Source organism: Streptomyces sp. ISL-100 (assembly GCF_018614615.1).
In the GTDB taxonomy this organism is placed as follows: domain Bacteria; phylum Actinomycetota; class Actinomycetes; order Streptomycetales; family Streptomycetaceae; genus Streptomyces.
Map to the genome: position 1 here is coordinate 1 of NZ_JAGGOK010000020.1, position 57,163 is coordinate 57,163.

At 68.9% G+C, this 57,163-nt stretch carries 49 protein-coding genes and 1 pseudogene; 22 read left to right on the forward strand and 28 right to left on the reverse strand.

What is annotated here, in order from left to right:
* Positions 1–376: 376 nt before the first annotated feature.
* Positions 377–781: pseudogene (locus J7E89_RS40695) on the forward strand (exonuclease domain-containing protein); the annotation flags it as partial.
* A gap of 181 nt (positions 782–962) precedes the next feature.
* On the opposite strand, the gene J7E89_RS40700 reads toward J7E89_RS40695, so the two are convergent.
* From J7E89_RS40700 to J7E89_RS09735, 19 genes are all read right to left on the reverse strand, one after another.
* On the reverse strand, positions 963–1,208 hold the full coding sequence (locus tag J7E89_RS40700) for a hypothetical protein (protein ID WP_251060345.1): 246 nt from the start codon (positions 1,206–1,208) through the stop codon (positions 963–965).
* An 11-nt stretch (positions 1,209–1,219) separates the two neighbouring features.
* Complete coding sequence (locus J7E89_RS09650) at positions 1,220–17,584, reverse strand: hypothetical protein (RefSeq protein WP_214971160.1); 16,365 nt, start codon at positions 17,582–17,584, stop codon at positions 1,220–1,222.
* Between the two features lie 510 nt (positions 17,585–18,094).
* Positions 18,095–18,307 (reverse strand): hypothetical protein, encoded by a 213-nt coding sequence (locus J7E89_RS09655; RefSeq protein WP_214971162.1) that lies wholly within the window; start codon positions 18,305–18,307, stop codon positions 18,095–18,097.
* Complete coding sequence (locus J7E89_RS09660; RefSeq protein WP_214971165.1) at positions 18,307–20,715, reverse strand: phage portal protein; 2,409 nt, start codon at positions 20,713–20,715, stop codon at positions 18,307–18,309. Before J7E89_RS09660 ends, J7E89_RS09655 begins: the two co-directional genes overlap by 1 nt.
* Positions 20,715–21,053 carry a hypothetical protein gene (locus tag J7E89_RS09665; RefSeq protein ID WP_214971174.1) on the reverse strand — a complete coding sequence of 113 codons (339 nt, stop codon included), beginning with the start codon at positions 21,051–21,053 and terminating at the stop codon, positions 20,715–20,717. Before J7E89_RS09665 ends, J7E89_RS09660 begins: the two co-directional genes overlap by 1 nt.
* A 55-nt stretch (positions 21,054–21,108) precedes the next feature.
* The gene (locus tag J7E89_RS09670; RefSeq protein WP_214971176.1) at positions 21,109–21,261 is read right to left on the reverse strand and encodes a hypothetical protein; all 153 of its coding nucleotides are present in this window, start codon (positions 21,259–21,261) and stop codon (positions 21,109–21,111) included.
* Between the two features lie 451 nt (positions 21,262–21,712).
* Positions 21,713–22,267: a DUF5753 domain-containing protein gene (locus tag J7E89_RS09675; protein ID WP_214971177.1), complete on the reverse strand. Its 555-nt coding sequence runs from the start codon at positions 22,265–22,267 to the stop codon at positions 21,713–21,715.
* A gap of 99 nt (positions 22,268–22,366) precedes the next feature.
* A complete protein-coding gene (locus J7E89_RS09680; RefSeq protein ID WP_214971181.1) occupies positions 22,367–22,732 on the reverse strand; it encodes a MazG-like family protein in 366 nt (121 codons plus the stop codon).
* Positions 22,733–22,767: 35 nt separating this feature from the next.
* Complete coding sequence (locus tag J7E89_RS09685) at positions 22,768–24,639, reverse strand: ABC transporter ATP-binding protein (RefSeq protein ID WP_214971411.1); 1,872 nt, start codon at positions 24,637–24,639, stop codon at positions 22,768–22,770.
* Between the two features lie 354 nt (positions 24,640–24,993).
* Positions 24,994–26,115: a hypothetical protein gene (locus J7E89_RS09690; RefSeq protein WP_214971186.1), complete on the reverse strand. Its 1,122-nt coding sequence runs from the start codon at positions 26,113–26,115 to the stop codon at positions 24,994–24,996.
* A complete protein-coding gene (locus J7E89_RS09695) occupies positions 26,099–26,929 on the reverse strand; it encodes a thiopeptide-type bacteriocin biosynthesis protein (RefSeq protein WP_214971189.1) in 831 nt (276 codons plus the stop codon). Before J7E89_RS09695 ends, J7E89_RS09690 begins: the two co-directional genes overlap by 17 nt.
* 19 nt (positions 26,930–26,948) lie before the next feature.
* Positions 26,949–28,193 (reverse strand): lanthionine synthetase C family protein, encoded by a 1,245-nt coding sequence (locus tag J7E89_RS09700; RefSeq protein WP_214971192.1) that lies wholly within the window; start codon positions 28,191–28,193, stop codon positions 26,949–26,951.
* Positions 28,190–31,090 carry a lantibiotic dehydratase gene (locus J7E89_RS09705; RefSeq protein ID WP_214971195.1) on the reverse strand — a complete coding sequence of 967 codons (2,901 nt, stop codon included), beginning with the start codon at positions 31,088–31,090 and terminating at the stop codon, positions 28,190–28,192. Before J7E89_RS09705 ends, J7E89_RS09700 begins: the two co-directional genes overlap by 4 nt.
* A gap of 79 nt (positions 31,091–31,169) precedes the next feature.
* Positions 31,170–31,361 carry an FxLD family lanthipeptide gene (locus J7E89_RS09710; RefSeq protein ID WP_214971197.1) on the reverse strand — a complete coding sequence of 64 codons (192 nt, stop codon included), beginning with the start codon at positions 31,359–31,361 and terminating at the stop codon, positions 31,170–31,172.
* A gap of 63 nt (positions 31,362–31,424) precedes the next feature.
* Positions 31,425–32,630 carry a methyltransferase, FxLD system gene (gene fxlM, locus J7E89_RS09715; protein ID WP_214971212.1) on the reverse strand — a complete coding sequence of 402 codons (1,206 nt, stop codon included), beginning with the start codon at positions 32,628–32,630 and terminating at the stop codon, positions 31,425–31,427.
* Positions 32,631–33,077: 447 nt separating this feature from the next.
* On the reverse strand, positions 33,078–33,482 hold the full coding sequence (locus J7E89_RS09720) for a DUF6415 family natural product biosynthesis protein (RefSeq protein WP_214971217.1): 405 nt from the start codon (positions 33,480–33,482) through the stop codon (positions 33,078–33,080).
* 74 nt (positions 33,483–33,556) lie between these two features.
* On the reverse strand, positions 33,557–34,021 hold the full coding sequence (locus J7E89_RS09725; protein WP_214971219.1) for a hypothetical protein: 465 nt from the start codon (positions 34,019–34,021) through the stop codon (positions 33,557–33,559).
* 292 nt (positions 34,022–34,313) lie between these two features.
* The gene (locus J7E89_RS09730) at positions 34,314–34,733 is read right to left on the reverse strand and encodes a hypothetical protein (RefSeq protein ID WP_214971222.1); all 420 of its coding nucleotides are present in this window, start codon (positions 34,731–34,733) and stop codon (positions 34,314–34,316) included.
* Complete coding sequence (locus J7E89_RS09735; RefSeq protein WP_251060336.1) at positions 34,733–35,170, reverse strand: ATP-binding protein; 438 nt, start codon at positions 35,168–35,170, stop codon at positions 34,733–34,735. Before J7E89_RS09735 ends, J7E89_RS09730 begins: the two co-directional genes overlap by 1 nt.
* A gap of 218 nt (positions 35,171–35,388) precedes the next feature.
* Here J7E89_RS09735 and J7E89_RS09740 point away from each other — a divergent pair, with 218 nt between their 5' ends.
* Together J7E89_RS09740 and J7E89_RS09745 are read left to right on the forward strand one after the other, a co-directional pair.
* Complete coding sequence (locus J7E89_RS09740) at positions 35,389–36,171, forward strand: aminotransferase class IV family protein (protein WP_214971225.1); 783 nt, start codon at positions 35,389–35,391, stop codon at positions 36,169–36,171.
* A 9-nt stretch (positions 36,172–36,180) separates the two neighbouring features.
* Entirely contained in the window at positions 36,181–37,101 is a 921-nt protein-coding gene (locus J7E89_RS09745; RefSeq protein WP_214971244.1) for an SUMF1/EgtB/PvdO family nonheme iron enzyme, read from the forward strand.
* Between the two features lie 38 nt (positions 37,102–37,139).
* On the opposite strand, the gene J7E89_RS09750 is transcribed toward J7E89_RS09745, so the two are convergent.
* Entirely contained in the window at positions 37,140–37,613 is a 474-nt protein-coding gene (locus tag J7E89_RS09750; protein ID WP_251060337.1) for a hypothetical protein, read from the reverse strand.
* Between the two features lie 315 nt (positions 37,614–37,928).
* Between J7E89_RS09750 and J7E89_RS09755 the strand changes: the two genes are divergently transcribed.
* Together J7E89_RS09755 and J7E89_RS09760 are read left to right on the forward strand one after the other, a co-directional pair.
* Entirely contained in the window at positions 37,929–38,774 is an 846-nt protein-coding gene (locus J7E89_RS09755) for a helix-turn-helix transcriptional regulator (RefSeq protein WP_214971250.1), read from the forward strand.
* Positions 38,771–39,013 (forward strand): DUF397 domain-containing protein, encoded by a 243-nt coding sequence (locus J7E89_RS09760; protein ID WP_308315412.1) that lies wholly within the window; start codon positions 38,771–38,773, stop codon positions 39,011–39,013. Before J7E89_RS09755 ends, J7E89_RS09760 begins: the two co-directional genes overlap by 4 nt.
* Positions 39,014–39,160: 147 nt before the next feature.
* On the opposite strand, the gene J7E89_RS09765 is transcribed toward J7E89_RS09760, so the two are convergent.
* The gene (locus J7E89_RS09765) at positions 39,161–40,342 is read right to left on the reverse strand and encodes a tyrosine-type recombinase/integrase (protein WP_214971254.1); all 1,182 of its coding nucleotides are present in this window, start codon (positions 40,340–40,342) and stop codon (positions 39,161–39,163) included.
* Between the two features lie 228 nt (positions 40,343–40,570).
* Between J7E89_RS09765 and J7E89_RS09770 the strand changes: the two genes are divergently transcribed.
* The 14 genes from J7E89_RS09770 (at position 40,571) to J7E89_RS09835 (ending at position 50,544) form a co-directional block, all read left to right on the forward strand.
* Entirely contained in the window at positions 40,571–40,741 is a 171-nt protein-coding gene (locus J7E89_RS09770) for a hypothetical protein (protein WP_214971262.1), read from the forward strand.
* A 73-nt stretch (positions 40,742–40,814) separates the two neighbouring features.
* Entirely contained in the window at positions 40,815–42,038 is a 1,224-nt protein-coding gene (locus J7E89_RS09775; protein ID WP_214971265.1) for a cupin domain-containing protein, read from the forward strand.
* Positions 42,039–42,107: 69 nt separating this feature from the next.
* A complete protein-coding gene (locus J7E89_RS09780; RefSeq protein WP_214971268.1) occupies positions 42,108–42,881 on the forward strand; it encodes an aldo/keto reductase in 774 nt (257 codons plus the stop codon).
* A complete protein-coding gene (locus tag J7E89_RS09785) occupies positions 42,862–43,695 on the forward strand; it encodes an aminoglycoside phosphotransferase (protein WP_214971271.1) in 834 nt (277 codons plus the stop codon). Before J7E89_RS09780 ends, J7E89_RS09785 begins: the two co-directional genes overlap by 20 nt.
* A 197-nt stretch (positions 43,696–43,892) precedes the next feature.
* Positions 43,893–44,522 (forward strand): hypothetical protein, encoded by a 630-nt coding sequence (locus J7E89_RS09790; protein WP_214971274.1) that lies wholly within the window; start codon positions 43,893–43,895, stop codon positions 44,520–44,522.
* The gene (locus tag J7E89_RS09795) at positions 44,522–44,863 is read left to right on the forward strand and encodes a hypothetical protein (RefSeq protein ID WP_214971277.1); all 342 of its coding nucleotides are present in this window, start codon (positions 44,522–44,524) and stop codon (positions 44,861–44,863) included. Before J7E89_RS09790 ends, J7E89_RS09795 begins: the two co-directional genes overlap by 1 nt.
* Positions 44,860–45,537, forward strand: coding sequence for a hypothetical protein (locus tag J7E89_RS09800; protein ID WP_214971280.1), 678 nt, complete (start codon positions 44,860–44,862; stop codon positions 45,535–45,537). Before J7E89_RS09795 ends, J7E89_RS09800 begins: the two co-directional genes overlap by 4 nt.
* The gene (locus J7E89_RS09805) at positions 45,534–45,788 is read left to right on the forward strand and encodes a hypothetical protein (protein WP_214971283.1); all 255 of its coding nucleotides are present in this window, start codon (positions 45,534–45,536) and stop codon (positions 45,786–45,788) included. The genes J7E89_RS09800 and J7E89_RS09805 overlap by 4 nt, the downstream gene beginning before the upstream one ends.
* Positions 45,776–46,186 (forward strand): hypothetical protein, encoded by a 411-nt coding sequence (locus tag J7E89_RS09810; protein WP_214971285.1) that lies wholly within the window; start codon positions 45,776–45,778, stop codon positions 46,184–46,186. Before J7E89_RS09805 ends, J7E89_RS09810 begins: the two co-directional genes overlap by 13 nt.
* A 76-nt stretch (positions 46,187–46,262) precedes the next feature.
* On the forward strand, positions 46,263–46,793 hold the full coding sequence (locus J7E89_RS09815; RefSeq protein WP_214971288.1) for an HNH endonuclease: 531 nt from the start codon (positions 46,263–46,265) through the stop codon (positions 46,791–46,793).
* 237 nt (positions 46,794–47,030) lie between these two features.
* The gene (locus J7E89_RS09820) at positions 47,031–48,992 is read left to right on the forward strand and encodes an FtsK/SpoIIIE domain-containing protein (protein WP_214971291.1); all 1,962 of its coding nucleotides are present in this window, start codon (positions 47,031–47,033) and stop codon (positions 48,990–48,992) included.
* Positions 48,982–49,305, forward strand: a complete 324-nt coding sequence (locus J7E89_RS09825) for a hypothetical protein (protein ID WP_214971294.1) — start codon at positions 48,982–48,984, stop codon at positions 49,303–49,305. Before J7E89_RS09820 ends, J7E89_RS09825 begins: the two co-directional genes overlap by 11 nt.
* Before the next feature lie 134 nt (positions 49,306–49,439).
* Positions 49,440–49,874 carry a hypothetical protein gene (locus tag J7E89_RS09830; protein WP_214971297.1) on the forward strand — a complete coding sequence of 145 codons (435 nt, stop codon included), beginning with the start codon at positions 49,440–49,442 and terminating at the stop codon, positions 49,872–49,874.
* 124 nt (positions 49,875–49,998) lie between these two features.
* Positions 49,999–50,544, forward strand: a complete 546-nt coding sequence (locus J7E89_RS09835; protein WP_214971300.1) for an AAA family ATPase — start codon at positions 49,999–50,001, stop codon at positions 50,542–50,544.
* Positions 50,545–50,565: 21 nt separating this feature from the next.
* Here J7E89_RS09835 and J7E89_RS42340 read toward each other — a convergent pair whose 3' ends face one another.
* Together J7E89_RS42340 and J7E89_RS09845 are read right to left on the reverse strand one after the other, a co-directional pair.
* Positions 50,566–50,796, reverse strand: a complete 231-nt coding sequence (locus tag J7E89_RS42340) for a helix-turn-helix domain-containing protein (RefSeq protein ID WP_214971302.1) — start codon at positions 50,794–50,796, stop codon at positions 50,566–50,568.
* Complete coding sequence (locus tag J7E89_RS09845; protein ID WP_214971305.1) at positions 50,793–51,026, reverse strand: hypothetical protein; 234 nt, start codon at positions 51,024–51,026, stop codon at positions 50,793–50,795. The genes J7E89_RS42340 and J7E89_RS09845 overlap by 4 nt, the downstream gene beginning before the upstream one ends.
* A 154-nt stretch (positions 51,027–51,180) precedes the next feature.
* Here J7E89_RS09845 and J7E89_RS09850 point away from each other — a divergent pair, with 154 nt between their 5' ends.
* The 3 genes from J7E89_RS09850 to J7E89_RS09855 all read left to right on the forward strand — a co-directional run bounded on the left by J7E89_RS09850 (position 51,181) and on the right by J7E89_RS09855 (position 53,048).
* The gene (locus tag J7E89_RS09850) at positions 51,181–51,594 is read left to right on the forward strand and encodes a hypothetical protein (protein WP_214971308.1); all 414 of its coding nucleotides are present in this window, start codon (positions 51,181–51,183) and stop codon (positions 51,592–51,594) included.
* A 399-nt stretch (positions 51,595–51,993) separates the two neighbouring features.
* Positions 51,994–52,125, forward strand: a complete 132-nt coding sequence (locus J7E89_RS41780) for a hypothetical protein (protein WP_285439222.1) — start codon at positions 51,994–51,996, stop codon at positions 52,123–52,125.
* Positions 52,126–52,376: 251 nt separating this feature from the next.
* Positions 52,377–53,048 (forward strand): M15 family metallopeptidase, encoded by a 672-nt coding sequence (locus J7E89_RS09855; protein WP_214971312.1) that lies wholly within the window; start codon positions 52,377–52,379, stop codon positions 53,046–53,048.
* Here the strand turns inward: J7E89_RS09855 and J7E89_RS09860 are convergent.
* The 5 genes from J7E89_RS09860 to J7E89_RS09880 all read right to left on the reverse strand — a co-directional run bounded on the left by J7E89_RS09860 (position 53,045) and on the right by J7E89_RS09880 (position 57,109).
* Positions 53,045–54,838 carry a hypothetical protein gene (locus J7E89_RS09860; RefSeq protein WP_214971315.1) on the reverse strand — a complete coding sequence of 598 codons (1,794 nt, stop codon included), beginning with the start codon at positions 54,836–54,838 and terminating at the stop codon, positions 53,045–53,047. The genes J7E89_RS09855 and J7E89_RS09860 overlap by 4 nt on opposite strands.
* Positions 54,839–55,078: 240 nt before the next feature.
* On the reverse strand, positions 55,079–55,240 hold the full coding sequence (locus J7E89_RS09865; protein ID WP_214971318.1) for a hypothetical protein: 162 nt from the start codon (positions 55,238–55,240) through the stop codon (positions 55,079–55,081).
* Complete coding sequence (locus J7E89_RS09870) at positions 55,240–55,491, reverse strand: hypothetical protein (protein ID WP_214971321.1); 252 nt, start codon at positions 55,489–55,491, stop codon at positions 55,240–55,242. The genes J7E89_RS09865 and J7E89_RS09870 overlap by 1 nt, the downstream gene beginning before the upstream one ends.
* 58 nt (positions 55,492–55,549) lie before the next feature.
* Positions 55,550–56,233 (reverse strand): hypothetical protein, encoded by a 684-nt coding sequence (locus tag J7E89_RS09875; RefSeq protein ID WP_214971325.1) that lies wholly within the window; start codon positions 56,231–56,233, stop codon positions 55,550–55,552.
* 270 nt (positions 56,234–56,503) lie between these two features.
* Positions 56,504–57,109 (reverse strand): hypothetical protein, encoded by a 606-nt coding sequence (locus J7E89_RS09880; protein WP_214971328.1) that lies wholly within the window; start codon positions 57,107–57,109, stop codon positions 56,504–56,506.
* Positions 57,110–57,163 lie beyond the last annotated feature (54 nt).

The window sequence follows — 57,163 nt, forward strand, 5'->3', positions numbered from 1 at the left end:
TTTCCGCGAAGACGCCTCAAAGATCCGCACCGGACACAGCCCGGAGAACATGGCCACTCTGCGCAGCTTCGCCATCAACCGACTCCGCACCGCCGGCCACACCAACATCGCCGCAGGACTCCGCACCACCGCCCTCCGCCCCTACGAACGCCCCCTGACCATCCTCGGACTCAACTGACCTGCAACGATCCGAGATCACGCGACTTTGCAATCGCCCTGGAGGCCATGCCCCGAACGGCTACCCCCCCCCCCCCGCACTGGCCACTGGGAACCGGCACCGCTCGTTCACGCTCATTCATGCCAGCTCGGCCCCGGGGTGTCAGTGGGAGCTGCTGCCACTTTCCCTGTGGACTTCACCTCCTGGCCTGCCCTGCTCGTGGTCGACACGGAAGGCAACGGAACCAGCCTGCCTGATCTAGTCGAACTCGCAGCCTTGCCTGTCTGCGGCGGTGCGGCCGACAAGACCATTGCGGGAGCGTGGCTCGTGCGGCCAGAGCGCCCCGTCACGCCGCGCGCTACTAGCGTGCACGGCCTGACGAATGCCGTGTTGGCCAGCGCACCATTCTGGGCGGACATCGCCAGCGAGGTACACGCCTTCCTCGGCTCGTCCTGGATCTGTGCACACAACGCCCATACCGATTACCGAGTCATGAAGGCACACCTGCCCGCGTGGGAGCCGTCCGGAGTCCTGGACACCTTGAGATTGTCCAGGGCCACGTTCCCCGACCTGCCGGGCTACAGCTTGGATCACCTCATCGAGCATCTGAAGCCCGACCTGAGTGAGGCGCCCGCCCAACGGCACAGGGCGACGTTCGACGCCTTCGCAACGGCGCAGCTCCTCGTCATCATGGCGGACCGCTACGAGACTTGGGACCAAGTCGTATCCGCAGCGGTACCGCCCACCCTGCCGGGCGCCCCCCCAGCCGGAACCAGACCTCACTCTGTGGTGAAACCTCCCGGGGTTAGGGCGCGCCACGGCTCTCGAGAACGTCGGTGTACCGGCGAAGGACGGCGAGAACGGCCCCCGTGTCGTCTCCGGCCATCATGCGCAGAGGGCCCGTGGGCGTCAGCAGAACTGACTCACCCGCGTGCAGCTCGACGAGAGCCGCTACGCGGGCGGAGCCGATCACCGGCCGGTCCGCCTCACCGGTGATCACCACCTTGTACGCGGAACCATCGTCGAATCGGCCAGTGACGGTGTGCGGCATCGTCGTCTCCTTCATCGGGTGGCCAGCAGGCCGAGGAGGAACGCGCGGAGATCGTCATCCTCATACCAGTCGCCGGTGAACATGGCCTGCAGGGACCGGGCGAGACTGTCACCCGTATCCGGCTGCGTCGGTTGCTGCGCCAGGAGCCTTTCCAAGGCCGTGCGGTCGAGTGTGCGGGCGCCGGGGCGGCCGGTGTGTGTCCGCGTGAACCAGAACGCACGCTGAGCGGCATCCAGGTCCGGGAGGTGCCCGGCGAAGTGCTGTGCCAAGACGTGCGCTGCCGTGCCGACTCCTGCATCACCGAGGTCCGCGACGGTGGCACGGCGCGCGTCAGGCTCGTAGCGGCCGGCGTCGCCGTTGACGGCAGTAAGGCGGCGACTGTCCGCGGCGGTGAGCCAGTCCCGGGGGATGAGGCGCTGCACGTCGCGCACGGCACGCTCGGCGTCCGGGGAGCTGTCCGGACCGAACACGATCCCGGCATTGCCCCGCGGGCCAATTTCGCGGACATCGGCCAGGGCCGCCGCCACGGCGTCGGGCACCACTACGGCGTACCGGCGGCGCAGGTCCTCCCACTCGCGCCGAGCGGCAGCAGCCTCCATGCGCGCGGCTGCGATCTCCACGTCAACGTCCGGGTCTTGGAGAGTGCTGCTGCTTCGCGCCGCCTGGAGGTTGAGCAAACGCCGCTCCGTGGACGCTACATAGTCGTCCGCGTGCTGGAGGGTGCCGTTCGGGTCGCCGCCGAAGTCGTCGCCCAGCGTCTCGGTAAGCCGGCGGGTGACGTCCTGGTCGATGTCGCTGCCCGCTGCTCGAAGGGCGGCCATGTGCCGCAGCGCAGTGAGCCCTGGCCCACCGTCGGAGGCGCGGTCCGGCACCCACCGAGTGTCAGTGGAGCGGTCGGGCAGCCTCCCCGCAGCGAGCTGCGTCCACGTCGTCGGCATCCACCACGAGATCCGGCGGGACGCCTGACCGAAATGACCGCGCTCGGGCATCAGGCCCGCCCACTGGGACACCCGCGCTGCCAGCGACTCGCCCTCGACGTCTGGGAGATCGATGGCGGCGTGCAGTTGAGCCAGGCGACGGGACTCCGGCCAGTCGCGAACTCGGCGCACCAGGCGCCGCAGGAACGACCGCAGCCGGGAGAGCCGGTCGCGACTGCTCCGCCACAGCTCAGCGATCTTCCGTGCGGCGGCCTTCACCAGCTCGATCAAGCGGCGACCCATCCGGGCCAGCAGGGCGATCACGCGGGCGAGGAGCCCCGGCTGCTGCCCGCCGTCCGGGGTGGAGCGGCGGACGATGCGCTGGGCGGTGGCCTGGCGGGTGCCGTCGAGCTGCCTCGTCAGGAGCTGGGTGATGGCGTCGATGTCCGCCGGGTCGGCCCCGGACTCTTCGAGCTGTCGCAGAAGCGCGGTCAGCGTGTCGTCGACGTGCCCGGTGGCGTCGGCAGACGCGTCGACATCGGGAGTACGGCGGCTGCGCTGTGCGGACGGGGTACCGGGACGCCGTGCGGAGGTCGGGGCGGCGATGTGGTCGGGAACCAGCCGCAGGAGTCCGGCCGCACGCTGAGCCAGATCCTCGTGGGGCTCGCCAGGGAGAGGTTCGAGGTCGTTGATGGTGCGCAGTGCGGCGCGGACGGTCCGCTCGTGGGCCTTTTCACGGGCCCGCCGCAGGGCCTGCTGGATGGCGGCACGGTCGCGGCCTGTGACGCCCGCGGCGTCCAGGGCGGCGTTCGCGTCCTGGCGGGCGGCATTGCGAGCGCCTTGCAGGGCTTGAGGGGTGAGGCGTTGGGCGATCTGCTCGCGCAGAGCGTGGATGTCACCAGGCGGCTCGGTCCCGGCAACAGCCTCGTCGATGATGCGCATGGCCACCATGCGGTTGTGGTCGGCGATGATCTGGCGTCGCACCGAGGCCAGCGGCGGATTCGGAGTGCGCAGGGCGGGCGCGGAGTCAGAAGTGGTGTCGGTGTCCGAGGCGGGCTCAGGGAGCAGCCACACCGGCATGGCGGCGTGGACGAGGCGGCGCTTCCACTGTCGGTTCTCGTCCTCCAAGAGGAGGTTGCGCACCCCGCCGGGCCCTTCCTCCACGTCGATGACGCGGTAGACATGGATCTCATCGCCGCGGCGTTCGTCGGGCATGGCGATGATGTCGCCTTCGCTGATCTGTGCGGCGTTGGACGGGCGGGGCCGGTCGAGCCCTTCCGGTGCGGGGCGGCCGGCCGCGCGGTCGAGGTGGTCGGCGGCTCGGAGTGCCGCCCGTCCTTCGGTGGTGGAAAGGTCGGCGTTCGCCCGGAGCTGCGCTGCGAGCGCGGCGGCCTGGCCCGGGGTGACCGGCAGGTCGGCGCCGAGCCGGGCGGCGCCCTGCTGGGCGTCGGGGTCGTCCTCGGGGCTGCTGCCGTTGTCGGCGATGGTGTCGCGGTCGGCTGGGGTGAGGTCCGGGTCGACGGTGGGGCCGTTGACCGGGTCGAGGGCGGGCAGCGGCTCGTGCACCGTCAGGTCGTCGGCGGTCGGAGCGTCGTCCGGGCCGAGGGCCGGGGCTGTGCCGTCCGGGCCCTCAGCCTTGTGGACGACGGCGGTGGCGTCCATGTCGATGCCGCCCAGCTCGCCCGTGGTGGTGTCGACGTATTCGAGGGTGACGCGGCCGCCGTCGCGGCTGGTGTCCAGGATCTCCACGGCGGTTGGGGTGCCGTCCAGGTCGAGGACGACGATGTCGCCCTTGTTGATCTCGTCGGCGATGGTCGTGCTGATGCCGGTGATGGGGGCGGTCTCAGGGGTGTCGTCTCGGACTTCGCCGACGACACGGAGACCCGCGGCGTCGCGAGTGAGGGTGCCTTCGGAAGTGGTGATCGTGATGCGGTCGCCGTCGGTCTCGTCGACCGGGCCCAGGAGCGCGCCGCTCTCGTCGGAGACGACGTGGCCGGGCCGGAGCCGCTGGCCGGTGGAGGTCCAGCCCGCGGGGCGGCGATCCTGGCTGTCGTTCACCGTGAGGGAGCTGGGGGCGACTGCGTTGTCGGTGTCGCCGTCAGCCCACCGTACGGAGACGGTCGTGTCGGTGACGCCAGTGACCGTGCCATCGCGGTCGCCGCTGCCGGTGACGTGGCTGCCGGGGAACAGGCCGGCGCCGCGGGTGTCGGTGGCGATGATGTCGGGCAGGTCGCCGCTGATGACGTCGCCCTGGGCGCCGCTCGCCGGGGCTCCGGGTGCTGCGACCTCGGGGGGCTCGGCGCGGGCGGCGCTGGCGTTGAGCGGGGTGTAGACGGTGCCACGGCTGCCGGTGCGGCCGTCGGGGGCCTCGCCGAGCGTGGTGCGCCGCATGTCCTCGGTGCGGCCCTTGCGGGTCACAGTGACGCGTTCCGGAGTGTCGAGGACGTATCCGGCGCGGGTCACAGCACGGCCCCGGCGGGTTGTTCCGTCGATGCGCGCCATGTCGCCGGGCTGGAGCTGGTCCACGCTCGCCCAGTGGGCAGGCTGGCCGCCGATGGGCTCGGGCTCCGGGCGGGGCTCAGGCTCGGCCACGGGCTCGTCAGTGCTCTCGGGTGTCGGCGTCGGCTCGGGCACCGGACGGGGCTCGGGGGCCGCGCCTGAATCCGGGCCGGGGGCGTCGTTGCCGCTGGTTCGTGCGGCCTCCGAGTCATCGAGGCTCGGCTCGGGGGCCGGGCCGGCGCCCGGGGCGTTGCTGAGGCGGTCGCCCGCAGACTCCTGGGTGTCGTCGGCCGGGGGCGGCTGGTCTCCGGCCGTCGCACGCGGCTCTGGGGCATTCGCACGGGCGGCCGGCGCCGTGTCGGCGGCGGACGGTTCCCGAACGGCGCCAGAGATCGCATCCAGCACAGCCGGGGCCGCACCATCCGGCTCGTCACCAGGCGTCTCCGGGGCCCGGCGCTCGTCGTCTTGACCGAATCCGGCGCGCAGCCGCTCCGCCCAGAAGGACCGCCAATACAGGTTCCTCAGTATCTCGCGGTCCTGCCGCTTGCCCTGGGCCGCAGAGAGGGCGCCGCGCAGCCACTGGAACTCGTTGCGGGCGTGCGCGAGGTCCTGGGCCAGATTCCCGCTCGGCGAGTGCTGCGCCCGGATCGACTCGACAAGGCCAACGAGCCGGTCGTAGCGCTCCTTGACTGCCGGGTCGCTGCTGAGGCTGTCGGGGAGTTCCGGCAGCTCCGGGTTCCGTCCAGCGAGGTGCACCTTGACCGCGTCCCAGGCGTCCTCGTTGGGGTTCGTGGCGTCGGCGGGGCTGCGCTCCGCTCGCACAACCAGGTTGGCGACGGCCAAGACCCGGCTGGCTGAACGGCTGTTGTGGTCGTGGTTGATCGTAAGTAGGGGCGTCGCGTCCCACATCGGGACGCCGTCGTCCGCGTTGCGGTTCACGTTCCGAACGGTGCCGATGCGGCGGCCGTCCATCCACACATCGAACGTTCCGTCATCTGCGGCCGGACGGAGGTCGGCGCGCTTGGCGAGAACGCGCACCTGGTCGACTCCGCCGAAGCGCCGGTTGGCGTCCTCCTCGGGTTCCGGGGCCAGAGTGAACGAGGGAAGCTCGATGTCGTCGATGGCGAGCGCCGAGGTGCTGGTGTCAGCGTCGGGAAGGGCAGGGACAGCAGTCGCGGCGTGCCGCTCCTCCTCCTCGTAGTTCTGGCGATCCACGCGGTCCTGGGTACGGCGCTGCTCCTTGAACGCGTTGTACGTAATGCGGCCTCCGTTGAGGTCGTACCACTCCAGCAGTTCCTCGCTGGCGTACTGGCGCCACCTGCCGAAGCGAGACAGGGAGCCGCCGGAGAACAGCTCACGCTCGCCGACGGGTGGAAGGCGTCTGCTTGCACGGCTGAAGAAGTAGCCGTTGGTGGCGTCGATGGCAGCGGAGTATCGAGCCTCGTCGAGGTCGTTGAACTCCTGCTGCAACCGCTCCTCGCGGGTCTGCGGGCGCCGGGTGACGTCGGCGGTACCGAAGCCGAGGGCGGTGTCCATCGCCTCACCACGGCGCCGGACTTCGTCGGCATCGGCGGCAGGCGTGGCCGGGATGGCGTCCCGTACGCGCTGGTCGGCGTTGTCGCGGAGATCCATCTCCTGGGCAACCCGGAGCTGGTCTGCCTCGGACAGCCCACGCCCCCACGCCGCAGCGAGGTCATCGTCGCTCAGGTCGGTCAGGTCCTCCGGGAGTCCGGCGGCCGGCTTGGGCTGCGGTATGTCGCTGTTGTGCTCGTCGCCGTCCTGGAACAGGTCGCGCAGCGCACGCAGAGCCTCGGGCAAGGTGCGGCCCTGGCGGTCGCGCCACTGGGCGAGGACGTCCGGGGTGAGCGGCTGATGCCAGTCAATCGCCTGGCCGCCCGCGTCGGTAGTGATCTCGAACAGGTCGGCGAGGTCTCGGGCGTCGTCTGTCGTGCCCGCGGTGAGCGTGATCTTTCCGAAGCGACCGCCGTTGCGAGCCTGCGCGAACTGCCAGCGCCGCATCCCGTCCGAAGCGGTGTCGTCGGTCCAGGTCACCAGACTTCCGCCGGAGGACAGAGTGAGGGTCGGGTTGGCGGCGAGCTGCGCAAGGAACGCGCGTCGTTCCGGGGTGTCTTCTTCCGCGGTCAACCGGTCGCCGCGGCCCCACGCGTCACGCAGGTCGGCCACGGTGCTCGGCAGCGTACGGCCGCTCTCGGGCGCCCCACCGTTCCTGCCCGCGCTGTCGCCGCCCGTGCCGCCCCCGTCGGCCGCCGGAGCCTGTGGAAGATGGGGCAGGTTGAGCCGGGGAAGGCCGGGGCCCCCCGGTCCGCCGGGGCCGCCCGCGCCGTTGTCGCCACGGTCACCGCGGCGACGGCGACGCTCACGGTCGTCTTCGTCGTCCTGGGCGCCTGCCTCATCGTCCGCGTCGTTGTCGTCTTGGTCCCGGTTGCCGCCCGGGGCCTGGGGACCGCCACCACCGCCCTCGGGAGCTTCGTCGGGAGCCGCACCGTTCGAGTCCGGCCCGCGGCGGCGGCGCTGCTCGTCGTCGCGCTGTTCGTCGTTCTCGTCCTGCGTCTCCTCGTCGGCCTGGTCCGGCTCCGGGGCTGTACCGGCGTCATCGGGCCCCGGCGTGGCTGTGCGATTGTCGGCCGTCGACTCGCTGTCGCCGAGGTCGGAGGCTCCCTGCTCGTCGCGGTCGTCGATCTCCTCGTCCGGGTACCGCAGACGGAGTTGGGCGTCGCGGTTGTAGAAACGCTCCTCGCCGTCGTCGGTGACGATTCTGATCCGGCCCCGGCCGGTGCGCTGCGGCGGTTCGGCCACCGTGTGCGTGCGGCCGTCTCCGTCGGTGTAGCGGTCGCCCTGCGTCAGGCCCTCGGGGCTGCGCATCTGGACGGGGCGCAGGTCGCTGGTGTCGCGACCCTCGTGGTCGGCGAACATGTCCGGCGTGCCGAAGGCGTCATCGGGCTGGTCGAGCGGGTTGTCCGGGTCAGCGACGGCGCGGGCTTGCGACTCCGGCTCGTCGATGTCGAACAGACCGCCCTCCGGCTCGGGCGCGGGCTTCTTGGGCTCCGACTTGGGCGTGCGGCCGGCGCGCCTGTCCTTCTCCGTCTCCAGGACGGCCATGCGAGTACGGTCGGCGCCGGTCAGTTCGCCGTCGGCCATCTCCCGCTCCATCAGAGCCACGAACTCGTCGGCGATCTCCTGGTCGCTCATGGCGGACGGCGCCTTGGCGCCCGCCGGGCGGATGGCATCGAGCTGCTGGGCGACCTCATCGCGGTCGAGGATGATCGTGCTGTCGGCGGTGTCCGTCGTCTCCCCGTCGCTGCTCGCAGGTTCCTCGCGGTTGTCCGCCTCACCGCTCGAGGCGTCGGGCTGCGGAGCCGTGCCCGTGTGCTCGGGCGTCGGCTGGTCGGACTCGTCGTCCTGCGAGGCGTCGTCGCCGGGCGTGCTGGAAGCAGTCGGAAGGTCGCGACCGCCGTCGTCACCGTCACCCGTGTTCGCGGTGTCCGGCTCGTCAGCGGTCTCCTCCGTGGCGGCCGCATCGTCATTGCTGGGGCGGATCTGCCCAAGAGCTTGGGAGACCTCCTCGGCGGACAGGCGGACCCCGTCCTGATCCGGCGGGCTCGGTTCCTGCGGCTTCTCGGCGCGCTCCGGCTCGGGGAACTTCTCGTCGAAGTTCGCCAGGGTCAGGACGGAGTCGCCGACTGCGGCCTGGAGCGGGATGCGGGCCTGGTGCCGCTCCTCGACGAGCTTGCGTCGCACAGGCTTGGGGAGGTTCTTGTCGAGGTCGTTCTCGTCGATCTCGGGCAGCTTGTCGAGGTCAGCGATCCGGCCGACGATGTCGTCCAGAAGGTTCGCGCGCGCCCGCGCGTGCTCGATCTGCGGGGTCAGGTCGGCAGCGGCCTGGGCGGACTGCAGAAGGGCTATCTGCTCGTCGAGTTCAGGCATCCGTGCCCGGTCGGCCTGATGGAGGGCAGGCGCCTTCTCCAGGGCGTTCGTAAGCCGGGTGACCATGCCCGCCCCGGCGCCCTTCTTCTTCAGGTCTTCCGGTCCGCGCTCGAAGTCGGAGCGCGCCAGGTCGGGGAAACCGACGTGCGCGACGAGTTTGCCGTCCGCGCGCCGCTCGGTGCGCACGGCAACGTCAAGGCCGCCGAACTGCCCCAGCGTCTTCCAGGGGCCCATGCCGTCACGGTCATGTTCAAGGAGCTGGGTGGTGACCTGCCGGTGCAGGGCAGCCGCGGCGTCCGTGCGCTCTGTGTACGACAGACCGCCGAGGTTCATGGCGAAGGTGTCGCGGACGTCGCGGATGCGGGGCAGAGCCTCCTCGCGGCGGGTGATGCCGTCGCGCGTGTCGGCGAGTTCCTGCGTGAGGTCGGCCAGCGCCTCCTGGCGGCGGACGCGCTCGGCGGCCTCGTTGTGCTGATCGATCTCCAGATCACGCAGCGCACGGCGGGCCTTCATGAGCTGGCTCATGTAGGGGTTGCCGCCGATCTCGGCTTCCATCGTCTCGTAGTCGGGGTAGTCGACATCCAGCTCGGTGACGGTGTCGCGGGTGTCGCTGTCTGCCATCTCGGGGCGCTGGATGTCGATCAGGCCCTCTGCCTTGGAGGCGACGAACCCGGCCTTCCAGCCGTCGAGGCTGCCCCTGGTCGCGAAGACGTCGATCTCGACTTCGCCGTTCTGGTTGCCGTAGCGCAGGATGCGGCCATTGCGCTGTTCCATCTGCGCGGCGCCCCAGTCGAGGTTGACGTGCGTCAGGCTGACCATGCGGTTCTGGGCGTTCATACCGGTGCCGGCGACGCTGCTGGAACCGATGAGGACGGCTATCTCGCCGTCACGGGAGCGGCGGAACAGCTCGGCCAGTTCTTCGGGCTTGCCCGTCTTCTTGTGGTCCTGGACGAACGCGATCTTCTCTTCAGGGACGCCGCCCGCGACCATGAGCCTCTTGAGTTCGGCGTATGCGTCGAAGCTGCCGCGGTTGTTGCCGCCCGGCACACCCTCGTTTAGGAAATACATCTGGAGGGCGCCGGGGGTGGGGTGGTCCTCGGTGCTGCCGTAGTACGTCTTGTAGACGCGGTCCTTGTGCTGGTGGTACCGCTCGATTGCCTTGGCCGCGACGGCGGCGAGCTTGTTGCCCGCCGGGGCCTTGGCGTCGACCAGGCGGGGGTCCAGCGCGACGGACGTGCCCTCGTTGGAGACGGCGAGCATGTTGTCCTGCGACCGGTCGACGTCGCCGTTGTGGATCGCGCGGCCGCGGGCTACGAGCTGCTTCAGCCGGGCGGTCTGGTCCTTGGTCGGGTCGACCATGACCAGGTTGGGGCCGCCGTTCGCGACCTTCGGGCGGGGTATGCCAACGTCGTCGCCGCGCTTCGTGTCGGCGACGAGGCCCCACATGGTCTTCATGGCGCGGCGGTTGTGGAATTCGGCGAACCGCTCGACGATCCGCAGGCCACTGCCGTCGGGGGCGTTCTCGACGCGGAGGGTCTTGCGGCCGAAGGTCGCGGCCCACAGGTCCGGTGCGCCGGCCTTGTAGGAGTCCAGGACCCACGGGGCGGCCAGGGCGAGCATTGTGAACTGCTCGGTGATGCTGTTCGACAGGGGGGTGCCGGTGGCCAGGGTGACCGTGGCGCGGCCGTCGCGGCGGCTGTGCAGGTCGGTGAGCTTCTGGTGGAGGTCGATGCCGCGGATGGAGGCGGGGTCGCCGCCGCCCTCGCGGGAGCGGAAGCCCACGCCCTTGTACCGGTGGGCCTCATCGATGACGGCGTAGTCGAACCCGAGGTCGTCCCAGTACGTCCGGCCGGGCGTCCGCATCGGCGCCGCGTTCTTGCTGATCTTGTTCTGGACCGTCGCGATGCGCTGTTCGATCTTGGCGACGATGAACGGGTGATCCGGGTTGTCCGCGTCCTCGTACTGCCGGTCGAGCTGTTCGCGCAGGGCTTCCAGCTCGCGGAACTCGTAGTCCTCCTGAGCCTCGGGGCTCATCTTGATCGAGCCGAACGCGGGCTCGGTGAAGATGACGAGGTCTGGCTTGTTGGCGCGCAGCCACTCCAGCGTGCTGTCGCGCCGACCGTCAGCGAGGTCCCCGCTGGTGATCAGGTGGACCTCAGCGTTGGGGTACAGGAACCGGGCCTCGTCGTACCACTGCTGTGCGAGGTGGTCGGGGACGACGGCGTACGGCTTCTCGATCTGGCCGGACGACTTGAGCGCCTGGGTTCCCATGACGAGCGTCGAGGTCTTGCCCAGCCCGACTTCGTGGGCGAGGATCACCGACCGCTCGAACTGCATCCGGGCGGCGCCGCTCAACTGCCAGGCGTGCGGCGTGCGGTCGGGGGTGAATCCGTCCAGGGACGGGCTCATGCCGTCGTACGAACGGACGACGTGCCCGTTCATGATCTTGTTGTAGGAGTCGGTCAGCCGCGTGAGTCGGTCGGCGTTGGCCGTCGCGTACTTCGCGAACTCCGACCGCATCTGGTCGGCCTTCTGCCGCACCAGGCGGGACGTTTCTTCGTCGACGTTCCGGCGCTTGTCGTCGTGGTAGATCGTGAGCGAGCCGTGGCCGAGGATGGAGCGGGCGATCTCGACCGCGTTCTTGCCCTTGGTGCCCTTCGCCTCGTCGGCCGCGACACCGTGCAGGACGTTGTTGGCCTTGGGGACCTGGCCGGTGTAGAGCATCCAGCCGTAGCGGTCGTCGTGCGCGACGCGCAGCGTCTTGTCGCCCAGGTAGTCGCGCAGGAACCCTTGCAGCAGCTCGGGCGGCGTCCAGTGCGCGCCCATCTCCGGGGTGAACTCGCCAATGGTGCGGTCCTTCGGCTGGACCGCTTCGAGCGCGGAGACGTTGACGGCGAACGCCGGGTCCTTCTCGGCGGCGCGACGGGCGGCGGCGAGCTTGTCGCGGACGGGACCGGACAGGTAGGCGCCGGCCAGATCCAGGCGGCCGGTGCGCGGGTCGGTGAAGACCTCGCTGCCCAGCGCCCGGATGGCATCCGCTGGCGTCATGTCCAGCAGACGGGCGACCTCGCCGAGGTCCACTTGCCCGGTCGCCGCGACGACTGCGGACAGGGCCGTCTTCGGGTCGTCGGTCCGGTCGAGCGGCTGCCGTCGCGCGGCCGCGCGCTCTTCGAAGACGCGGCTCAGGATGGGTTCCTGCTTGTCTGCGTCCCACCGCTCCAGGGCGAGGACCGCACCGGCGTCCGGGTCGGAGCGGAAGTAGCCCCACGCCGTAGGCGTGCGCTCCTCCGTCCCGTCATCACGGGTGCCGGTCTTCATGCTGCGGAACTGGCCGGGCTTGGACAGAGGCCCGTACTGCTCGACGTAGGCGGTGTGCAGGTCGCGGAGCTGGGCGCGCAGCTTCTCGGCGCGCTCGTCCTCCGCGTTCTTGCGGTCCAGCGCGCGCAGTTCGGCGGCGACGTCCCGGAGCTGCATGAGGGCACGGAGCTGGTCGCCGCGGCCGTCGGACGGTTCGACCGTGACGGGGTTGCCGCCGTTGACGTGCTGGTAGAGCTTGCCGTCGTCGCCCTCGTAGAGGCGGCCGGTCCAGTCGTTGGCGTGCTTGTCCCGCGCGGTCTGCAGGAACACGGGCGGCCGGTTGTCGCCGTCGGGGTGCGGCTCGTAGCCACGGCCGTCGGCCTTCGCCTTGGTGGCGATGCCCTTCAGCGCGTCACGGAGCTGATCGGCGGCTTTCGCCGGGTTGCCCTTGACGGTCACGCGCGGCCCGTATGGGGACGACTCGGTCGTCAGCTCGCCGAGGACGTGCTCCGGGTGCTGAGTGAAGTACGCGTTGACGTGTTCGTGAGTGCCCCCGACCTTCCGCTCGGGAGCGTTGAGCCACGAGGTGTCGCCCGGCTCGTCGCCGTCAGCGCGGCGCCACAGCACCAGGACGTCGGTGACGACACTCGTGCCGGCGTCGTTGAAGACACCGGACGGCAGGCGGACGGCGCCGATCAGATCGCCGTACTTGGCGATCTGCTTGCGGGCCTTGTCGCCCTTGGAGTCGAGGGTGTGCCGGGAGGTGATGAGCAGGGTGACGCCGCCCGGCCGGGTCAGCGCAAGATCCTTGGTGATGAATCCGTTGTGCAGCGACTCCGCCGGGTAGCGCTTGTCGCCGAACGGGACGCTGGCGAAGGGGACGTTCCCGACCGCAGCATCGAACGTGCCAGGCTCGGCATCGGTCTCGGCGAAGTTCTCGTTGAGGACATTGGCGTCCGGGTAGATCGCCTTCGCGATCCGCGCCGTGGTCGGGTCCAGCTCGATGCCCGTGAGGCGGGCACCCTCCGGAGAAACCCCGAAGAACGTGCCGCTGCCGGACCCAGCCTCGAGTACGTCACCACGCTCGAAGCCGAACGCCTTCAGGCCGTCCCACATCGCCTCGGCGATGGGCTGTGGGGTGTAGTGCATCGACAGCGTGCCGCGGCGGGCCTGCTGCCACTCCAGCGGTGACAGCTCGTCGGACAGCATCCGACGCAGGTCGGTGTACTCCGCCCAACGGGCGTGGTCCTGTGCGAACTTGCCGTACCGGGCGCCACCCTGCTGGTAGCGCGATTCTTTCTCGTTCGGCTCCGACGCGAACATGATCGGAACCGAGCCCCACCCGGTCCAGCGGGCGAGGGTGACCTTCTCCTTCTCGGTGGCCGGGCGCTTTTCGCGCTCCAGCCGCTTCATGACGCGGATCGCCTCGACGTTCGCCGCGGCCCGCTGGATGGGGCCCTTGGTGGCGGCGTCGGCCGGGTTCGGGCGGAAGCGCGGTGCTACATGTCGTACACCGCGTCCCTCAGCGCCTGAAGATCCCGCATCTCGGGGCTGAGCGTCTGCGGCTGCTCCGTCTGCGGCTCCGGCTCCGGCAGCAGGTCCCGCAGAACCATCGCGGTCGCGTCCGCCCTGATCTGCTTGATCTGACCCGCCCGAGCCTCGTACTCCGTCGCGGCCGGCACGGTCTCCTCCAGCGCTTCCTCGGCCACCAGAATCGCCGTCTCGATCTCCCTGCCCTTGTTCAGGAAGAACGTCTCCGCGTCGTCCATCGCTGCCAGCTCCCGCGGACGGTACTTCGTCCAGTGGTCCCTGGCTGTCTGGCTGTAGATGCTCACCATCAGCCCCTTCGTCCGTTCCGAGAGCCGCGCGCAGGGCTGCCTGCTGCGCCTCGATCTCCTCGCGGGAGATGACCTTGCGGTCCTCGTCCCCGCCATCCTTGCGTACTGCATTGCGCTGCGCGTCGATCCCGTGCAGCGCAGCGTTGATAGAGGCCAGCCGGGTGCGGGCCTTCGACCGGTCCGACGAGTCCAGTTCCCGGTCGGTGGACCGCAACATCATCTCGCGAGACAGATCCTCGGTAACGCGGTGGAACTCTGCGAGCAGCCCCTCGGGCACGTCGATGTTCGCGCCCTTGCCGATCTTCCCGGTGATCGGGTTGGAGCCGTCGGACCACCCGTATCCGTGGCCCTTGAACAAGCCGTAGAGGGTCTGGCGTTCCTTGTTCGCCGACGGAAAGGAGTCGGCCCGGCGGGAGGACTGGTACAGCTCGAAGAACATCTTCGGCACCCACACGCGGCGCACGGAGCCGTACAAGCGCACCGGCTCGGTCGCGGGGTCGCTGTCGTAGCTGTCGACGATTGCGGCCAGGGCCTCGGTCATGCTCGGGAAGGCGCCCAGGATGCCGCCGTGGCTCTGGCGCTGTGCGTTCCAACCGGCCTTGTGGCCGCCCGCATACGGCGAGTCGTGCTCGTGGTAGCTGAGCTTGCCGTAGTCGTTGCCATCGACCCTGATCGAGGTGCCGTACGAGCTGGACAGCGGGTTCTCGCGGGTGTCCGCCCGGTTGACCTTCTGCTCGCTGCCCTCAGCACCGCGGCGGTTCTGCTCGTCGAAGAGAGCCTTCAGGCGCTCCTCCAGGGCTTCCCGCTCCCGTCCGCTGGTCAGGTTCCGCTGCTTGTGGAGATCCTTGAACGCCTTGTTCAGGTCTTCGTCGGCGAGCCCGGCCGGGTCGGGGCCGTTGCGGTAGGCAGCGGCCTTGCGGTTCTGCCGCTCCTCGTACACGGCGTTCCGGCGGGCGGACAGGATCTCGTTCTGCTCCGGGCTCAGACGCCGAAGACGGACGGGGAGGCCCAGGGACTCCTTCTCCAGCTCGCCATCGTCGAGGTCCTGGACCGGCGGGCGCTGCTCGATGTCGCGGAGCTTGCGGGTCTGCTGCTCGGTCTCGGCGTCTGCGAGCCGACCGGTCAGGTCGTTCCACAGGTCGCGCTCCGGCGCGAGATCGTCCTCCCCGTGAATCGACCCGTTCAGCTTGTGCGTGCGCTCCCGCGCCTCCAGGCCCTTGATGTGCGCGGCGAGTTCTTCATCACCCAGGTCCTGCGGGCTGTCGGCCTGGGACACCTGCTCACTGGTCCGTCGGCGGCGGTCGGCGTACAGCGCACGCTCGTCGTCGGTGAGCCGGTCACCGCGCCGGGAGCCGTACGTGCCCCGGTCGCGCTCGGAGCGGCTGATGGCCTCGGCGAGATCGGCATCACTCATCGCTGCCGAGCGGTCCTGTGCGCTCGGCAGCGCCTCGGGCTCGTCCCGGTTGTTGTCGTTGTCCTGGGCGATGCGACGCCGATCGAGCTCGGCCTCGACCTTCTGCAGGGCGACGCGCGCTCGCTGCTTGCGGGCCGGAGTCGTGGCGACCTGGGCGTGAATCTTGAGGTTGTCGCGGTGCTGGCGCAGGTCTGCCTCGGGCATCGCGCGGAGCTTCTTGGTGTCCTCGTCGAGCTGCTGCGGCTCAGGGGCGTCGCTGGTGTTGTTGCGGTCCTCGTCGGTGACGCGGACGTTGCGGCCCTGCCGGATGAACGCGGCGAGGATGTCGGCGGCCTTGCGGTCGCGGGTCTCCGGCTTCCACTGGGTACCGGTGATTCGCGCCTTCTGGACCGGGGACCAGGCGAGCTTCCCGGCGGCGCCGACGGCCCGGTCGTCGCGCGCATCGTTCTTGATGGTGCCGCGCACGGCCAGGACCCGCTTGCCCTTGTGCGTGGTCCACGCCAGGTGCACATGGTCGGCCTGGTCCGGGTTGGTGGTGGCCAGGTGGTGGCGGGCAATGATCTGGTCGGCGATGTTCGCGTTGCTGCCGATGGGGACGTGGACGCCGTCGACCGTGGCGTGCCGGTCGCTGTAGCCGCCGACGACGGAAGCGATGCGGGCGCCGTCCGGGCCGTACACGGTGATCGGTCCGGGGTTCCACGTGGTCGCCCAATATCCGGGCACGCCGTCGACGGGCTCGGCGTCCGCCGGTATGCCTGTCGGCCGTCCGTCGGTCTCGCCCGCCGGCGCCTTCTCCGGCTCCGGTCCCGGGGCTGGAGCGGGCTCGGGGGACGGTTCCGGCTCCTCGTCCGGAGTGCTCTGCTCCTGCTCGCCCGCCCGCCCATCGTCCGGAACGTCAGGCTCGTTGGCGGCCTCGGGCCCGGGGGGAAGCAGCGCAGGCGTCTCCGCCTTCGGGGCCGGGGTCTCGTCGTCACCGAAGGGGCGGCGGCGCAGCGTCTCGGCGAGGCGGGCTGTGGCGATGCTGTGCTCGGGCGGGTGCTCCTGGTCCCACAGGGCGCGAGCGGCGGTCCACTCCTGCTCGTAGTCGCGTCCCTCGGCGGAGCGCCACTTCACGCGGTAGTTGGCGAACGCGGGGTCGGAGAAGTCGAGGGCGTTGCCGTCGTTGTCTTTGAGCTTGCCGACGATGTGCTCGGCGAAGCCCTTGGCATCGGCCTGCCGGTCGAACCACCACGACATCATCTGGCCGGTGCCGGTTGCGTACAGGTACCAGTCGCCCTCGACGCGGCGCGCGACGAACTGGCCGTCGCCGACGAGCTTGAGGCGCTGCTCCTTAACGAGGCTGTCGAGGTTGCGGGCGGAGCGCTGGTCCTGCACGCTCCCCGAGGCACGCAGAGTTTCGGCCCGCCGGGTCCAGTTGTCACGGACCTGCTGGAGCGTGGTGAACCGTCCGCTGGCCTGCGGACGCTGCTGCTTCGGTGCCGGGGCCTCCTGCTGAGCGTTGTCTTCTGCGCGGGTGGCGTGGAAGTCCCGCATCGCGCGGCGGATGGCCTGCTCGGCGTCCTCACCCTTAGTCGAGCGCCACGTCAGGAACCCATCGGCGATCTTGGGGTCGGAGAAGTCGATCGGCTCGTTGAACTCGCCCGGCATGATGTGCCCGTTGCGGACGTGCTTGTCGATGTATTCGGCCGCGGCCTCGGCTTCCGGGCGGGTGGTGAAGTCGCCAACGTCGAGGTAACCGCCGGTCCCGGTCGAGGTCAGGTACCAGCGGCCGTTGGCGTCGTCGCGGGTGGTGACCAGGCCGCCGGAGGGCGTGACCTGAAGATCCTCGTCACCGGCCAGACGCCGCAGCGCCGGGGCGTTGGCGCCGGGCTGCTGGGCCAGGTCGAGGAAGTGCCGGCGAACCGCGGCGGTGTCCTCGAACCGGGCTCCAGGGCGGGCCCCACGGTTCGGTAGAACCTCGGTGTCGACGTCGTGGTGCCCGGCCTCCGGCTCGTCCTGATCGTCGCCCTCGGGGCCGTCGCCGTCATCGTCGCCGATGGCGTTGCCCTCGTCGTCGGCGTCGTGCGGATCGTCGGGGGTGTCCGGGTCACCGTTGTCGTCGCGGGACAGGCCCAGCCCGCGCCGGTCGTCCTGATCGCGGCGGGCGTCCTCAGCCTCGACCTTCTTCTGGTTCGAGGTGGGGGCAGTGCCGTCGGGGCGCGCCACCATCGTGATCCAGCGGGCGCTGGTGCTGTGCCGCCGCCCCGTGAACGTGCCGTCCGCAGTGCGGTCCTGGACGAGGACGCGGTCACGCGGAAGGGCCCGTACGACGCGGGCCAGCTTTCCCGACCACAGGCGGGCAATTCCGCCGGTCTCGATGAACCTGCCCTTGGAGTCCCTGGGGTGCAGGGCAGAGTTCCACGGCCGTCGTACGGACTTGGCCTCAAGGGTGCGACTCAGGTCGGCCGGGGAGGTGCGCTTCAGCATGGAGCGGACCATGCACAGCGCGACTGGTTAGCGTCCTGCGCTGAATTTGCGCCTATGCGGGCCCCGAAGGGGTACGGTCCGGTCACAACCGCGTCGGGAGGGGGCTCTCGTGGCTATTCGAGCGTTCGGCGAGAAGAAGGCACCGTCGGAGTGGGCGGCCGACGAGAGATGTGTCGTGTCGAGCGGCGTTTTGAGGCGCCGCATCGGGGCGGGTTGGGACCCAGAGGAAGCGATCACGACACCCTTCATCGGTGCGGCGTGGCAGTCAGACAAGCAAGCAACGCTGGAGGAGGACCGCGCGAAGCCCGCCCAACGGATCTACGTCCCTCCACCGCAAGAGAAACCGAAACGGAAGCGCTCGGCTTCGCGCGGCCAGATCAAACCCGTGCCGACGCCGACCGAAGGGTGGGAGGACAGCGCGCCTTCCACACGGCCCCAATCGACGCAGCGCAGTACAAGCGTCCGTACGGTACGTGGCGGCCTGCCCTCTCTGGGGAGACGCCGCTGACGTCACATGCTTTCGGTGAGTATGTGAATGGCGAACCAGGCGGAGAACCCGCACCACCCCACGGCGAACACCGCGCGCCCGGCCTTGGAAGTGCGGGTCTGGAACAGGCGCCGGAAGTTCTCGCTCAGGGTGTCGCCCTCCTGTCTGTTGACGAGGGCGGTCGTTTCGAACACGGCGAACAGGCAGGTCCAGGCGAACCAGATAGCGGGCCACATCAGGGGGACTCCTCGGTGGTGGGGCCGGTGCGGTAGCGCAGGCGGCAGCGGCAGTTGATGGTGAGGTCGGTGGGCGCGAACGGGTCTCCGGGGTACCGCAGGGCGGAGCCGTCGACCGTGTAGGGGACGCCGGCGGGCAGCGTGGTGCCGCTCAGCGCCTGGTGGGCGGGCCGTACGCGGGTGTCGCCGCGGGTGACCCACGTCCGCAGGACGGTTGGGCCTGCGGTCTCGGCGGCTGCGTCCGCCGCGCCATTGACGGTTGCGACGGCGCAGGACTCAGCGAGCGCGGTGGTGAACTTCGTGGCGCGGGCCCGGAAGAACGCGGCTACGACGTCCGCGAGATCGTCGAGGGTGGCATCTTCTGCTTGGGCGGTGTCCAGGGCGGCGGCGAGGTCAGCGAGGAGAGCGGCGACGGCGCCTCCGGCCATGGTGGTCGCGGCGAACGCCGCTGTGGCCGCGCCTGGGGGCACGGTCGCCGTTCCGGTCACGGTCGTGCTGAGTGCCGCCGCAGTAGACGTTGCGGCCGGTTGGAGAATCGGGGCCAGGGTGCTGGTGGTCTCTTCCCCCCAGCGTCCGGCGCCCACGACGCGCGCCCCGATGATCGGGGCGCTGCCGCTACGGAGGTCGGTGTCGCCGTCCGGCTGCCAGTACCGGGTGTGCTTGCGGGTTTTGGGCGCGTGCAGGCGTGCGGTGATGACGCCTTCTTGCCGGGCGAGGAGTGCGGTGAGCGCGGCTGTCACGGCAGCGGAGAGGGTGTCGAAGTCGCTGTCGGTGACCTCGAACCCGTCATCGTGCGGCAGCTCCTTGCGCTCGATGTGGGAGCGCGCGGCAGTGACGTCGTCGGCGGCGTCGCCGGGCAAGGTAAGGGGCATATTGTCGCGGGCCTGGTCGACGGCTGCTGCGGCAGAGTCCCCGACCGTGGACGTCCCTGATGTTTCGCGGGCCGCTGCAACGTCGGCGGTCGCGCGTGCCTGCGAGTCCGGGGCGCGGGCCTCAGCGACCGCGTCAGCCGCGGAGGCGTTGCTGGCCGGCCCAGAGGGCGCGATGGCGGGCGGCGGTCCGCCATCGCCGGGTAGGCCAGGGACTCCTGTGGCCATGGGGTCCTGAGCGACGCCGAGTGCTGCCGCGTCCACCTCGTTGGCCGGGACGGGAGCCTTCTGCGGGCTGATCCACAGGGCCCTGGTGCGGGGCACGTTGAAGGGGCGACGTCCGGCGATCTCTCGGTACTCGTCGACTGTGATCAGCCCTGCGTTCCACTCCTGCCGTGCCTCCTCGCGGCGCAGGCGGCGGGGGAACTCGAGCGCTTCGACCGTGGACGTGTTGAAGCGCAGGGACCAGCCGTCGTCCAAGTCGAGGTCGAACGCGGAGGCGATCAGCGACAGGTGCGGGAGTTCAGTGTGCTGCCAGAAGTTCCACTCTTCGCGGTCGGCGTTGGCGTACGTACGCTCGCTCGCGTTGCCGACGATGGATTCGGGGACGCCGAACGCGCTCAGGATCTCGTCCTTCGCGGTCTTGGACAGCGTCTCGTAGTTCATGTCGCGTGGTCGCGTGCTCGTGTCGACATAGTTGAGGCCACCAGGCCCGCTGCCGACGACGACGGTCTCACCGGCGTTCTGCGCGCCAGGGGCGAGGCGCTGCTGAATCCGGTCGATCTCACGCTGGTCCAGGCCGTCGACGTCAATGCCGACAATCCCCGAAGGCCGTGCGTCGTTGTCGATGAAGGCGATGTTGTACGTGCGGGCCTTGACGTCCAGGTCGACGGAGAGCCCCGCAGCCTCCAGCGGGGTGACGCCGCAGAAGGGATCGGTGGGGTGTGGGTCGCGCAACCAGATGACGCGGCTGGGGTCCAGCTCCCGAAGACGGCCGTCGTACGTCGTGAACTCGAAGTGCGAGACGTAATCGCCGTGGGGGTCGGGTATCGGCTCGACTCGGTTCGCGGGCAGCAGGTCGAGGCGAGTGATCGTGCCGCCGCGACTGCGCGTGATCTCGACGAAGGCGCCCTTCTTACTCAGAAGGAGCTGCGCGGAAAGCCGCTTCTTGAAGACCGTGGCGCGTTCAAGCGGGTTGGCCTGGACGTTGAGAACGTGCAGGAGGGGGTGGTCATCGAGGGTTTCCGCGAACTGCCGTTCGTCGCCGCCGCGACCGATTTCGACGGTGAGAGCACTGGGGTGCTTGGAGATCGCCTCGACGGACTTGAACGTCCAGATGCTGCGTTCGTAACCCTCCTGGATCACGCGGTCGAGATCCCAACCGGCCGCGCGGTTCTCCGTGCCCCACACGGTGGTGGTGCCCGCGTAGGTCATGGAGACATAGGAATTGCCGATGGGCCCGGAGGACTTCTCTTCGACGAGTGTGGCCGTCGGGGGGGCGAGGAGCCGGCGGAGGCCGGGGAGAAACTGGCGCGGCATCAGGTCCCCTCACTGGCCAGCCACGTCCCCGTGGCGCTGAGGGCTGCGCCGACTTCGACCCAGCCCAGGAGCGGAAAGTAGGCGAAGGTGCAGCCGACGGCCGCCGCGGCTGCGATGACGCTGGTGGAAATGGCGACGGCTCGGGCAGTCTTCGTCTTGGGCGACGCCATGAATCGGAAGGCTGCGAAGGTCCCCGTCGCCGCTGCGGTGGTGCTCAGCACTGGGTGTATGGCGCCGAGCGTGACGAGCACGACGAGAACGCCGACGGCGACGAGGAGGAGTCCGGCGGCTTCGCGGGCGAGGATTCGCGGCGACGGTGTCTCAGGCGGTGTACTCACGCTGCGCACGATGCGGACGCCGGATGCTTAGTGTCGCGTGCTCGCCTGGTCGGCGTCAGCGGGGGCGGCTGACCCCGGCCATGTAGGCGCTGATCCCGCGGCGCTGAACCTTCTCACCTGGGGTGATCTGGGCGCCCCTGGGGACCGGCAAGCTCTTGCGCTTCTTCCTCGTCGACTGGTCGCCGCCGATCAGGTGGCGGTTGTCCACCTTTTCCGCACAGTCCGAGCCTTTCACTTCGTCGTACGGACGCCGGCACCCCTTGCAGTACACCTCCAGGGCGTCCACCCGCTGGCCGGCATCGGTCTTGAATGAGCCGCGGAAGTCAGCGATAGACGCGATTCGCGGCTCTACCTGAATCTCGGCGGCGACGACCCAGGTGTGGGAGAAGTTCTGGCGGGGCGCTGGGGAGTCCTTCGTAGAGTTGGGAGGGCCTGCTTTCGCTTCCGCCTTCTCCGCCGTGCGTTGTGGCGCTAGGCCGGGCCTTGACGGGAACAGAGGTTCCTGCCAGAAGGCCCGGCCCGCTGCCGGTGAGAGGGGAGCGGTAGCAGCAGTCACCATTCCTCCGCCGTGTCGCTGGTGGGGTTGACACAAGCGCCAACCCCCTTTTCACAGCGCGGAACGCCAACAAGCCGAGTTCTGTTACACCCGCTGCTACGCCTTACAGAGCACGCAGTTCGCTTTGGACCATGGCGCTGGCCTCTCCTCCGTACACCGCGCCACGCGCCAAGAGCTCGAAAGCCCTGCCGTAGGTGGCCACCTGCTCAGGGTCGGTGGAGGTTGGGGAGTCGGCGAAGTTCTCGATTTCGACGCGTGTGCCGTCGAAGATCCCGAAGCTGTTCCCTGGATAAATGTCGAGTTGAGCGCGGTCGGGGATCACGCCCAGCTTCAGCCCGGGGAGGTCGAACGCTTCGAGCAGTCGATTGAGTTGCCCACGCATGACGGTGACTCCGCCGATGTTGCGCCGGAGAGCCGATTCACCCAGGAGCACGTGATACGTGCGACCGCCCGTTCCGATGAGCGCGGCTCGGGCTGTGCGGGCGGTCACACCGTCTTCGATGTCGTCGGGAAAGCTATGGAAGTCGACGACCAGGCGCAGGACGGCCCGGACGTACTCCGGAGTCTGGAGGTTGCCCCAGATGATGTACTGGCAGTACTGCTTGGTGTCCTTGGTCTGGCGGACCAGTTCGAGGAAGGCTTCCTGCGTGGGCCCCATACCTTCCTGATGCCATTCGGCCCATGGTTTCGAGGGGTCGCTTGAAGTCGTCACTTTTCGGTTCTTCGACGAGCGTCGGTCTGTTGGGACTCTGCTACTTCAAGATGACTCCGTGGATTGAGCGAGTGCGGTCCGTTCTGCAGGAAGGAACTTTGCGGCCTTGGTCACGAGTTGCTGATGGAGATAATCAGCAGCGTCGTCGGGCCGCATCCGGGACAGGGCGACCATGCCGGTGATCACTAGGTCCGCGGCTTCGGCCTGGGCGTCCTGCCACGTGTGGCTGTTGCCCTTACGCGGGTTGGTTCCGCGGGCGCCAACGACGGCCTGGGCTGCTTCACCGGTCTCCTCTGCAATCTTCAGTACCTGGAGCGTCCACTGCTCCTCCAGTGGCAGATCGCGTTCTGTGTCGTGAGCGGTGAAGCGGGCGGCCAAAGTGTCGATGATGTTCCACGTGTCGCTCTGCATGGGAGTAGCTCCTCGTTCGCGGCAATGGGGGATGGTTACCGGTCCTTGGCGAGGGCGACGAGTTCAGCGAACAAGCCACCGCCGCTGACGAGGTCGTCGTACGCCCCGTGTTCGACGACGCGGCCCTTGTCCATGACAAGCACGCGGTCGGCAAGGCGAGTGTTTTCAAGTTGATGGGTGACGACGATCGTCATGCGGCCTGCAGCGATCCTCTTGATCTCCAGGAAGAGGGCGTGCTCCCCGCGAGCGTCCATCTGAGACGTCGGCTCGTCCAAGATCAGGAGGGGTGTCTGGCGGTACAGGGCTCGCCCGCACACCAGGCGCTGCCACTGGCCGCCGGACAGTTCGGCTCCGCCGAACATCTCCCTGGTGAGGAGCGTGTCCAGCTGCTGGGGCAACTTCTCCACCGTGTCGCGCATCCCGACGGCGTCGACGACCTCCCACACTGCGTCGTCGTCGTAGGTGCGGGGTTGGCCGAGAGTGATGTTCTCGCGGACGCGCAGGGGCCAGCAGGCAAAGTTCTGCGGGACGAGCGCGGTCCGGTTCCACACGGCGTCGGGGTCGGCTTGGGCCAGGTCGATGTCGTCCCAGAGGACGCGGCCCTTGTCGGGGAGGAGGATGCCGGTGATCAGCTTGGTCAGCGTCGACTTGCCGGAGCCGTTCTCGCCGACGATGGCCAGGATCTCGCCACGGCGCAGGGATAGTGACACCCCGGCAACGGCGGGCTCGTCCTTCCCGGGGTACTGGTAGACGGCTTCGTCGATCCTGATCTCTTCGACGACTTCTGGGACCGTCAGTTCGCCGCGCTTGGGTGCCAGCTCTTCGGCCATGTCGAGGAAGGCGCGCATGTCTGCCAGGTAGAGGGCGGTGTGGAACAGCGCGGCTCCGTAGATCACGAAGTTGCTGAGGGCGGCGAGTGTGGTCTGTACGGCGACGACGGCGGTAGCGGCGACGGGCAGTCCCACGCGACCAGTGGCGGCGAGCCAGGCGAGCGTGGCCCAGGTGCCGCACAGGAAGACTCCACCGAGGGCGCTGCTGGCGAGAGTGATGCACAGCAGGCGGGGGGCTGCGGTAAGGGTGCGTTGGTCGATGCGGTCCGAGAGGGCTCGATACCAGTAGATGAGGTAGCCGGTCATGCCGTTGGCCCGGACCTCGTCTCCATGGCGGGAGAAGGTGGCCCACGACCGCATGAGTGCACGGACGTTGCGGTCGCCGACGTTGAGGTAGTGGGTCTCGTAGTCGACGCGAGCGGACAGGACCGCCCCGGCGCCGGCTGGAATGACGGCCAGGAGCATCAGGGGGTGGAGAGCGGTGATGACGGAACTGGCAGCGATCATGCGAATCAGTGCGGACATGAATCGCTGGGCGTCCTGGACCATCATCGAGGTACGCGTCACGCCGACCTCTGCGGCCTCCTGCCTGTCCTTGAAGCCGTCTTGGCCGTGGGCCGAGGATTCGACCCGGCACACGGCGGCCACCAAGGCGACGTCCGCCTCGGTCATCAGCCGCGGAGTGATCCGGCCGTTGGCATAGGAGGACAGGGCGCCGCTGATACGGCCGACGCCTGCCGCAGCCGTGACGACGATCAGGGCGGGCAAAGCGTCGTGTAGGCGTTCGGATACCTCGTCGTTGCCGAGGATGTGGGTCATGGCCTGTGCGGTGAATGCGAGGACGACGCCGGCCGAGATGCCGGTCAGGAGCTGACAGGCGAGGAGTAGCAGAGCGGCCGCTCTGTCGACGGCCCACGCCATTCGCGCTGTGCGCCCCAGGACCGAGGGGAGGCGGTGGCACATGGCGCTGAAACTAGCGTCTGCCAGCGGGTTCTTGCCGTGCTTGCCGTTGAAGGTGATGGTGGCCGGGGGTGGAGGGGGAGGTGTCTCGGGGGATTCGGTCGAGGCGGCAGTCACAGTCACCTGTTCCCTCCTGTGGGGATTGATGCCGCGCCTGGATGGCCCGGCAGTGCACGGCATAACGACGCTGACGAGGAATCGAACGCGCTCGATTCCGGACGCGTAGGCGCCCTTACGCAGCAACGGAGTGGGGTGTGCGCACCGCTACGAAGCCCCTCGCGAGACTCGCGAGTTGGCCGAATCGCCGACGCTCGAAACCCCTGGGGCGGATGAGGTTTCGAGGGCCGTCCGGCGAGAGGGGCGGGGGCATGACATGCGGATGAGAGAGGGCATGATGCACCCGGTTATCGCGATCGCGGTGGTCTCCGGCCCCTCGGCAGTCAGGGCGCCGGCCGAGTGCGTGCTCGGTCATCAGAGGGTTTCCGATGCCGTCGCCTGCTTGAGCCGCGCGTGGATTGTTCGATCGCCCTGGCGCACCGCTTCGGTGAGCTGGGCCCTTTCCTCGGCGGGTAGCTCTCCGGTTCGGAGCGCGCAGGAGCTGAGGAGCCGAAGGCACTCCTTCACCTCGCCGCCCGTGGCCAGCTCGCGGCCCAACGGGTGGGAGAGCACATCGCGTGCGGCGTAGCCGTCCCCGGTTCTCGCGGCGTGGTGGCAAAGATCGGTGACGACCTGCTGGGCAACGGAGTCCTCCGGTGAGCTGAGCAGATCCAGAACGACCAGCCCAAGTCGAGATCGGAAGGCCGTCAGTCCCTCGCGGTCAGGCAGGGTGAGGTAGGCGTCGACGAGGTTGTGCAGAGGGCGCCGCCATCCCAGGTCACTGCTGCGGAGGCAGAGAACCGTCAGGCAGTCCGTGACAGCGGCTTCCCAGACGTCGCCTGCTTCTGTATGGGTCAGCAGGTGGTTGGCGTGTGCTGTATCCGCATCCAACAGTGCTGCAAGAACCGCTACTTGACGGCCGTCGAGCATTCGGCGACCAAGACCGCGATGGCGTTGAACGTGCGACAGCGCTTCGCCCCAGCGGCCGGCACTGGTCAGGGCGCGAGTCCCGTCGGCCAGTACGACAGCCCGCAACCAGGTGGTGACTTCGCGGCGGTCCCGTTCCGTGGACACGAGACCCGCGGGAACGGTCACTCCGTCGAGGTGCGCGGACCGGCCAGCAGCGACGGCGTTGAAGAGGGATTCGAGCTGTTGGTGCCCCACGTCTGTGTTACCGGTCCGCATTTGGAGGCGGACGAGGTTGACGACGGGCTCCAGGGCTCGGATCGCGTCTGCCGCTTCGAGAGGGGCGGCGTCCAGATAGACGGCGGCGTGCTGTCGGCACCAGGTGCGGGCCGTGGCCGTGTCGCCGATGTCGGAGGCGATCAAGGCGGCTTGGTTGTAGACGGTGGACGCCTTGCTGAGGTCGCCATGGGCTGCTGCGGAGTTGGCCAGGGCGGTTAGGTCCTGGATGCGCTGGGGCAGTGAAAGACACGAAGGACGTGGGCGGGCCACGAGCGGGAAGCGCCTTGCGAGGGTGTCAGGAAGTTTCCACATGGTCTGCGGCGCTCCTCTCGATGGCTGGGTCCGGCCCGAAGATCACGGTTTTCGCGGTGGCCGTGAGAGTCGCCTGCGTGGTGTAGGGCAGGCCGAGCCGGTTCCAGGCGAAGAACACGTGATGAGCCAGCACATCCCGTAGCCCCCGGTGGAGGCGTCCGGACTCGTTGAGGGTGGCCAGTTCGCTGCCGGCTTCGACGTAGGCACGGGCCCACTCAGCTGCATGGGCCAGCGGTCCGCCCGGCTGCATCGCGTACTGCGGGTCGACACGTAGCAGCCGGTGTACGGCGCCGTGGTGCTGTCCACCGTGGGGTGAGGCGGCCTGGGGAGACTGCGGGCGGTGTGCGGCGACGCGGGCCCAGACGTCGCCCTGCTCGTACCAGTCCAGTTGGGCGGAGCGCATCATGAGCCCGCACAGCATGAGGGAGGTCTCTCGGCGATGTCGGGCGGCGTCGCTGCCCAGGAACCCGATGAGGCCGAGGGTGTCGCGGTGAAAGAAGCGGTGGGCGGAGGCCATGGCGTCATCACCGCCGAAGGCGTGGCGCTCCGGCTCGTAGACGATCTCTGTCCAGCTCGTGATGTGGCCCTCAGCAGTCAGGCCGTCCAGAACGTTGCCGATGCGGTCTTGCCCAGCGTCGTTGCTCTGATACCGGATGCGCCAGCAGGGGTGCTTGCGGATGATGAACCAGGCGCTGAGGGCGCCATCACTCTCCGCCGCGCGCAGCAGCGGGGCGATGCGGGATATGGCCGTGGTCTCGGCTTGTTCCCAATTGGGGAAGGCGACGTTGGCCTGGCACCAGTGAGGTGTGCTCATGAAGGGTCCTCCGGGGTGATCACGCCAGGGCGAGGAAGGTGTCCCAGTACGGGGCCGAAGCACGGCCCGTGCCGAGGGTGTGCAGGGCCAGCGCTGCGCCGGCAGTTCCGTCGAGGAGTTCCGGATCATGCGGCTCGCCAGCGAGTGCGCGGATCAACCGGTCGGCCAGGCGGGGCAGCTCAGCGGTGATCTCGGGATTGGCCGTGTCGGACCCCATCCGCCACGCGGCATGAAGCAGTCCGGCCATCCCGTGGCACAGCCCGATCTCAGGCAGTTGACCCTGTTGTGCGGGGTCACGCAGTGCTGCGAGGATCGCGTGCTCGGCGGCCTGCACCCGGGCCGTCTCTCCCAGGGCGAGTCCCGCCAGTTGCTGGGCGCGGGCGGTGCCGCTGACGCCGTAGCACCAGGAGGGCCGCGGGCGAAGACTGGAGTGGACGCGGCGGTCGGCTGCTTGCTGCTCGGTGATCTGGCCGGGCCACCAGGGTTGGGCATCGTCGCCTTGTCGCCAGCGGTCGGTCCAAGCGCAGATCCGCTCGACAGCGTCGGTCATGCCGGGCACGGCCACCCCGCACAGCAGGGCTTGCGAGAGCACGGCCAAGGCGGAACCGATGCCGTGGGCGAGCCCGAAGTTGCCGTGGCCGCCGGGATAGTCGCGATGGGGTGCGCCGGTAGGAGCGACGTTCATCCACCAGGGCGGTAGTTCGGCCGGTTCGGACAAGGGCTCGGTGAGCCGCACCAGGTAGGCGAGGGTGTCGCGGGTGATCTGGTGGTGAGGGTGGCGGCTGAGGTGGTAGGCGCCGAGCCCGGAGAGGCCCTGGATCAGGTCGAACTCCTCCATCGGGGGGCGTTCGCCGCGGTCGATACGTTGGTGGGCTGCGGTGAGACGGGAGTGGGTGACGGTGAGGGTGGCTGCGTCCAGCCGGTCCAGGAGCCGCAGGTAGCGGCTTGATGCGCTCGCCGCGCGGTGCGTGATGAATGCCAGGGCGGGGGCCCCGAAGTACAAGTTCGCGTTGGATGCTGCGCTGATCGCTCCGTCCACGGCCGCAGCCAGCCAGGTGTGCGCGGTGTCCCAGTCGCCGTGTCCCGTGCGGGCCCGTTCGATGTGCAGCAGGGCGATGCCCGAAGCGCCTCCGGCGAGTGACTGGGGCCAGGCCCGGCCGCCGCTGGGGCGGCCGTCGGGCCACACGGTGGTCGGGTCGGCCAACGCGTCGGCCAGTTTGTCGGCGGTCGACAGCGCGGCGGGGGCGTGGGCTGTCGTGGTCACGGTGTTCTCCTTGCTCGTGCCGTCCAGCTCAGGGCGGCGGCCCTGGCCAGGTGCAGGTGCGTGCGCTCTTCCGGCAGGCCGGGCCCGCACATCCGTACGTGGTGCAGGTGCAGCAGGTCAGGCAGCAGATCGCCGGGGTTCTCGTTGCTCTCGGCGAGTACGTGGGCATAGTCGGCCAGTGCTGTCCGCCGCGCGGACCAGGTCGCGGCGGTCTGCTCGTCCAAGTCCGCGGGGTGCGTGTGCACCAGGTCGACGGCTTGGCGGTAGACGGCGCGGGGCGGCGGGGCCGGCGCGGTCCGGGTGCGCTCGATGAGCCAGTGCATCGCCGTGGCTCGGTCGCCGAGCAGGCCGGTAGCGATGTCCACCATGCTCGCGGCGGTCATCGCACGGGCGTCCGGTGCACCCTTCGTGCCTTCGCCCGTGAGCTGGGCGAGGACGGCGGCGGAGTCGGCGGCGAAGTACGACTCGGCCGCGTCGAGGGCCGCGGGGCCGCCGAACCGCGCGGTCTCCGGGTGGTACGTCTCCACGCTGGTGTGGGTGATCAGATCGTGGCGGCGAAGCTGTTCGCTCCACGCGCCGATGTACTCGAAGGCCGTGCCAAGGGTGCCGGGCGCGCAGACAAGGCGAAGGCGGAGGTGGTCGTCAGGGTCGGGGTAGCGGATGAACCAGCAGCGTGGATCGCCCAGCTCACTGAGCAGCGTCGGCAGGTGCCTGGTGAGGATGCGATCTTGCCGATCGCGGCGTCCGTGGAGCTGGAGGTAGAGGCGGTTCCCGCTGCCGGGGAGGTGCCCGTGCTCGCGGGTGACGGGGGCTGTCGTCGTTCGCACAGGGGCCCGCTTCTGGTCTGCGGCCAGCGGGATCACCGCTTCGTGGGCACGGCCGCCGGTCCAGCCCAGGTCCTGGGGACGGGGAGCGGGGTGCAGGATCGCCGTGCCGTCGCGGTCTAACTGAGCGCGCAGCAAAGCCCGGTGGGAGGGCTCCGTCAGGTCGAGGGCGAGGCCCTGGTCTGCTTCGGCCAGGTAGACCCGCTCGGGAAGGTGGACGTCGCGGCGCCATCGGGTCAGGGCCTCGTCCCACTGCGGCCACGGCGTCGGTCCGGCGGGCAGGTTGTCGCGGGTGAGGCGCCAGCGGGCCGGGGACAGGATCGTGCGGCCGTATCGCAGCGCGGGCAGGAACGGCAGGTTCGAGGCGGCGGTGCCCCACAGGAACCCGGTGCAGGGGACGGCCAGCGCCACGGGCGCCTCAGCCAGGAACCGGGTGAGCGGATGAGAGTGCAGGCCCAGGTCTACGGCGTTGAGCAGCAGGGTGTGTACCGGGCGGCGTCGGGAGAGTGAGACGAGGTGGAGCTGCTTGGTGTCGGCGGTGACGGCCAGGTCCGTGACGGGAATGAGGGCGATGTCCGGGCTCTGGTACTCGCCCAGTGAGATCACCAAGTCAGTCACGCGTGGTGCGCGCGCGACGTTCTGGGCACGCGCGGACAGCGGGGTGGCGCTGATCTGTGCGACGAGCGCGCCGCGGTGCACTGCGGGCAGCCCCGCGTACACGTCGGACATGCGATGGCGGTCCTCGGCGGGGAGCAGGTTCAGGAAGCGGCCGGTGGTCGCTCCGGCCGACCGTGCCACTCCCACGACGTGCAGGGTGAACTCGCCCCGCTGGACTGCGGGAACGTCCTCGGCGTCGATGCGTACGGTCATCTCGGTGCTGGGCTGGACGGGACGGCCGGGATCGGTGGTGGCCAGTGCCTCCAGCGCGGCGTCATCGAGCGCGACCTCGACGCGGCCCTGCGCGGCGGCAGTCTGGGCGAGCTTGATGAGGCGGCCGTCCCGATCGGGCAGCGGCGAGAACTCCGGCCTGATGGTGGCCCCGAGGTAGCCGGGCGGGTATCCGAGGGCGTCGACGGCGTCCAGGACGGGGACGACCGCCCGCGGCCCGTACCGGTCGAGGAACCGGGCGTGCCATTCGCTCCAGCCGGTCAGCGCAGCTCGGGGGGCGAGCCGGGACAGGGCCCTCGCTGCCGCTGCCGCTTCGTGGGCCACGGCTTCGGGAATGGTCAGGTCCCAGTCCACGCGGAGGTCGAGCGCAGGCCGGGGCGCCTCGCGGAGTTCGGTCCTCTCGTGGTCGGGCAGGCGGTCAGCGTGCTCGTTGAGACCGGTGAGGGGGTCGCCGATCGTCATCGCCGGACGCAGGCTGGTGAGCAGTACCTGCTGCTGGACCAAGCCCGCGAGGAGCCTGCTGATGGCCGGGGCCGGGGCGCCGGGGAAGTCGGTGGCGAGCTTCGCGGTGAGGTCACCCCACCGGATCGGGGTGCGTGCACCGTCCAGGGCTCCGCGCACGGGCCCGGTCAGTCGTATCCGTACGTGCTCGGGGCCGACGTCGTGCTTTCCGCTGGGCCGGTGCTCGATCATCACATGGTCGTCGCGTTCGACGGCGAGGGTGGAGGTGAGCAGCATCAGGTGCGGTTGCAGTACGGGGTGCTGCTCGAAGCGGTCGACGAGGGCCGTGCTGTGCTCGGCGTCTGCTCTGGCCGCGGAGTGGTGTGCGGAACGGGTGCGCAGCGCGCCCACGGCACCTATGCGTGCGGCCGCGACTCCGGCGAACAGACCGAACGGCGTGGCGCGCGTGCGGGCGCGCAGCAGGTAGCGAAGGACAGCGAGCACCGTGCGGCGCACGGCGGAGTCCGGCACGGGGTGGCCGGCGCTGAGCTGTTCGACCTGGCGCGCGAGGTCGGGGCTGGCGGCGGCGACAGCGGCGGCGAACTCGGCGTTCTGCCAGATCTGGTGCACCCACGCCCGCCATGACGCGGGGCCCGCGGTCGTGCCGACCAGGGGCGGCCAGTGGGCTGGTTCAGGGTGCCCCGCAGCGGCCCGGATCAGCGCTGCATCGACGTGCCGGTACATGTGCCTCCTGGGACCGCGCGGTGCCCGGCCACGCCCGTACAGGCGTGGCCGGGCACCGCAATGAGGGGGTAGTTGCTGCTTACGGGCAGCTCGTGCACGCCGTGGCGCACGTCGAGTTGCAGCCGTCGCTCGTCAGCCGGATGAGCTGGTCCGCGGCGGGGCCGCCCTCGACGATGGTGATGTCGAGCTCCCAGTCCGCCGTCTCACCGGACGACTTCGGGGTGACGACCGGCTGCGCGGACATCAGCGGACGCTCCATCTGTACGGTCATGCGTTGCCTCCTTGGGCAGTTGACGAATGGTGCAAGGTCCCGAGGCCCGAGAGCCCCGGAGTCTTAGGCCCAGGTCGCCGTGACGACGCCATGGCGTCGCAGTACGGCGCCCTCGGGCAGAGGGGTGGGAGCAGGGCCCGGCACGTAGCGGAACGTCGCGGCTCCCCGCCGGCGGTAGTTCTGCGCCCAGCGGCGGAGCAGATCCGCGTACACCTCGGCGAGCGCTTCGGCCTGCGGACCATGGGCGATCACGCCGCTCTCGAAGCCGTCGGTGTCGGCATTCTCGCGGCGGGTGCGGTAGGCGATGCTGTCCCAGCTCACCAGGGCGGGCACACCCTTGAGGGCGGACGCTTCCACGAGCCCGCTCGCAACGATGTCCTCGGAGGCGTGGAGCCGGGCCGGACTCGGCAGGTTCAGCGAGAGGAACAGCTCCAGCTCGTCGGGCAGGTCGTACGCCGCGCCGGACCAACGCTCCAGCCGGGGCATGTTCAGGGCCGCGCTGAGCACTTGAGGCTCCAGGGGCACCCGGACGTCGTCCGTCTGCAGCGCGACCCCTTCTCGCAGCATCACCTTCCGCTCGTCGGCTGCGCCTTTGCCCTGCATGGGAACGAAGTGGGCCAGGCCGTAGGAACGGCTGACCAGGTCGCTCCCCTCGCGGTCGAAGGCGATCGACCGGGTGGTGCACCGGATCTTGAGGGGGACGACGATCCGCCCCTGCTCGGTCAGGCCACCAACCCAGGACGGCGGGATGTCCCAGGCTTCGACGGTCACGATGATCCGGTCATACGGGGCGCCCTCGGGAACCCCGCCCTCACCATCGGCCAGCACCGTCTTGACCTGGGTGTAGCCGGTGGTGTCCAGGCACTTGCGGGCCCGGTCGATGACGTCGCCGTCGATGTCGACGGTCGTGACGTTGCCCGTACTTCCGACAAGCTCCTGCAGATAGGCGGCGTTGACGCCGCCGGACCCGATTTCCAAGACGTTCATGCCGGGCTGGACCTCGGCCTGTTCCAGCATCACGGCCTGGAGGTGCGCCGCGGACATGACGCTGAGGCTCAGACCGTTCTCGTCCGTCTTGACCGGGACGGTCTTGTGAAGGTCGTAGGCAAGCTCCGGAGGTGCGTCGGGGGCGAACAGATCCCGTGGCACCGCTGCAAAGGCAGCGGCGACGGCGTCGGATTTGACCCCGTCCTGCTCACGCAGGGCGCGCAGCATGTCCGCGCGCAGTGCGTCGGGATCGCGGACGGCGGAAGTGTCAGTGGTAGTCATGCGATGACCTTGTTCGTCGAAGGGCTGTGGCGTGGCGCCTGAATGGGACTGCGGCAAGGACGCTAGTCAGGGCTCCGGTTTCCGAGGCCGGCTACGCGCCGCACGCTCGGAGGGCGTGTGAAGTGGCTCGATATGGAGTTCAGGTGACGTGGCATTGCCCTTCTTCCTCTCGTTCTTGGTCAGTTCGGTGTGGGGAGGGACCGCCAGGAGGGGGCTCCTCCCCACAACTTTCCTCCGGGACCGAGCCGTCTTTTCAGGCCCGGAGCCGGGTGGTGCACTCACCTGCCGGTGACGACTGGCGAGCGGTTGAGCGGGCCGACCACTTGCTCCCCCACGGAGTGCGGCCGGGGCGCAGTTCCCGGCGCCGCCTCCTCCGGGGGACGATCTCGGGTCCTCGTGCACGGCACGAAGGTCCACACGACCGAGAGGAGGCCCCAGTCTTGAAGATCACTCCCGCTGCGGTGCCTGCATGGGACGAGTGCGGGCTTGCTCGCGGCCGACCTCACTGATCGTGCGATTCAGGGCTTGGACGAGGCGAGCGAGGTTCTGTGCGCGGTGGGCGGCCGACCGGGGGGCAGCGCTCTGCGCCAAAGGCTTCAGGTGAAGCCGCCTGCTGGCCTCGCCGAGAGTTGCTTGTGCGCTGATGCAGAGGTCCGAGTCCGCGGGGAAGCTGAAGATCTGAGTTTGCAGGTCGTCGGCGACGATCAGGCCGTAGTCGGTGAACTGCCGTGCCATGTCGAGGGCGTCCTTGACCGCCGGGAGTGCGGGGCTGTCTACGTCCCAAGACAGTGCCGTCTCGACGAGCGCCAGGATCTCGACCTTGTCCGAAACCGTGGGGGTCAGCGAGGTCATGTGCTTATGTGCTTCGCGTGGCACCACGGAATTCCCCGGGCTCTCAGTTCGCGGAAAGGGCGAACTCGTGGCGGTCAAGGGAGCCATGAGATCACCTGCTCTGCTGTCAAGATTTGGTACTGCCACGCCCGTGTGACGACGTGAGCGGGGTTCTTCGCCCTGAGATTCGACATCAGGTCGCGTCCGTCCCGGCGGACGATGTTGACTTGCCGCTTCAGCTCGGTGGCCATCTGCGCGGAACGCATCCCTCTCGCGACGAACGGCACGAGTTGCCGCTGCTCGAGAGGGAGGTCCAGCCCTTCCGGATCGAGCAGCTTCGGGCGCGCGATAGCTTCGGTGGCGTAGCCGACGGCGATAGCGGCGGCGTTGTCGCTCACTCCGTGCAGCTTCCGCTTCGCCAGCTTGAGGTAGCCCGCAGCCGTTCCTTCGCGGATCGTGAGGTCTTGTGCGACGGCAGCGAGCGTGCTGCCATCGCACAGGCCCTCGATGATTTGCCGCTCTCTGGGGGCGAGGATGATCCTCGCGACGATTGCGGTCACTGCTGCGCTCCTTTCCGGCGAGCGTGAGCGATCTGGAGGCACAGCTCGGCGAACCGCGCCTCATCAGCGGCTACCAAGCCGTGTATGGCGGGGTCCGGGCGGCGGCGCGGAGAGCGCAGCCCAACGAGGGTGATCGCGCAAAGCACTGCGACGATGATGCGGCGGATGTTCCGCCCGGCGCTGGGGCGCTGCGGCTCCCATCGGGGGACGTGCGGAGCCGTGTTTTCCCGGCGCCGGGCGGAGAGTCGGGCCGCCAGGGGAAGCAGCCCGACGTGTGGGGTAGGGGAATGCGTCATGAGGGGTCGTCCTCCCTCAACTCGGCAATTTCCCCCATCAGGTCGAGGACGGTGAGGATCGAGCTGGCGAAGCGCACCAGATGCCCGTAGACGTCCTCCGGACCCGGGAACTCGCTGCTCCGGTCCATGACGGCGTCCATCTGCGGCGGGTAGGGCTTCAGTAGGCGCTCGACCACGTCCTTGAGCGCCGGGACCACATCCCTCAGTCGGTCTGAGATGACCGCACTGTCCTCCGGGGAGAGGCGCGTGGCGTCCTCGCCGAGGACGGTCTCCAGGTCGTCGTACAAGCCAACGGTGACAGCGTCGGAGGCCAGGAACCGGCGCAGACCGAGGTCGACTCGGCTGGCTGTCTCTACGTCGTTCGCGAACGCTGCGACGGGTAATGGAGCAGCGCTCTCGTACACCAGGGCAGTCATCAGGGCCTCCCCGACGAGAGATGAAAGGCGCACCACGTGGTGTGGCCGTCGTCGCTGACTCCCCAGTTGTGGGCGAGGACAGCGACGAGGAAGAGGCCGCGGCCGGAAAGGTCGTCGTCGTCTGCCTTGGCCAGCTGGGCGGGGCTCGGGTTGCCGTCCGTGACCTCGACCCGCAGTACGCCGTCGGAGTAGATGGCTTTCAGCCCTACAGCGCCGTGCCCGTGCTGGATGCCGTTGGTCACGAGCTCCGACACCGCGAGGATCACGTTCTCAGCGGTCGGCTCAGGTACTCGCCACAGTCGCAGGTGGGCTGCAGTGATCTTGCGCATGTGTGCGACACGGCACTCGTCCGGGGTAAAGGCGACCGCGAAACCGGGGCCGATGCCCTGCTGTAGGTCCGAGGCGGCAGCGATGACCGCAGATGTGGCCGGGCTCATCGGGGGCCTCCCAGGTCGACGGTTCGGGGGATCGTGCGATGTGCGGTGTTTTTGCGTCTCGCGGAACGCCTCACCTTGTTGATCACAAAGCGTGTCCGGACGGTAACCAGCGAACACCGAGTGGTCTGGACTTGGGAATGACTTCCCGATGACGTTGACCCGTCAGTAACCACGTTTGGGGTGCCGCCGGAAAGCACTCTCCTGACATGCTGGGCAGCATGGTGACACTCGATGGAAAGCCCGCATCCGCAGAGGACTTGCTCCCCCTGGCGTTGATCAACCTGGGCCACTTCACGTCCATGCGCGTCGACGCCGACGGCACCATCCGCGGCCTCTCGCTGCACATGGAACGCCTCGTGAGGGACTGCAAGGCTGTGTGGGGGGCGGACCTGGACACCGAACGCGTCCGGGACTACGTCCGGCAGGGCCTGGAGGGGCAGACCAGGCCATGCACCGTACGCGTCACGATCTACGACCCCAAGGTCGACATGGGCCACCCGGCAGATGCCGACCAGCCGCGAATCATGGTGTCCGTACGAAGCGCCGGCGTCATGCCTCCGGAACCGCTGCGGGCGATGAGCGTTCCGTACGAGCGGGACCTTCCCGAGGTCAAGCACGTAGGACTCTTCGGAGCCTTGCACGCTCGCCGTGCAGCCCAACTCAACGGATTCGGCGACGCGCTCTTCGTCGGCCGCGACGGGCTCGTCTCCGAGGGCGGAACCTGGAACGTCGGCTTCGTCGACGGTGAGGGGACCGTGGTGTGGCCACAAGCCCCCGTGCTGCCCGGCGTCACCATGGCCCTGCTCCAGCAGCACGCCGAGCACCGCATCACCACCGTCACCCTCGAACAGGCCAAGGGGATGGCGGCGGCCTTCGCAACAAATACGAGCATCGGCGTCAGGTCCCTCGCCGCGATCGACGACACCGAACTGCCCGTCGAGCACCCGGTGCTGAGCCAGCTCCGCGACACCTACCTGTCCATCCCCGGCGAAGCCCTGTAGGGCGAGGCCATGACGGGGGTGACCAGATGGACCGGCCACGAGGCCGGCCTGCTGCGCAAGGCCATGCGCATGACTGGCAAGGCATTCGCCGAGCTGGTCGGCGTCAACCAGCGCCAGATCCCCAGGTGGGAGGGCCGAGGCGAGACCCTGGAACTCAGTCTCTCCAACCAAGCGGCCCTCGACACCGTCCTCTCGCAAGCCACCCGCGAGGTGCAGCAGCGATTCGCCTCGCTGCTCACGGAGAGAGCCGCCTTCGAACACGATGAGCGCGCCGAGGAACTGCTTCGCCGGGATTCGCGCACCAGCCGGCACTCCGGCGACGGGAAGCTGATGACCCTCATCGAGGAGGGCATCTACCTGTCTGGCGCTGAGAACCGTTCGGTCTGGCTGGACGCGTACCTCATCGACGTCTACCCGACGACCAACGAGGACTACGGGAAGTTCGTTGAAGCCACCGGGCACCGCCCCCCACGACACTGGCCCGGCGGCCAATACCCGATCGAACTGACCAACCACCCTGTGGTTTGGGTGACATGGCACGACGCCACCGCCTACACGCGCTGGTGCAACAAGCTGCTGCCCACGTCCAGGCAGTGGGAGAAAGCCGCCCGCGGCCCAAAGGGCCGTATCTACCCGTGGGGCAGTGAACCGACGGCCGCGAAATGCAACGTCGCCGAGACAGGCATCGACATGACGACCCCCGTCTCCCGCTACCAGTCCGGCGTCAGCCCGTACGGCGTCCAGGACATGTGCGGCAATGTCTGGGAGTGGTGCTCCACCGAGGAGACCCCAGGTCGCGGCCGGCACGAGCTCAAAGGCAGCGCCTTCACTTCGCCCTTCGAGCGCGCCGCACCGTCGCTGCAGAACGCGGCGAACGCCACGATGCTCGACAACGACACCGGATTCCGCTGCGTGAGCCCGCCTCCGTAACGAGGCGCTGGACAGCCCCCCGCGCGGGCGAGGGGCCGTCACCGGTTCCCCACCGTGGTCTCAGACGTCACGAGAGCAACGAACCCCAAGTGTGCTTCGACAAGCTGAAGTTGTACCTCGTACTCGTCGAGGTTCGGGCTGATGACCGAGTGCGTCACCGCTACGACCCCGTCGGCGAATCCCGACCGAATCTGCTGGCACACGAAGGACCAGCCAGGCCGTGTCTGTGGATCGGTCGCGCCGTGCCGGTCCGTGACGGCCTGGCCCATCCCGGTTTGCCAGCCCTTTTGCAGCGCGAACTGACGTGCTTTTTCGCGGGAATGCGTCGGCTCCTGGCCCCCGATGGGGAGCGCGTACAGGCACACCCGGGGAACCCGGCCGACTGCCCAGAGCTGTGCGATGCGGTTGTCGAGAACGTCGATTCGAGCCTTCATCAGCCGCACGACAGGGTCGGTTGCGACGCGGACTTCGCTGGGATCGTGTCTCGCCTGGAAGGCGCGCTCTTCGTCCATCCAGTCCTGCCCACGGTGGGGGGTGGTGCCCTGGCGCATTGCTGGCCTCGGCTTCCTCGGAAGAGTGAGGGGTGGGGCGCCGTCCGCGACGGGGGACGCGGACGGCGTTCCTTCCGACCGGGGAGGCCCGGCCCGTACGACGGCAGCAGTAACCATGCGTCACAAACGATCATGAACTGACGGACAGTCATGTGCTGCGCACTCCTAGCTTGCTCCTTTTTGGGATGCGCGCGCAACAAAGTCACCGAGAATCCAAAAAGGCGCGAACACCCGTGCCCGTGGCCAACGTTGACGGAGGCGTGCGAGACTGCGCCTATGACGCAGAAGAGAGCGACGCCGTCAATCAAGAGACGACGGGTGGGCGCCCAACTGCGCCGATGGCGCGAAGAGATGGGTATGCCCTCTGGTGACGCGGCCCGAGCCATGGGATGGCGGCAAGATCGCTTCTCGCGCGTTGAGCGCGGCTACTACCGCGTCACGCGCGACGAGGTGCTCGACCTGTGCGCGAAGCTGGGTGTCGATGATCCAGAAGGAGTGGCCGAAGTGGCCCGCGTCGCCGGGGAGCCGGCCGGCACGGGCTGGTGGGCGGCGTACGCTCCCAAGGTCAGTGAGGCTTATCTCGACTTCGTCGAGCTGGAGGCCGAGGCGGAGACTATCCGCATCCAGCATCCGAAGGTCGTACCCGGGTTGGTTCAGTCCCCTGGATACGTCAGGGAGATGCATTCGAGTGCACGGTCGAACGACCCGGAGTCGCTGATCGCTATCCGACTGGCTCGACAAGAAGTTCTCAGCCGAGCCAAGTTCCATGGACTCATCCCGGAATCAGCCTTGCACGCCCAGTTTGCGTCGGGCCCTGGTCTCATGCGGGACCAGATCCGCAAGCTCCTGGACGCTTCCGAGATGCCGAACGTCACGCTGCAGATCGTGCCACTGACCGCGCACCCGGCTTACGGCTCAAATGGCGCGATGACGATCCTCACGTTCCGGAATCCGTGGACGCCTGTCGCCAGTGTCGACAACCCGATGGGTGGTTCTCATACGTACGACCCTGAGCAAGTCGCCTACCTGGAAGCTGAGTTTGACAACATCGCTTCCGCAGCACTTCCCGTGGACAAGTCGCGGGATCTCCTTAATGAGTACCTGGAAGGACTGCACAAGTGACCACCAAGACCGGACACGTCTTCATGGCCCCCGACTTCGAGGGCGCCGCCTGGAGGAAGTCCAAGTACAGCGGCGACTCCCAGGGACAATGCTTCGAGTGCGCTGACGTTACTGCGACGCACAATGGTGTCGCCGTTCGTGACTCGAAGGACCCTCAGGGCCCCGCCCTGCTGTTCACGACAGAGGCGTTCACCGGCTTCATCGAGGCCGTAAGCCGGAACGAGTTCACGCAACCCTGACCCCCGCTTCTCACGAACGTGGCCCGTTTCCCCCCGCCTGTAACAGGGGGAATCGGGCCACTCTCGTACAGCCGTACCCGTGGGTGGATGGAGCGTACCCCGCTGTGATCGAACGCTGGAAGGCGGCGCACGGCAGACCGGGCTGGCTCACAGTGAATCCTTCACCTCTGGCCCGAGCGCGCTGTGGCCGTACATCGGGATCTTGGCGAAAGGGTCGTGACTCTTCTGCTGCGCAGGACGGACGTACACGCGGCGAGGGATCGGGGACCCCTTCGCCCAGCGCCCCGCCTCCTCCAGCTCCTCATCGGTTGCGCCGTGCTCGGCCAGGTCGGTGGCGCCGCCGGCGCGGAGGCCCTGGGCGGACACCGGGCGCCCATCGGTGACCAGGCCCGCGTTCTTGAACCAGAGCTGGACCCGCTCGTTGACGGTGTGGCCGCGCAGGTAGTCGCCCCGCACGGTGGCTGTCTTCTGCCGGGTTTCAGTGGCTGCGACGGTGCCGTCTTTGAGGAGATGGCGGAACAGCGGACCGCTGGTGATGCCCTGGTCCGCGAGGTGGACCAGCCATCGCCGCATCCTGGCGACGAGGAGGAGGTCTGGCCGGTCGTGGAGGGTCAGGGTCTGCTCCTCCTCCTGGTGCGTCTTGTCCTTCAGCAGCCACACGACGATCCGGTCGTCGAGAACGGTGAGATCTTCGATGTCCAGATCGGCGTCCTCGATACGGCGGGCGAGGAAGCGGTAGCCGAAGGCGAACATGGCGGCGTCGCGCCAGCCGATCGGGCGGTTGTCGGCTTCGGCGGCCGCCATCATCGGGACGAGGTACGGCAGGGTGATGGGGAATGCCTGCTTCTTGCGTGACGCGCGCTTGTTCTTGGCGCGGTAGTCCTTGAGGAGTTGCAGGTAGAGGCTGTTGTCGGGCTGCTTGCCCATGGGCATGGACGTGCGGATCAGGGACATGTAGTTACGGATCGTCGCGACCTTGAGCTTCTGGCTCATGAGGTGCCTGCCGTATTCCGTGTACGTCGCGGTGGTGCAAGGGACTGCGACGCGGCCCTCCGTGGAGCACCACTCCCGGAAGCGACGCATGGCGGAGCCCCGCGGGCCGGACTCGTTGCCGCCCGCCTCGTCCAGAGCTCGGGCGGTCTCCTTGGAGACGTACAGGTCTCGCTCGGTGTACCGCGGCCCGTCTGCGGCGGTGGGGATCTCCTCGCCGGGCCGCAGGACGGTGTTGTGGTCGACGTACGGGCCGGGGGGCGTCCCGGGGGCCAGAGGCTCCCCGTCCTCGACGAGTTCGGCATCAATGATCTCGACGAGTTCCGTCCCTACGTTCATCAAATCCCCCTGGTCAGCGACATGTTGGGCTCAGAATACCGACGACAATCGTAATTATCGTCGGCTACCTATGGGTAACTCGCTGAATCCGTGTGAGGTCAATCGCGTCTGCACCGGCGCGTCCGGGTGGGCTCATTTGCGCCCTTGCGTACACACGTTCGAGAGGGGAAAGTTCCAGGGCACCACAGCACGTCATCAGCCCCTTCATTGAAGTGAGCGAGGACGACCATGCCCAACCGAGAACCGTCCAGCAGCGCCGGCGAGTCCGGGCTCCTGATCGCCGTTGAGCAACTGGCCCGCGTGCAAGACCGTTTCGATACCCAGGAGTCCGACCCGACCGGTACCTCCGCCGGGGACGACGGAGACAACCGCGACGGCCTGAATCACCCAGAGGCGTAGGCGCCGTTTCTTCCGCACCGGGGCCCGCCGCGGTCTGCGGCGGGCCCCGTCCCTCACGATTCCCGGAGGCCATGTGCAGCACCAGCTTGTTCACGCCATCGAGTCCGCACTCGCTTGGGACGGCTCGGCCCCCATGGGCTCCGCGTTCACCAAGGGCAACGTCCCTGACCCGACCCTTCTCCCGCGGCTGATGAACCCGGCCCGGCTTCTTGACACCGTGATGCGCCGCGGCCTGTCGCACCCCCAATTCCGGGCCTTCAAGGACGGGCATGAGCTTCATCCTGGCGAGTACTTCACCGACACGGTCACCCGCCGCGGTCAGGGCGTCCGGTTCGCGAACATGACGCGCCTTGGGGCGCTGATGTGCGAGGGCTGCACTCTGGTCCTCGACGAACTCGACTTCTTCGACCCCACCCTTGAGGTCGCCTGTCGGGCGTTGCAGTGGTGGTCTCGCGAACTCGTCCAGGTCAACGCGTACCTCACGACCCAGGGCGCGGCCGGGTTCGCATTGCACTGGGACGACCATGACGTGGTGATCCTGCAGATGGCCGGTGAGAAGTCGTGGGACGTGCGTGGTGTGTCCCGACCGGTGCCGATGTACCGGGACGCCGCACCGAACAACGACGCGCCGGAACAGTCCATTTGGCGGGGAACGCTCAGGGCCGGGGACGTCATGCACATACCCCGAGGCCACTGGCACCAGGCCACCCGCACCGACAGCGGCGACGGGTACAGCCTGCACTTGACGTTCGGGTTCGTGAAGCGCACGGGAGTGAACTGGCTGACTTGGCTGGCCGACCAGTGCCGGCGCGAGGAGGGGTTCCGCGCGGACCTGGACCGGTGGGGCACGGCTGAGGGGAAGGCCGAGCAGACCGCCGCGCTCGCGTCCGCGACTACCCGGCTGGCCGACGAGTTCCCCCCGGCCGCCTTCCTCGCGTCCCGCGAGCAGGAGCGCACGGCCGCCCGGCACGTGCAGACCTCCCGCCTCTTCGGGCCACCGACCGCCGTGGTGTGCGTGACCGAGTTCCCGCCGCTCGTCGAACCGGACGGCGAACACGTCACTGTCTCCGCAACGGGCAAGCGCCTCACCTTCCACGGCAAGACGCTGCCCGCGCTACGCCTATTCCTGTCCGGCGCGCCGGTGGAGATCAAGCAGGCAGGCATCGAGACCGGCATCGACGCTGGGGAACTCGCCGACATCCTGATCCGGGAGGGGTTGTGCGCGGAGCTGACCGACGAATTGTTCTCGGGCTATACCGGTCTGGTCCCTCCCGCGCCGTCCTCGAACGGGCTCTAGAGGCAATGCCGTGACTCTGTTGGTGATCTTGTGGGGGGTGCTGACAAGATCACCAACAGAGTCACGGCATTGCCTCTAGAGGTCGGCATCACCGCGGTCGATACGGCCTACAACTACGGCCGCTACGAGGGGCACCGGGCGCTCGTGGATGAGGCAGGCGAACTCCTGGACCGCTTCGAGGTGTCGACCAAAGTGGGGTACTTTCCCGACGGTCACGACCTCGACCCGGAGCGGTTGCGGGCCGCCGTAGCCGAGACAGGGGAAGCCCTCGGCCGGGTGCCCGACACGGTGTTCCTGCACAACCCCGAGCACGATCCAGGACGGTTCGTGGTTGCGTGCGAGACGCTTGCCGCCTGCCAGGCCGCGGGCCTTTGCGTGGCCTGGGGGATCGCCACGTGGAACCCGCTGCCCCTGGTGCCGGTGGCGGCCGGGGTGCCCGTACGGCCAGATGTGGTCATGGTGCGCGCCGGCCTGGCCACGCCCGGCCCGGTCCTCGACGCCGCCGAGAACCTGGCCCACGAGCTAAGTGGCAGGGCGATGTGGGGTATGGCACCCTTTGCGGGCGACCCGTCAGATCCGGTCTGGTCCGGTCTCGACACCGGCTTGTTCCTCGAACCAGGGCAGCCGGCTGTATCGAGCGTCCAGGCCAGACTGGCAGCAGCATTCGCCGTCCCCTCCGTTAGCAGGATCGCCGTGGGCACTTCCCAGCCGGACCACCTCGCCGAGCTCGCCGCCGCTACCCGCGTCGCGACCAGCACGGAAATGGTTCACGCCTACCGCACACTGCTTCGGGAACGGGCCGGACGCGGAAAGGAACCCGCCCGTGCAGCCCACCATGGATGACCTGTCGACCATCAGCCACGAGGACGTCCTGGCCGAAGCGGAAAAGCGTACCGGCCGCGTTTTCGATCGTGGTCGTGCCCGCTACTCCCAGTACAACGGGACGGCCGGGTTCCCGACGTCGGCGGGCACGTGGGTGCGGCTGGCGTGGGTGCGGCCCGGCGCGTTCAGCGCGCAGTCGTGGACGGGGCTGGAGGCATCCGTCGCGATCGAGGGAGTGCCGCGACCGGACTGGTTCGCGGGCTCGATGTGGCACGACGAGGGCCGGGGGGTGGTGTGGCGCGTCGATGAGATGAGCCTCGCCACCGCCCCGGCGCTCTCGCCGACGGGCACCGTCGCCCGCGATCCGGACCTGACAGACGCATGGTGGGCCGACCTTCATACGGCGCTTGGGAACCTGGCCCGGCACGAGACGAGCCGGGTGTGCGTCCAGCAGGGCCACCTCTCCAAGCGGATCGAGGAGGTGTACGGCGACCAAGTCGACACGACAGTGACGGAATGGACGTGCGCACACGGCGACGTCGGATACGCCAACCTCACCGCCGCCCCCCTCACCCTGCTCGATTGGGAGGACTGGGGGCTGGCGCCCACCGGCTGGGACGCGGCCTGTCTGTGGTCAGCCTCGCTACCGGTTCCCACCCTGGCCGCACGTGTCCTCAACGAGTTCGCTGACGTCCTCAACACCCGAACCGGTCAACTATCGCGGCTGATCCTGTGCGCGAACGTGGCGCGGGCGTTCCGGCGAACGGGAAAGGCAGGCGCGCTGACCGGCGCCATGGAGGCTGCGGCCTCCGAACTGCTGGCCTCCCTGAGCTGAACGCCAACGAGCGGTGAACTCGTCCACGTGAGGCGGCCTGCCACAGACGTGCCGCTGAGTGTCCCGGAAGGCGCCTAGTCGCAGGGGGTCAGTCTCCTGACCTGCGGCGATACGTCCGGGCGTAACAGATCTGGCGATCCGACGTAAGTGACCGTGAGGGCTTGCCCCTCGATCACCTACCAAGGAGATGCCCCTCCATGAGCACCACCTCCGTCGTGCCCGCGGCCTTTGTCCAAGCCACCGAGGCATTCGCCCGCGGCGCCGAGCACGTAGACCCGGAAACCCTCGATCTGTATCTGTCCGAGGTCGCCGACCAGGCGTCGTGTTCGCTGCTGCGCGACCGCTTCCGCAACGACTTCCCTCATGCTGCCTACCACGAGCTGCTGTCCACCGTGGCGGCCCTTCGCTCTGTACTCGGCTTCTCTCCGACTCCCACTGCCGTTGAAGTGCTGGACTGGCAGGACCAGCAGCGCATCGTCTTCGCCGAAGCCGTACGGGGGCCGAAGACGCAGTACCTCGTGGTCTTCGTCGACGGGCCGTACCGGGGAGTCGAGATGGCTCTCGATGGCCCGGCGGAGCCGTACCCGAACGCAGACGACCCTCTCGGGCACCTGGCAGACGGCTGGATCGCGGGCCCTCCCGCCTTCATCCCTCTGCCGATCGTCTGGGGGGACACTGCACGGCCGGGTCACGGCAGCGTCCGGTACAAGCGCGGCTACGCCCCGGACTCCGAGGGCCGGTGGCAGTTCCGAGTTCGCACGGATGACCCCGCGCCGCCGGAGGGTGCCCGCCCGAACATCACCGTGCCGGCCGCGCAGGAGATCTGATGGCGGCCACGTTCGAGGACTGGGCGGCTACGTTCGCCGACTGGAAGACGGAGCCGATCAAGAACCCCGTCGTGGACTGGCAGCAGGTCTACATACGCCTCCAGCCCCACGCTGCCGAATCGCTGGCTCTCGCTGCCGGGTTCCCGATCTTCCCGGTCCCGCTGCCGTTCACCACGATCAAGGTGCGCGCCGAGGTGCCGTGTCCCGCGTGTGGTCAAGGCCGGGTGTCGCGGTATTGGCGCTTGGAAAGGCGCGTGCTGATCGCCGGTTCGGGGTGCTGGCGGCACGTCTTCGTTATGGCGCCTCCGTTGCCGTTCCTGTGGATGGAGGACGAGGCGTGACCGCGCTAACCGTCGAGAGGCCGACCGCGGTATGGGCCGGGCGGGTCATCGTGCGCGCGGCAGGCCGGATAGCCCTGCACGTCGCCGTGGCGGGGGCCACGGTGCCCACCGCGACAATGTTCACGGTGCCGGTGGAATGCAAGCCGGACGCAGAGTCGGCCCCGGGCGTGCGGCCTTGGACCGGTCCTGTTGACGAGGAGCGGTTGTGCGCGTCCTGCCTGCGGGCGTTGCGGGGCGAGCCGGAGCCAGAACCCGCCCGCACAATCCCCACGGGTACGGCCGTAGCTCTGCCTGACCCGGGCGCGGACCGCCAGGAGCGCCGCCCGCTGCGTGCGGTTGCTGATCTATCGACCTACACCGCTCCGAGCCTGTCAGCCGAACACCGGGGGCGTCCCATCCGGTGGTCGGAGTGGGTCACGGCACCACAGCTCTCGCACTACTCGTCCGCCTGCGACTGGTGCGGTGACGCCGGGCCCTGCCTCATGGTGGACGGCCGCCAGGGCAACCCCCTCGTGAAGGACAACCCCCTCGTGAAGGACAACCCCCTGCGTTGGTTCGTCGCATACCGCTGTTCGTACTGTCAGGAGATGAGCGTGTACGAGCAGACGGGGTCCGCAGACCTTTCTCGGATCGCCCACTTCAAGCCCAAGTCCCCGAAGGGAGCCCGTGCGTGAACACCACCGAGCCGTCCGCGAACCTGCTTCGACAGGTCGCCCTCACCGCGTGCGGCCGCAGGCCGGGCAAGGCTCAGTCCTGTGACTCGTGCGCGCGCAAGGCCCCGGCCCTGCTGAACATCGCCTCCACGGGCGCGGCAGACGCTCTCGCGGCCGCGATCTGTGGCAGCCAGGGCGGAGCTTGCGCCGACTGCCACAGCAAGGCCGAAGCGATCATCAACGAGACGGCGGAGACGTTGTGCGACGCCTGAGCGGGGAAATCGGCTCCCGGTCGGCACGCCGCCTTCTCCTTGGCGAGCTGCTGCCGCTGGAAGGGTGGATGAACGTGGAGCTGCACTGCCACCTCGACGGCGCCGGCCCCTCGGACCGGCATCCGGACCTCACCCAGGTCCTGGTGTCGGTGCCCCCGCCCGAGTGGCCCGGCGGCATCGACCCGCGGGTGGAAGCCCTCGCCGACTACATCAGCCGCACCATGGAGTTGGGCGCCGGCATCGACGAGATCGACCGGGAGATGCCCGGCCGCAGTGAGCAGTACCGCTACCTCGCCGAGGCGCTGGTGCCGTGGCTCCTTGCCGCCCCGCGGCGGGAGCTGAAAGACGCATGGGACCGCGGATACAAAGCGGCATCCGCTCAGGCGATCACCCCATGAAAGAGTTCTCCCCAGGGGGCAGCTCACTGCCGCGTCGGTGAGGGAAAAGGCAATGGGGCGAAGACGGCGACGGTTCATGATCTGGGAATGGCTGGCCGTCCTGTCCGCCAGTGACGGAACCTGCCTCTACTGCGCCAGCCGATCCCAGACGATGGACCACGTCATCCCGTTCTCGGACGGAGGCGCCGACGACCTGAAGAACCTCCTGCCGATATGCCGTCCGTGCAACCGGACGAAGGGCAAGAAGAACCCAGTCGTATGGCACGTCGCCATGGACCTGTGCCTGCGCTGGAGCGGCGAAGGCTCCTTGCTCGACGGAGCGGTTCTCCAAAACAAGAGCCTTCGGGAGCTGTATCTGCTCACCCACACGCAGGTCTTGGAAGCCCTGGACGAGCTGGAGAAAGTGCAGGCCGAAGTCATCGACGCGCGGCGTACGGCCTGGTTCCAGCGGAAGTTCGAACCCTACGGATATCCCTCTGCCAGGTTCGGCGTCCCCCGGGCCCGAGCCCAGTTCGACAAACTCATCAGCGAGGGCAGGGTCAAGGGGTACCCGACAGCCGACGAGGAGTGGTCGGAGATCCTGAAGCGACTCGAGATCGGTCGCTGACGGTGGCAGACGTGCAGACGATCACAGCCGGATGGCAGACCTTCGCGCTACAGTGATCACCTAATCGAATACGGGCCCAGGGCCCACCCTCACGGCGGAGAGCAACCGCCGTAGACCCGAACCGAAAGGCCACGCGATGTTCGCGCGTACCCTCCTCGATGCCTTCCCCAGGTGACGTGACGTGCCCAACCGGGCTCCAACCCCCTCTCGGCACGTCACCTCTGCGGAAGGCCTCCGATGAAAGACACCCGACTGCGCCGCACCGCTGCCGCGGTGGCCGGCGCGTCCGTCGCCGTGTGCCGGTTCTGCGGGCGCCTGCGCTACGAACTGGCCCCGGCCGCTGCGACGTTCGGCCTGACCGCCATGTCGTGGTGGCACCACGCCACCGGAATCGGCTGGCCCGACCACACCGTTTACGGCCTGGTGACGGCCGCAACCGGGGCCTTGTGCGCCAAGGGCCTGGAGCACAAGAACACCAAGGCCGCTGCCGTCGGCCTCGGCGGCACCGTGATGTCCGTCGACGCCTGGCTCGGCGCAGCCCTCGGCCCGTCCGTCCCCTCCGCCATCGCGACCGGCGTCACCATGATCGGTGCCTACGGCCTGTACGTGCCCTGGTTGGTGAAGTCCCGCCACGACCGCATGAACCTCCAGATCAAGGCCGCGAAGAACGGCGGCCTGCCCAACTCCATGGGCATCAACGTCGGCACGCCCGGCGTCACCGGCGACACCCAGGAGGAGACCGCCCTGCGCCGCGCCCTCGTGGCCCTCGGCATCCCCGCCCAGGACGTCTCCCGGATCGTGTTCACTGAGACCGGATGGAACAGCGTCGTGACGCTGCCGCCCGGTAAGAACACCTCCGCCGCCGTGGTGATCTCCAAGCAGAAGCAGCTCGCCGCGAACCTCGACCTGCCCGGCACGCTGCGACTCCGCGTCGGCGAGCGGGAGAACCAGCTCCTGGTGCAGATGCAGGTCCGCGACCCGCTCGCCGAGACCATCGAGTGGCCGGGGCCGTCGATGACGTCGTGCACCGAATGGCTCCCACTCGGCCTGTCCCCGGACGGGACGCCGTTCGGCTACCACCCCCTCTACAACCACGTGTTGGTCGCGGGTGCCACGGACAACGGCAAGTCCGGTGTCCTGAACGTGATCCTCGGCAACCTCGCAGCCTGCCAGGACGCGGAGGTTCTGCTCGTCGACATGAAGCCCGGCGCCGTGGAACTGGGCCCCTGGGAGTCGTGCTCCCTGGCTCTGGCGGACTCCGTCGACCGCGCGAAGGCCCTCTTCACCATGGTCCGACAGGAGATCAAGGAGCGCGGCGAGCTGATGTCGCAGTGGCGCCGGGAGACCGGCGTCCCGGTACGCAAGTGGGACCCGGCCAAGCACGGCCGCCCCGCCTGGTTCATCGTCATCGACGAGCTGGCGGAACTGATCCGCCGCGCCCCCGACCTGGCGAAGGAACTTGAATCCCTCAAGCAGCTCGCCCGATTCGCCGCGATCATGTTCGTCGAGGCGACGCAGTCCCCCTCGGCCAAGGTCTTCGGCGACTCCACCGACGCGCGGCAGCAGTACCAGGTACGCATCGGCCTGGGCGTCACCGAGCCGACCGCGACCAACCTCATATTCGGCGTGGGGGCGCACGGCGAAGGCTGGCGACTCGACCTGCTGAACCTGCCGGGGAAGCTGATGATTGCCTCCCGCGACAACGCCCACAAAGCGCCGCTGGAGCGCAGGGCCTACTACCCGACCGACGAGGACATCGCCGCCACCATCGCCGAGTTCGGCGGCGTCAGCGCGGACGGCACGCTGCTCGAACCCACCGCACCCGCCGGCGGCCCGGGAGACGGAGGGCCGGGCGGGGGATCTCCCGCGCCGACCCCGGAACCGACCCTCGGGCGGCCGCGGCTGCGCGCCGTCCCGACGTTCCCCGACGGCTCACGCATCCCGGACAACAGGCTCGCCTTGTGGGAGGCCCTGCAGAAGGCCGGACCCGAGGGGCTGACCCTTCAGGACGCCGTCGCGCAGGGCATCGCGGGACACCGCACCTCGGTCCAAGGCCCCGTCTCCCAGTGGGTCACCAAGGGCTGGGTCGACGACACCGGCACGCGCGGCCGCGCCAAGGTCTACGTCCTCACCGCCCCCGAGCACACCCCCACGTCCACCGCCCCGCCCCTGGAGAAGGAGAACGCCCTTGCCCGGTAAGCCCGTCTACCCGACGACCGTCTACCCCTACGAACAGATGGCCCAGCACCTGCCCGTCGAGCAGTACCGGGGCGGTGTACCCGCGACCTGCCAGTGCGGACACGGCCACGCCCAGCCGGTGCAGCAGATCATCGTCCAGCAGGCCGACCGCTGGGGCCGCTACGTGACGCTCGGGTTCGCCGCGGCGACGATCACCGTGATGCTGCTCGTCGGCCTGGTGGTCGCCCTAGTCGCAGCCGGGGCGTGCGCCTTGTGCATAGCGGTCGCCGCACGCGCCCTGCGGGGCTTGTTCGGCGGCGGGAAGAAGAAGTAGCGGAGGGGCCCCGAATCGGGGCCCCTCCGCCGTTGCCCAACGCCTCGAATTGTGGTCAGGCGCAGCAACATCGGCCCGCTGACGGTACCCCAGTCGCCCACCTGACCAGGCACGACATGGCATGATCCACTCCCATGGGGAGAATCACATGGGGAAGGACCGTGGCGGGCGTTCTGGTCGCCGCCGCGGTGCTGGGGACGAGTGCTTGCGGCGGAGAAGCCGAGGCCCAGAAGAAGCCCGCCGCGAAGCCGAAGGTTCCGACCGTCGCCGCGGCGACCAAGACGTTCCAGGACGCCGTCACCACCTTCGACACGACCGACGGCTGCCCGAAGGCGACCGGCGAGTGCTGGGACAAGATGACGGCGGTTGCAGAGCCCGCCAAGGCCCTGCGGAAGGCAATGAACGCCGATAAGAAGACCGGCCCAGCCTTCTGGCGGGAGGCGTACGTCCTGCTCGACAAGATGGAGAAGGGGATGGCCGTCGGCGATGACACGTTCACGAACAGGCCGGACGTCCTAGGGTCAGCGCACGACCTGTCCGACTGGCTCGACGAGAATCCCGTCCAGTAGACGGGGCGAAGAGACTGCGCCGCCCCTGGCCCGATAGCCGGGGGCGGCGCTCGGTTTCGGGACCAGGTTGGCTGAGACTCGGCTCTCGCCCCCTTGTGTCAGCGAGCGCCGATATCGTGCCGTCGTGACGGTTGGAACAGACGAGACGCGCCTGATCATTCTGCGCGGAAACAGTGCCTCGGGTAAGTCATCGATCGCGGCCGGCCTGCGTGAGCAGTTCGGCCGCAACCTGGCCCTAGTCGGCCAAGACAACCTGCGCCGCATCGTGCTGCGCGAGCGCGACCGGCCCGGCGCCGCCAACGTCGGTCTGATCGGCATGACAGCCCGCTACGCGCTGGACGCCGGGTTCCACACGGTCGTCGAGGGCATCCTCTACGCCGACCGGTACGCCGCGATGCTGGAAGACCTCGTACGTGACCACCGCGGCATCTCGCGGTGCTACTACCTTGACGTGCCGCTCCAGGAGACCCTGGCCCGTCACGTGACGAAGCCCGACCTGGCCTACCTTTCGCAGGTCACCGACGAGCACCTACGCGACTGGTATCGAGAGCAGGACCTGTTGCCCAGCGGCCTGGAGACCGTCATCGAGGCCAGCAGCGCTCTGGACGACACGGTGAAGCGCATCATGCGCGAGACGGGCCTCGACAAGGTGCCAGCCATCGACCGCTGAACCGACATCGCACGGCGCCCGTCAGCGGCCGCAGTGTGGGCATCGGCGGCTGCGCACGCCGCGGGTCCCGATGTCTATCCCGTCTTCTCGCATCCTCGTCAGATGGAGGCTTGCAGTGGACGGGGAGATGCCGACCGCCTCGGCGAGTTCCCGCACGGACGGCTCCTCGCCATACTCGGCGACCCACGCGCGCTGTCTACGCAGGAGGCCACTGCGCCGCTCCTCGGCAGGCTTCCACGCGGAGCGGGTCACGAACCTGCCTCTGTCCGGGCGCGTGCGATCTCCTTGCGAGCGACGCGGGCGGCCGGGGTCCCGGCAGGCGTCTCCCAGAAGGAGTGGCCCGCGATGCGGCGGGACAGCTCCAGCAGGCGACGACGGGCACCCGTCTGGGAGCTGGCCGAGGCGTGGGCCAGCTCGTCATAGGTGAGGTACCAAGCGGTCTGATCCCTCAGGAGATCACTGGGGAAGCGGTCACGGTCCATGCTTCGAATAGACCACATGTTCGATTTTCGAGGCAAAAGGCGCAGCCTCTCGCGTGGGGCGGACTGCCCGGCACGCGACGCTAAGGGCCGGGGCCCCTCACAGTGCGCCCACCTGCCACACCCGCAGGGACTCGCGACTCAGGAGGACCCTTTCATGACCCAGTGGACCCCGAAGCTCACCAACGTCGACGGCACGGACGGCACGTCCGGCTCCGGCCACTACGTCTCCGCGGGCGGTGCCTGCACGTTCACCGCGATGATCGTCGCCCACAAGGAGACGACCTCCAGGGACGGCGCGGGCTTCGGCCTGACGCTGCCGGTGCCGGCCAAGAGCGGCGCCCGCCTCACGTTCCAGCTCAGCTACGACGGCCGCGATGCTGACCACGGCGTCTGGACCGGTGAGGCGCTGATCTACGCCGGGTCCGATGGCAAGCAGATCGACCGCCTGCGGGTGACCGGTACCTCCAACGGCGCGGCCCTGCAGAACGTCAACCACGTGTACGGCGACGTGGAGGGCGCGAAGGAGGCGGAGATCATCACCGTCACCGGCTCGTACCCGGTGGCCTGAGCCAGCTGTAGAAGGGCCGCCGGAACTCTCGGTCCCGGCGGCCCTTCTGCGTTACTGGGGACTACGACCCCTGGCACCCGGGGCAGGTGACACCGCTGGCCAAAAGGTCCGCGCAGACGACGCACTCCTGGTCGCCATCCCCCGAGGGGCCCACCCCGCTCAGGTCCACCCCGCACAGTGCCCATTCCGGCGCGCAGCAGGAGGTGTGAGCGATCGCCGGGCCAGCCGAGGCTGCAGGGACGACAACGGGGAGTTCACCGCGGACGCGCGCGACAACGGTTCGTGTGGCCTGGTCGAGAGCTGTGAGGAACGGGTCCGCCATGGACCAGGACGCTACCGCAGTTGCCCCCGGCGGCGAACGGGCATCAGCGCTGCATGTAACCGCTACCCTCTGCCTGCATGGAGATCCCGGAGCCCACCGGGCCGCCGTACATCCACCCGGACCGTGAGCGCGTGCAGCCGGTCTGCGGGATCTGCCCGGCCACGCGGTACCCGCGCACGGAGTTCGTGATCTACAGCAGGCCGTCTTGAGAATGCCCGTTCAACCCGGACGACGGGCACCGTTACACCCTCGACGCGGGCGTTCCGGCCTGCGTCCATCCGGACAAGATCGGCCTTGCGCCGGACAGGATAGCCCCGCCCCCGCGCCCCGATCCGGTGGCGGCACACTCGGATACTCCGTCTCGTAGAGGTCGGTGGAGGCTGCCATGGCGCTCCCCGTCGAGTAACTGAACATCGCTGTTCGAGTGTTGTGGGACGAGGACTGGGGGATGATCGGCGGCATGACCACCCCCGTGTTGATGTCGGACCCCAAGGTTGCGGTTGTCCCTGTCGCTGAGTGCGGCGAGCGCCTGGTCGACGTTCGTGCAGGCGGCGCGCTGCTGGTCGATACGCGCAAGCAAGATCCGGCCGACGCGTTCGCCTACCTGCGTGAGGGCGTGCTCGCGCGGGTGCTGCACGCCCAGGAGCTGCTGCCGCGAGGGCTGCGGTTGTTGTTCGTCGAGGGATACCGGCCCCTGTCTCTCCAGCGTGCGTACTTCGTGGAGTACGCGGAGCAACTGCGAGCCCTCTACCCGGAATGGCCCGATGAGCAGATCCACGCGGCGGCGAGCCGGTACGTGTCCCCACCGGAAATCGCACCGCACAGCGCAGGAGCCGCGATCGACCTCACGCTCGCGGATGAGGACGGTCGAGAACTCGACCTGGGCACGCGGATGAACGCAGACCCCGAGGAGAGCGACGGCGCCTGCTTCACCGACGCCACCAACATCAGCGAGAACGCCCGCGCCAACCGGGAACTGCTCGGCTCGGTCCTCACGGCCGCGGGCCTTGTGAACTATGGATTCGAGTGGTGGCACTACTCGTTCGGGGACCGCTACTGGGCTCTCGCCAAGGGTGAGGGCGCCGCACTGTACGGGCCGAAGGAACTCGACGAGCCCCACCTCGTACGCTAGTTGAGCAGGCCCCGGCGACGCGGCTTGTTCAAGGGCTCGGGCTCGTACAAGGCCAAGAGCACGGCTTCGGCGCGGTCCGGCGACTTCATGCCGCGGGCCTTCATCGCCTTCTTGCTCTCGATCTGGGTGTAGCCACTCGTCGTGGACAGCAGTTTTGGCGTGGAGAGCTGCGCGGCCGCCTTCTTGTCGACGTGCAGGCGCAGCCGCCCCCGGCCGGATGACGGGTTGGGCTGGAGCAGCGACCTGGTGGCCAGCCACATCTCGTCGCGCTTGCGCCACGGCCGCATGACGGCACCCGGGTCATCCTGGCTCGGGGACTCCGAGACCATGACGCCGACGATCTGCGCTTGGTGCCGGCCGGTCTCCGCCCACCGCTCCAGCATGGAGACCACGCCGTGGCCGATGCCGTTCTGGTCGACCTTGACGCGGACCGGGTGCGGGGAGTTCAGGGCGTCGGCCAGGCGCTGCGCAGCGTGGATCTCCTCGAGTACCTTCTCGGCGACGGTGACCTGGCTGTCGTTCGCGGCGCCGGCGGAGGCGTGCCGGAACTCGACCGCGTCGCCGACCGTGCGGTACACGGTGAATTCGTCGCCCCCGTCGGCGGCGATGTCCACGCCGAGGCGGACCCAGGCCCCGTCACGGACGGTGTGCTGGGCGCTCTCGCCGTCGAGGCCGAGGTCGCACAGCCGGTGCCAGCCGTCTCCGGTCGGGTCCTCGTAGGACATGGCGCCATCGACCCAGGTCGGGGGGATGGCGATGCCACCGCCTCCTTTGGGGAATCGGGCGAACACCTTGGCGATCACGTACGGGTGGTCTTCGCCGTACGACCGGATGGTGCGGTCCACCCAGTCTTGGTCAGGCATGTGGTCGGCGAGAGAGTGCCGGGCGACGCCTGCGGGGCAGTCCGTGCAGTACGGGGCGTGCTCTCCGGTGATCGCTGGGGAGTCGAGCGAGGAGATCGGGATGGTGACGGTGGTCGGTTCGCCGACGTCGTCGCCCTCGATGCACAGCTCCTCGAACCAGCTCGCCGGATCGTCCATCGCCGGGTTGCCGATCGCCAACATCGCGGCGTGCCCGCCGGTGAGCAAGTTGTTGGTGCCGTGGCCGATCATCGGGGCGATACCGCCCGCCTCGTCGACGATGAGCAGCAGGTGGGGCATGTGAATGCCCTGCATCGCCGCCTCGTCGTTGGCGGGAGCGGAGAACCCGTACGCGGCGACAAAGTCGTTGCCGTAGGGGTCGGGCATTTTGTACTGGACGGTGTCGCAGTACCCGGGCAGGCCGGCACGGGGGACGACCTTGCGAATGTGCGGCCAGAGCTGGCGTTGCACCTGCCGGAACCGCGTCGCTGTGGTGATGGCCAACGCCGTGCCGACGGGATAGACGTTGGTGAACCAGACGGCGGCGCGGGCGGCCAAGTGCGTCTTGCCGACGCCGAATCCGGCCGGGACGGCGACGCGCTTGTGATCAACGAGCGCGTCGAGAACGGCTCGTTGCTTGGACCACAGGCTCTCGCCGAGGACGTCCTCGACGAACCCGGACGGGGAGTCTCGCCACAGCCCGTACAGGGAGCCGGTGGCCCTTTCGACTTCCGTCATGATGACGGCGCGTTCGCGGGGCGTGAAGTGCTGCTTGAAGGCGTTGCGGCGCTCGGTGGGCGGCAGTCGCAAAAGCCGATCGGCGATGTCGGCGCCGTCGCGGGAGATGACGCCAGGGCGGGCGTGCTGCAGCTTGGACGCCGAGGGGGCCACGCGGGTGCGTGTCGGCTGCTCAGGCTGCTTACGGGACATGATCAGGACGCTGCCGCTCGGGCCGGGTTTGTGTCGCGGTCTGGCCGGGGGCCCATGCCCTGACACCCCGACCAAACCGCGTGTTCCGGCGCGCCATGACGAACACGGCCAACCCTGGTGGCCTTTGCGCCGGAAGCTCTTTCGCTCAAGGCCCGCGCGATGGGGGGTGGGGTCGCGCGGGCCTCGGCACCATGTAGTACGTCGGAAGTCAGATCTTGTTACACCTGGCTTCGGGGCAAGTCAGATGCCGTCGTAGATGCCGCCGCACCCGGTGCATTCCCATGCCGAGCCGACGCTGTCCCCGCCGTGGTACTCGTGCACGGGGCGGAAGAACGACTCGCCGCAACCGCAGGTGTCGGGTGGCCGCTTGAGTACGTAGCCGTCGACGTAGAGCTCGCCCATCACGGCCGCGCGAAGTCGTCAGCGTCCGCGGGGGTCGGGCTGTCGGCGATGCCGCCCAGGAGCACAGCGTGCTCGTCGTTGGCCCGGCGTACCGCTTCGAGGATGATCCGGGCTTCGGCGACGGCGACGCCGAGTTCATCGGCCTTCAGCCGGTACCAGGGAGTGGTCTCGGCGCCGGCGGCGGCCAGGGCCTCGCGGCGGGTCTCGTAGTAGTGGCGGGCCAGGGGAAGGAGGCCGGGCATGGTCGTCATGTGCAAGGGAACGCCGCCCTGCCGGATTGTGTGACAGGGCGGCGCTCAGAGACGTCTGCTACTGCTTCGAGGCGGCCTGTTCGGCAGGGGCCGTCACGGTGGCGGCCTTGCCGTCCTGAAGCTGCTGAAGACGCTTCAGCGTTGCGGTGAGCATGGCCTGCGCACCCGAGGGGTCGTCACCCGTGCCGCCCTCGATCTTCACCCGGATGTTGGCCTTGCCCGAGCGAGCGAATCCGTAGACGGTGTCCTCGCTGGCACCGGGGTTGATGACGAGCGTGCTTTCTTCCCCCACCGGCGACTTGGGGGCCTGCTCCTTGCTCGTCTCGGTGCCCTTCCAGGTCGCGTAAGCGCTGTGTGCGTCCTTGGCCGAGTCGAAGAGGCAGATGTGCACGAAGGCCATGTTGACCGTGGAGCCGTTGTATTCGTACGAAGCGTCACCGCCGCGGACCCAGCCTGCCGGAGTGGAGTCGTCCTCCGAGCGGTTGCAGTACGTCCCCTCCGTCACCGACTTGTCGCCGTGCAAGGACCATCCCGGAAGCGTCTCACCGTCGCCGAGCAGGGCCTGTGTGAGGTCTGCTTGAGCGAGTTCCTTCGTGATCGGCTTGGGGGCAGGAGCAGAAATCGGCTTGTCCGCCTTCTGCGCGCCGGAGTCGGAGGTCGGCCCCTCGCTGCTGGAGGAGCAGGCGGTGAGCGCGGTGAACCCGACAAGGGCAGTTGCGAGGGCGACGCGTGCACGTGACATGCACAGAGCCTATCCACTGGTGATCATCGCGCGGTGGGGCGTTTCACCGTTCGAGCCAGCTCTCCAAGGGACAGCCGACGGTGTCTGAGCGAAGCGAAGGCACCGTAATTACTTGATGGTCATGCTTGATGTTCTTACTAAAGGGGCCTGACCTGCCGGAACCCGGAGCACCGGAAGCCGGATTCACCGGCGCCGGGTTTTCAGGCCCCGGCTACCGGCGACTGAAAACCCGGCCCCGGTGATGCTGCAGGGCCGGGCTCGGGGCGGGGGTCAGTAGCCGCGGCGCTTCTTCGCTCGCGTCTTGAGGTTCCGTACGTACGCCGGGGTGAGGTCATCGCCCATCTCCGCGATCTTGGTGGTGCTCCACCCGTAGGGCTCCTCGGTCAGGGCGAGCGTGGCGTCATACAGGAACGGCATCGCGGCTTTCCGGCGGGCGCCGGCGACCGACACCGTGGCGGACAGGGACGAAAGCCGGTCCGCGGCGTCCTCGATGTGCTCGACCCCGGCCTCCTTGGCGGCCGCTCGGCGCTCCTCGGACGTCATGCGGGCGTTGAGGTCGCCGTTGGGGTTGATCGTCGTCTTCTTGTCGCCGTGCAGCGCGACGCGGCGCATCTCGTTGTACGCGTTGGGCAGGATACCGAGGACCTTGTCCAGGCCGCGGACGCCGTCGTAGAACCACAGGCTCATGGCGGCCTGGTTGCGCTCCTCAGCGTGCGCGGCGATCTCGAGGTCGGCCTGCTGCACGATCTCGCAGGCCCGCTTGAACCGGTCGTCGGGCCGGGCGATGGCGCCCAGCTCGTCCTTGACCTGGCGCTCGGCGTCGGCGCGGAGGGTCTTGTGCTCGGGGATGGTGAGGTTGTGGTGCGCAGCGGGCATGACTGGCCTCCGGGGCTCGGGCACCGCGCTGGTGCCGGCGAAGGCTGGGGCAAC

Excerpts from the sequence above, each read along its gene's own strand:
- J7E89_RS40700 (WP_251060345.1), bottom strand. The coding sequence starts at position 1,208 with ATGCCGCACACCGTCACTGGCCGATTCGACGATGGTTCCGCGTACAAG.
- J7E89_RS09650 (WP_214971160.1), bottom strand. The coding sequence starts at position 17,584 with ATGCTGAAGCGCACCTCCCCGGCCGACCTGAGTCGCACCCTTGAGGCC.
- J7E89_RS09655 (WP_214971162.1), bottom strand. The coding sequence starts at position 18,307 with ATGTGGCCCGCTATCTGGTTCGCCTGGACCTGCCTGTTCGCCGTGTTC.
- J7E89_RS09660 (WP_214971165.1), bottom strand. The coding sequence starts at position 20,715 with ATGCCGCGCCAGTTTCTCCCCGGCCTCCGCCGGCTCCTCGCCCCCCCG.
- J7E89_RS09675 (WP_214971177.1), bottom strand. The coding sequence starts at position 22,267 with ATGGGGCCCACGCAGGAAGCCTTCCTCGAACTGGTCCGCCAGACCAAG.
- J7E89_RS09680 (WP_214971181.1), bottom strand. The coding sequence starts at position 22,732 with ATGCAGAGCGACACGTGGAACATCATCGACACTTTGGCCGCCCGCTTC.
- J7E89_RS09690 (WP_214971186.1), bottom strand. The coding sequence starts at position 26,115 with ATGTGGAAACTTCCTGACACCCTCGCAAGGCGCTTCCCGCTCGTGGCC.
- J7E89_RS09695 (WP_214971189.1), bottom strand. The coding sequence starts at position 26,929 with ATGAGCACACCTCACTGGTGCCAGGCCAACGTCGCCTTCCCCAATTGG.
- J7E89_RS09705 (WP_214971195.1), bottom strand. The coding sequence starts at position 31,090 with ATGTACCGGCACGTCGATGCAGCGCTGATCCGGGCCGCTGCGGGGCAC.
- J7E89_RS09710 (WP_214971197.1), bottom strand. The coding sequence starts at position 31,361 with ATGACCGTACAGATGGAGCGTCCGCTGATGTCCGCGCAGCCGGTCGTC.
- fxlM (WP_214971212.1), bottom strand. The coding sequence starts at position 32,630 with ATGACTACCACTGACACTTCCGCCGTCCGCGATCCCGACGCACTGCGC.
- J7E89_RS09720 (WP_214971217.1), bottom strand. The coding sequence starts at position 33,482 with ATGACCTCGCTGACCCCCACGGTTTCGGACAAGGTCGAGATCCTGGCG.
- J7E89_RS09730 (WP_214971222.1), bottom strand. The coding sequence starts at position 34,733 with ATGACTGCCCTGGTGTACGAGAGCGCTGCTCCATTACCCGTCGCAGCG.
- J7E89_RS09735 (WP_251060336.1), bottom strand. The coding sequence starts at position 35,170 with ATGAGCCCGGCCACATCTGCGGTCATCGCTGCCGCCTCGGACCTACAG.
- J7E89_RS09740 (WP_214971225.1), top strand. The coding sequence starts at position 35,389 with ATGGTGACACTCGATGGAAAGCCCGCATCCGCAGAGGACTTGCTCCCC.
- J7E89_RS09745 (WP_214971244.1), top strand. The coding sequence starts at position 36,181 with ATGACGGGGGTGACCAGATGGACCGGCCACGAGGCCGGCCTGCTGCGC.
- J7E89_RS09750 (WP_251060337.1), bottom strand. The coding sequence starts at position 37,613 with ATGGACGAAGAGCGCGCCTTCCAGGCGAGACACGATCCCAGCGAAGTC.
- J7E89_RS09755 (WP_214971250.1), top strand. The coding sequence starts at position 37,929 with ATGACGCAGAAGAGAGCGACGCCGTCAATCAAGAGACGACGGGTGGGC.
- J7E89_RS09765 (WP_214971254.1), bottom strand. The coding sequence starts at position 40,342 with ATGAACGTAGGGACGGAACTCGTCGAGATCATTGATGCCGAACTCGTC.
- J7E89_RS09770 (WP_214971262.1), top strand. The coding sequence starts at position 40,571 with ATGCCCAACCGAGAACCGTCCAGCAGCGCCGGCGAGTCCGGGCTCCTG.
- J7E89_RS09790 (WP_214971274.1), top strand. The coding sequence starts at position 43,893 with ATGAGCACCACCTCCGTCGTGCCCGCGGCCTTTGTCCAAGCCACCGAG.
- J7E89_RS09795 (WP_214971277.1), top strand. The coding sequence starts at position 44,522 with ATGGCGGCCACGTTCGAGGACTGGGCGGCTACGTTCGCCGACTGGAAG.
- J7E89_RS09815 (WP_214971288.1), top strand. The coding sequence starts at position 46,263 with ATGATCTGGGAATGGCTGGCCGTCCTGTCCGCCAGTGACGGAACCTGC.
- J7E89_RS09820 (WP_214971291.1), top strand. The coding sequence starts at position 47,031 with ATGAAAGACACCCGACTGCGCCGCACCGCTGCCGCGGTGGCCGGCGCG.
- J7E89_RS09830 (WP_214971297.1), top strand. The coding sequence starts at position 49,440 with ATGGGGAGAATCACATGGGGAAGGACCGTGGCGGGCGTTCTGGTCGCC.
- J7E89_RS09845 (WP_214971305.1), bottom strand. The coding sequence starts at position 51,026 with ATGGACCGTGACCGCTTCCCCAGTGATCTCCTGAGGGATCAGACCGCT.
- J7E89_RS09850 (WP_214971308.1), top strand. The coding sequence starts at position 51,181 with ATGACCCAGTGGACCCCGAAGCTCACCAACGTCGACGGCACGGACGGC.
- J7E89_RS41780 (WP_285439222.1), top strand. The coding sequence starts at position 51,994 with ATGGAGATCCCGGAGCCCACCGGGCCGCCGTACATCCACCCGGACCGT.
- J7E89_RS09855 (WP_214971312.1), top strand. The coding sequence starts at position 52,377 with ATGACCACCCCCGTGTTGATGTCGGACCCCAAGGTTGCGGTTGTCCCT.
- J7E89_RS09860 (WP_214971315.1), bottom strand. The coding sequence starts at position 54,838 with ATGTCCCGTAAGCAGCCTGAGCAGCCGACACGCACCCGCGTGGCCCCC.
- J7E89_RS09865 (WP_214971318.1), bottom strand. The coding sequence starts at position 55,240 with ATGGGCGAGCTCTACGTCGACGGCTACGTACTCAAGCGGCCACCCGAC.
- J7E89_RS09870 (WP_214971321.1), bottom strand. The coding sequence starts at position 55,491 with ATGACGACCATGCCCGGCCTCCTTCCCCTGGCCCGCCACTACTACGAG.
- J7E89_RS09875 (WP_214971325.1), bottom strand. The coding sequence starts at position 56,233 with ATGTCACGTGCACGCGTCGCCCTCGCAACTGCCCTTGTCGGGTTCACC.
- J7E89_RS09880 (WP_214971328.1), bottom strand. The coding sequence starts at position 57,109 with ATGCCCGCTGCGCACCACAACCTCACCATCCCCGAGCACAAGACCCTC.